This window comes from Leptospira weilii (assembly GCF_006874765.1).
GTDB classification, from domain to species: Bacteria; Spirochaetota; Leptospiria; order Leptospirales; family Leptospiraceae; genus Leptospira; species Leptospira weilii.
The window spans coordinates 2,837,501-2,895,171 of sequence record NZ_CP040840.1; the positions used below are offsets into that span (position 1 = coordinate 2,837,501).

At 35.7% G+C, this 57,671-nt stretch carries 50 protein-coding genes and 5 pseudogenes (2 of these 55 running past the window's edge); all 55 read right to left on the reverse strand.

Annotated elements, in window-relative coordinates:
- Nucleotides 1-1,239, reverse strand: the 5' portion of a protein-coding gene (locus tag FHG67_RS13750) for an O-antigen polymerase (RefSeq protein WP_004497938.1). It extends 63 nt beyond the left edge of the window; the window shows 1,239 of its 1,302 coding nt (coding positions 1-1,239); the start codon lies at nt 1,237-1,239; the stop codon falls past the left edge of the window.
- 41 nt (nt 1,240-1,280) lie between these two features.
- The gene (locus tag FHG67_RS13755) at nt 1,281-2,546 is read right to left on the reverse strand and encodes a sugar transferase (protein WP_004497931.1); all 1,266 of its coding nucleotides are present in this window, start codon (nt 2,544-2,546) and stop codon (nt 1,281-1,283) included.
- A 111-nt stretch (nt 2,547-2,657) separates the two neighbouring features.
- Nucleotides 2,658-3,857 carry a glycosyltransferase family 4 protein gene (locus FHG67_RS13760; protein WP_142499823.1) on the reverse strand — a complete coding sequence of 400 codons (1,200 nt, stop codon included), beginning with the start codon at nt 3,855-3,857 and terminating at the stop codon, nt 2,658-2,660.
- 9 nt (nt 3,858-3,866) lie between these two features.
- A complete protein-coding gene (gene wecB / locus FHG67_RS13765) occupies nt 3,867-4,997 on the reverse strand; it encodes a non-hydrolyzing UDP-N-acetylglucosamine 2-epimerase (RefSeq protein ID WP_004497936.1) in 1,131 nt (376 codons plus the stop codon).
- Nucleotides 4,994-6,100 carry a UDP-2-acetamido-2,6-beta-L-arabino-hexul-4-ose reductase gene (wbjC, locus tag FHG67_RS13770; RefSeq protein WP_004497939.1) on the reverse strand — a complete coding sequence of 369 codons (1,107 nt, stop codon included), beginning with the start codon at nt 6,098-6,100 and terminating at the stop codon, nt 4,994-4,996. Before wbjC ends, wecB begins: the two co-directional genes overlap by 4 nt.
- A gap of 3 nt (nt 6,101-6,103) precedes the next feature.
- Complete coding sequence (locus FHG67_RS13775; RefSeq protein ID WP_002614509.1) at nt 6,104-7,138, reverse strand: polysaccharide biosynthesis protein; 1,035 nt, start codon at nt 7,136-7,138, stop codon at nt 6,104-6,106.
- An 18-nt stretch (nt 7,139-7,156) separates the two neighbouring features.
- Nucleotides 7,157-7,342, reverse strand: a pseudogene (locus tag FHG67_RS22060) (glycosyltransferase family 1 protein); the annotation flags it as partial.
- A 22-nt stretch (nt 7,343-7,364) separates the two neighbouring features.
- Nucleotides 7,365-7,463, reverse strand: a pseudogene (locus FHG67_RS22710) (NAD(P)-dependent oxidoreductase); the annotation flags it as partial.
- 42 nt (nt 7,464-7,505) lie between these two features.
- On the reverse strand, nt 7,506-8,351 hold the full coding sequence (locus FHG67_RS13785) for an NAD-dependent epimerase/dehydratase family protein (RefSeq protein ID WP_002614506.1): 846 nt from the start codon (nt 8,349-8,351) through the stop codon (nt 7,506-7,508).
- On the reverse strand, nt 8,344-9,057 hold the full coding sequence (locus tag FHG67_RS13790) for a sugar phosphate nucleotidyltransferase (protein ID WP_004497932.1): 714 nt from the start codon (nt 9,055-9,057) through the stop codon (nt 8,344-8,346). The genes FHG67_RS13785 and FHG67_RS13790 overlap by 8 nt, the downstream gene beginning before the upstream one ends.
- Nucleotides 9,050-10,048, reverse strand: a complete 999-nt coding sequence (locus FHG67_RS13795; protein WP_004497949.1) for an NAD-dependent 4,6-dehydratase LegB — start codon at nt 10,046-10,048, stop codon at nt 9,050-9,052. The genes FHG67_RS13790 and FHG67_RS13795 overlap by 8 nt, the downstream gene beginning before the upstream one ends.
- Nucleotides 10,049-10,107: 59 nt before the next feature.
- On the reverse strand, nt 10,108-11,190 hold the full coding sequence (locus FHG67_RS13800) for a glycosyltransferase family 4 protein (RefSeq protein ID WP_004498723.1): 1,083 nt from the start codon (nt 11,188-11,190) through the stop codon (nt 10,108-10,110).
- 15 nt (nt 11,191-11,205) lie between these two features.
- Entirely contained in the window at nt 11,206-11,970 is a 765-nt protein-coding gene (locus FHG67_RS13805; RefSeq protein WP_004497946.1) for an AglZ/HisF2 family acetamidino modification protein, read from the reverse strand.
- 3 nt (nt 11,971-11,973) lie between these two features.
- Nucleotides 11,974-12,588: an imidazole glycerol phosphate synthase subunit HisH gene (hisH, locus tag FHG67_RS13810; RefSeq protein WP_004497945.1), complete on the reverse strand. Its 615-nt coding sequence runs from the start codon at nt 12,586-12,588 to the stop codon at nt 11,974-11,976.
- The gene (locus FHG67_RS13815) at nt 12,585-13,727 is read right to left on the reverse strand and encodes an N-acetyl sugar amidotransferase (protein WP_004497940.1); all 1,143 of its coding nucleotides are present in this window, start codon (nt 13,725-13,727) and stop codon (nt 12,585-12,587) included. Before FHG67_RS13815 ends, hisH begins: the two co-directional genes overlap by 4 nt.
- Before the next feature lie 46 nt (nt 13,728-13,773).
- Entirely contained in the window at nt 13,774-14,679 is a 906-nt protein-coding gene (locus FHG67_RS13820; protein WP_004497930.1) for a glycosyltransferase family 2 protein, read from the reverse strand.
- A gap of 37 nt (nt 14,680-14,716) precedes the next feature.
- Nucleotides 14,717-16,609 (reverse strand): TIGR04326 family surface carbohydrate biosynthesis protein, encoded by a 1,893-nt coding sequence (locus FHG67_RS13825; protein WP_004498742.1) that lies wholly within the window; start codon nt 16,607-16,609, stop codon nt 14,717-14,719.
- Nucleotides 16,602-17,600: a phosphoglycerate dehydrogenase gene (locus FHG67_RS13830; protein WP_004497956.1), complete on the reverse strand. Its 999-nt coding sequence runs from the start codon at nt 17,598-17,600 to the stop codon at nt 16,602-16,604. Before FHG67_RS13830 ends, FHG67_RS13825 begins: the two co-directional genes overlap by 8 nt.
- A 43-nt stretch (nt 17,601-17,643) precedes the next feature.
- Nucleotides 17,644-18,595, reverse strand: a pseudogene (locus FHG67_RS13835) (methyltransferase domain-containing protein).
- Nucleotides 18,596-18,681: 86 nt separating this feature from the next.
- Nucleotides 18,682-19,638 (reverse strand): FkbM family methyltransferase, encoded by a 957-nt coding sequence (locus tag FHG67_RS13840; RefSeq protein ID WP_002632188.1) that lies wholly within the window; start codon nt 19,636-19,638, stop codon nt 18,682-18,684.
- A 122-nt stretch (nt 19,639-19,760) separates the two neighbouring features.
- Entirely contained in the window at nt 19,761-20,873 is a 1,113-nt protein-coding gene (locus FHG67_RS13845; protein WP_004500988.1) for a hypothetical protein, read from the reverse strand.
- Between the two features lie 148 nt (nt 20,874-21,021).
- On the reverse strand, nt 21,022-21,690 hold the full coding sequence (locus tag FHG67_RS13850) for a hypothetical protein (protein WP_004498695.1): 669 nt from the start codon (nt 21,688-21,690) through the stop codon (nt 21,022-21,024).
- Between the two features lie 141 nt (nt 21,691-21,831).
- Nucleotides 21,832-22,915: pseudogene (locus FHG67_RS22715) on the reverse strand (putative sugar O-methyltransferase).
- 69 nt (nt 22,916-22,984) lie between these two features.
- Entirely contained in the window at nt 22,985-23,749 is a 765-nt protein-coding gene (locus FHG67_RS13870) for an inositol monophosphatase family protein (RefSeq protein ID WP_004498098.1), read from the reverse strand.
- Between the two features lie 14 nt (nt 23,750-23,763).
- Nucleotides 23,764-24,792, reverse strand: a complete 1,029-nt coding sequence (locus FHG67_RS13875) for a Gfo/Idh/MocA family protein (protein ID WP_004498100.1) — start codon at nt 24,790-24,792, stop codon at nt 23,764-23,766.
- On the reverse strand, nt 24,789-25,550 hold the full coding sequence (kdsB, locus tag FHG67_RS13880) for a 3-deoxy-manno-octulosonate cytidylyltransferase (protein ID WP_004498101.1): 762 nt from the start codon (nt 25,548-25,550) through the stop codon (nt 24,789-24,791). Before kdsB ends, FHG67_RS13875 begins: the two co-directional genes overlap by 4 nt.
- A 35-nt stretch (nt 25,551-25,585) precedes the next feature.
- Complete coding sequence (locus FHG67_RS13885; protein WP_002623102.1) at nt 25,586-26,341, reverse strand: HpcH/HpaI aldolase family protein; 756 nt, start codon at nt 26,339-26,341, stop codon at nt 25,586-25,588.
- A 5-nt stretch (nt 26,342-26,346) separates the two neighbouring features.
- Nucleotides 26,347-26,982 (reverse strand): SIS domain-containing protein, encoded by a 636-nt coding sequence (locus FHG67_RS13890; RefSeq protein WP_004498097.1) that lies wholly within the window; start codon nt 26,980-26,982, stop codon nt 26,347-26,349.
- A gap of 23 nt (nt 26,983-27,005) precedes the next feature.
- Complete coding sequence (locus FHG67_RS13895; protein ID WP_142499825.1) at nt 27,006-27,878, reverse strand: FkbM family methyltransferase; 873 nt, start codon at nt 27,876-27,878, stop codon at nt 27,006-27,008.
- Nucleotides 27,879-27,908: 30 nt separating this feature from the next.
- On the reverse strand, nt 27,909-28,568 hold the full coding sequence (gene pgl / locus FHG67_RS13900) for a 6-phosphogluconolactonase (protein WP_004498102.1): 660 nt from the start codon (nt 28,566-28,568) through the stop codon (nt 27,909-27,911).
- Nucleotides 28,569-28,585: 17 nt separating this feature from the next.
- The gene (locus FHG67_RS13905; RefSeq protein WP_142499826.1) at nt 28,586-30,364 is read right to left on the reverse strand and encodes an LIC12162 family transferase; all 1,779 of its coding nucleotides are present in this window, start codon (nt 30,362-30,364) and stop codon (nt 28,586-28,588) included.
- Nucleotides 30,365-30,388: 24 nt separating this feature from the next.
- A complete protein-coding gene (locus FHG67_RS13910) occupies nt 30,389-31,444 on the reverse strand; it encodes a putative sugar O-methyltransferase (RefSeq protein ID WP_142499922.1) in 1,056 nt (351 codons plus the stop codon).
- A 73-nt stretch (nt 31,445-31,517) separates the two neighbouring features.
- Nucleotides 31,518-33,224, reverse strand: coding sequence for an ATP-binding cassette domain-containing protein (locus tag FHG67_RS13915; protein ID WP_004494776.1), 1,707 nt, complete (start codon nt 33,222-33,224; stop codon nt 31,518-31,520).
- A 2-nt stretch (nt 33,225-33,226) separates the two neighbouring features.
- On the reverse strand, nt 33,227-34,432 hold the full coding sequence (locus FHG67_RS13920) for a DegT/DnrJ/EryC1/StrS family aminotransferase (RefSeq protein ID WP_004494858.1): 1,206 nt from the start codon (nt 34,430-34,432) through the stop codon (nt 33,227-33,229).
- Nucleotides 34,433-34,437: 5 nt separating this feature from the next.
- Entirely contained in the window at nt 34,438-35,121 is a 684-nt protein-coding gene (locus FHG67_RS13925) for a WbqC family protein (RefSeq protein ID WP_004494801.1), read from the reverse strand.
- Nucleotides 35,118-36,083, reverse strand: a complete 966-nt coding sequence (locus tag FHG67_RS13930) for a glycosyl transferase family 28 (protein ID WP_142499827.1) — start codon at nt 36,081-36,083, stop codon at nt 35,118-35,120. Before FHG67_RS13930 ends, FHG67_RS13925 begins: the two co-directional genes overlap by 4 nt.
- A gap of 4 nt (nt 36,084-36,087) precedes the next feature.
- Entirely contained in the window at nt 36,088-36,936 is an 849-nt protein-coding gene (locus tag FHG67_RS13935; protein WP_002556586.1) for an N-acetylneuraminate synthase family protein, read from the reverse strand.
- Nucleotides 36,937-36,948: 12 nt separating this feature from the next.
- Nucleotides 36,949-37,893, reverse strand: coding sequence for an aldo/keto reductase (locus FHG67_RS13940; protein ID WP_142499828.1), 945 nt, complete (start codon nt 37,891-37,893; stop codon nt 36,949-36,951).
- Complete coding sequence (locus FHG67_RS13945; protein ID WP_061230958.1) at nt 37,883-38,650, reverse strand: SDR family oxidoreductase; 768 nt, start codon at nt 38,648-38,650, stop codon at nt 37,883-37,885. The genes FHG67_RS13940 and FHG67_RS13945 overlap by 11 nt, the downstream gene beginning before the upstream one ends.
- A complete protein-coding gene (locus FHG67_RS13950; protein WP_172616535.1) occupies nt 38,647-40,002 on the reverse strand; it encodes a glycosyltransferase family protein in 1,356 nt (451 codons plus the stop codon). The genes FHG67_RS13945 and FHG67_RS13950 overlap by 4 nt, the downstream gene beginning before the upstream one ends.
- Nucleotides 40,002-40,730, reverse strand: a complete 729-nt coding sequence (locus FHG67_RS13955; protein ID WP_004498779.1) for a cytidylyltransferase domain-containing protein — start codon at nt 40,728-40,730, stop codon at nt 40,002-40,004. Before FHG67_RS13955 ends, FHG67_RS13950 begins: the two co-directional genes overlap by 1 nt.
- Nucleotides 40,727-42,154 carry a DUF4910 domain-containing protein gene (locus tag FHG67_RS13960; protein ID WP_004498749.1) on the reverse strand — a complete coding sequence of 476 codons (1,428 nt, stop codon included), beginning with the start codon at nt 42,152-42,154 and terminating at the stop codon, nt 40,727-40,729. The genes FHG67_RS13955 and FHG67_RS13960 overlap by 4 nt, the downstream gene beginning before the upstream one ends.
- Nucleotides 42,155-42,381: 227 nt before the next feature.
- Nucleotides 42,382-42,687: a transposase gene (locus tag FHG67_RS13965; protein ID WP_338034411.1), complete on the reverse strand. Its 306-nt coding sequence runs from the start codon at nt 42,685-42,687 to the stop codon at nt 42,382-42,384.
- Between the two features lie 198 nt (nt 42,688-42,885).
- A complete protein-coding gene (locus tag FHG67_RS13970; protein WP_004498739.1) occupies nt 42,886-43,581 on the reverse strand; it encodes an LbetaH domain-containing protein in 696 nt (231 codons plus the stop codon).
- Nucleotides 43,578-44,186 (reverse strand): class I SAM-dependent methyltransferase, encoded by a 609-nt coding sequence (locus tag FHG67_RS13975; RefSeq protein ID WP_004498694.1) that lies wholly within the window; start codon nt 44,184-44,186, stop codon nt 43,578-43,580. The genes FHG67_RS13970 and FHG67_RS13975 overlap by 4 nt, the downstream gene beginning before the upstream one ends.
- A 962-nt stretch (nt 44,187-45,148) precedes the next feature.
- The gene (locus FHG67_RS13980) at nt 45,149-46,660 is read right to left on the reverse strand and encodes a hypothetical protein (protein ID WP_004498715.1); all 1,512 of its coding nucleotides are present in this window, start codon (nt 46,658-46,660) and stop codon (nt 45,149-45,151) included.
- A gap of 67 nt (nt 46,661-46,727) precedes the next feature.
- A pseudogene (locus FHG67_RS13985) lies at nt 46,728-47,961 on the reverse strand (ISL3 family transposase).
- A 172-nt stretch (nt 47,962-48,133) separates the two neighbouring features.
- A complete protein-coding gene (locus tag FHG67_RS13990) occupies nt 48,134-49,900 on the reverse strand; it encodes a carbamoyltransferase C-terminal domain-containing protein (RefSeq protein WP_142499829.1) in 1,767 nt (588 codons plus the stop codon).
- A 37-nt stretch (nt 49,901-49,937) separates the two neighbouring features.
- Nucleotides 49,938-50,486, reverse strand: a complete 549-nt coding sequence (locus FHG67_RS13995; RefSeq protein WP_004500976.1) for a GNAT family N-acetyltransferase — start codon at nt 50,484-50,486, stop codon at nt 49,938-49,940.
- A gap of 19 nt (nt 50,487-50,505) precedes the next feature.
- A complete protein-coding gene (locus FHG67_RS14000; protein WP_004494868.1) occupies nt 50,506-51,543 on the reverse strand; it encodes a hypothetical protein in 1,038 nt (345 codons plus the stop codon).
- Nucleotides 51,540-52,793: a DegT/DnrJ/EryC1/StrS family aminotransferase gene (locus FHG67_RS14005; protein WP_004498728.1), complete on the reverse strand. Its 1,254-nt coding sequence runs from the start codon at nt 52,791-52,793 to the stop codon at nt 51,540-51,542. Before FHG67_RS14005 ends, FHG67_RS14000 begins: the two co-directional genes overlap by 4 nt.
- Nucleotides 52,781-54,499 (reverse strand): cytidylyltransferase domain-containing protein, encoded by a 1,719-nt coding sequence (locus FHG67_RS14010; protein WP_004498774.1) that lies wholly within the window; start codon nt 54,497-54,499, stop codon nt 52,781-52,783. Before FHG67_RS14010 ends, FHG67_RS14005 begins: the two co-directional genes overlap by 13 nt.
- A complete protein-coding gene (locus FHG67_RS14015) occupies nt 54,447-56,198 on the reverse strand; it encodes a carbamoyltransferase family protein (protein ID WP_004498702.1) in 1,752 nt (583 codons plus the stop codon). Before FHG67_RS14015 ends, FHG67_RS14010 begins: the two co-directional genes overlap by 53 nt.
- A gap of 2 nt (nt 56,199-56,200) precedes the next feature.
- Nucleotides 56,201-57,364: a DegT/DnrJ/EryC1/StrS family aminotransferase gene (locus FHG67_RS14020; protein WP_004494837.1), complete on the reverse strand. Its 1,164-nt coding sequence runs from the start codon at nt 57,362-57,364 to the stop codon at nt 56,201-56,203.
- A gap of 63 nt (nt 57,365-57,427) precedes the next feature.
- On the reverse strand, nt 57,428-57,671 hold the 3' portion of the coding sequence (locus FHG67_RS14025; protein WP_004498746.1) for a carbamoyltransferase C-terminal domain-containing protein. 1,556 nt of this gene lie beyond the right edge of the window; 244 of the gene's 1,800 nt are visible here — the last part of the coding sequence; its start codon lies beyond the right edge, outside the window; it ends in the stop codon at nt 57,428-57,430.

Below are 57,671 nucleotides of genomic sequence, written 5' to 3' on the forward strand. Positions count from 1 at the left end.
TTTAAAAATACCAAAAATTCCGATAAAAAATAAAGAAGCCAAAAGAGAAACATAATATGGATTAAGCGAAATAAATGACTTTGAAAATTTAGCCACGCAAAATCCAAAGAGAATTCCCATCCCAATAATAAAAGGAATCCCCCCATCCTTATAAAGAGTGAAAAGTACAGAGCCGAAGGCATTATATTCTTTAGGTCTTCCGTCTTTCGAGTATCCTATAATCCTATTTTTATTTAAATACCCTCCAATCAAATCGCTCTGTGCTTGTATACGTAGTGGTATGCGAAAAAATGCTAAGGCAACCGAAAAGCTACTTTCTAGAGTCCCTAACGAAGCTCTTCCATACGTCCTTTCATGTAGCAGTGATTTTTCGTCCCTCAACTCGCTATCGAATATGGAAAAAGACTCTGTGTGATAATCGATAATATAGATATTTAAAAATTCGCGGAAATCAAATTGCTGATTCGAATTTCTTAGAGCACTTATAAAAAAAACTCCAAACAAGATACATGTAGCAATGAAAATATAAATTAAACTGATAGAGTTCAACAAGCTTTTACAATTTCTAAAAACTTTAATCATCAAAACCAAAATCAGAACAATTAGAACGTAATAAAATCCAAAGCGACCCAAAAACATCAATGTTTCCATTATCGTAAGAATCGCGCCTAAAATCAAAATTCGCATTTTTTTTAATCGTAAATAAAACGCCGCACCTAAAAACAAAGATGCAAAAATAATTGGAGTTACTACTAAAGAATAATAATATAAATATTTATTCTTCCCGAACAAAATCGACTCGCCGTAGACTCCGTATGCATAATCTCTAAATATGGACGAATGCATTGTATCCGATTTCAAGTTGATATAAATTGATTTTGATAAAAAAAACAAAACGATCGGAAATATAAAAATCAGAATAAAGTAAAAATAATATTTCTCCTTACCTTTTGTGAGCAGACCAAACAAAGAACGAGGCATAAGGCGAGTTTTATTCTGCGTCTTTATATCCCAAAATTTCGCAACACCAGCTCCCGCTGTCACCGAAGATAAAAGTATGATGTAAAGAGAATATGTGTAATCGGAAGGGATAAAAAGTCCAGTTAAAGAAAACGAAGACAAAAACATCCAAAAAAACCAATAGGCTTGGATTAAAAGAAGAATCCAGCTTGTTTTTTTCAAGAACAGATAAGAAAATGCCAAATTTAAAACGCCAAGCACAAATATAATAAGCGACATCGATTCAATCGTACCCAATTCAATATTTTATCTTTAACTTTCTACCTAGCTCCAAAGCCCGTCAAAATCGTCTTAACTGTTTTAAACGTGACCAAGATGTCGAGCCAAAATGAAAAATTCTTTATATAATAAAAATCATACTCTAACTTTACGTTCATTCCGTCCACTTCTGCGGCGTATCCTTGCTCCACCTGCGCCCATCCCGAAATTCCTGGGCGAACCACGTGCCTATAAGCAAAAAAAGGAACGTCTTTTTCATACCATTCCGAAAGTTCCATAGACTCCGGCCGCGGACCGATAAAACTCATATCGCCTAATAAAACGTTAAAAATCTGAGGAAGTTCGTCGATTCTATATTTCCTCAGATACTTACCCAACTTAGTGATACGTGGATCGTTTTCCCCTTCCGTAAATCCTTTTCCCTTTATATCTTGGGACATCGTCCTGAATTTTATGACCGTAAACGGTCTACCGCGAAACCCCATACGTTTTTGAAGAAAAAATGCCGGGCCTCTACTTTCTATACGAATCAAAACGGAAGTGATCAAAAGTATGGGAGTTAAAAAAGGAATTAAAACGACCGCCATAAGAAAATCAATGAAACGTTTTATTCTTTCATAAAAAATGGACGGCAAAAGAGTTCCTAACTCATTTTCCGAAAGATGATTGATTTTCACTCTTCCGGTTAACGATTCTATAATCTGTTTCGTATGATAAACCGGAATTCTAGAAAGTGTACACTTGGCCAAAAACTTTTCCCAATCCGGAGTTAAACCTTCGGACAGTAAATCGGCAACCACTCCGTCAAATCGTTGTTTTTCGAGGTCCGGCTTTTGTAAAAAAACGAACTCCGTTCCGTGAAGACTAGGAAAATCAAGCGCCTCTCCGAATGGGATCAAGGCAAATCTCTGTTTTCTATATCGATGACCTAAGAAATATCCAATATAACACCAAACAAGAGTTACTACAGCTCCGAGAATCATCCCTTGGATGCTATAATCCAAACGCATCAGTAAATAGATCAACATCATGAGGCCATAAATTATCGCGACGGAAGGGAGGATATATGCGGAAGATTGCGCCCCTGGATATTTAAACAACTTCCGAAGAGAAGTCGCCATAATGGAAAAAGAAATCAATACTCCGATGAGAGTATTAGAACTATTCGTATCGATATGTTTCCAAAATTCCAATCCCCATCTTGGAATCACCGTGATCACTAAAATCAAAACGGCCCCGGTCAAAAGCTGGAAAGTATTACTAAGTAATACTTGTTCATGAATCCTAGAATGACGCCTAACGTACATAACTAATACAATTCTCAATTAATAATGGAGCTAACAAAACTCGATTTTGTATACGTATCCCATTTGATTGGGAAGATACTACCGCGTGACGTTTATAATCTTGCAGCAATTCTAATATGATTTTTCGTACGAACTTAGGATCATATCCGCTGCGGAATTTACGGAAAATTTTTGTTTCAATAAACTTTCAGAGTTTTTTCCGCATTCTTTACGAACTTTCGGATTCAAAAATTTGAATGCATTTTCATAGAACAGTTTCTCCTGTCCTGATATGGAGACAAAACCCGCTCCTGCAGAATGAATAACCTCTTGCAAATCATTCCCAGGATTTACGGATCCTAAAATCGGCTTTCTTTGACGCATATATTCGAGTATTTTACCCGGAAAGTTGTGGGTTTGATGTTTTGCACTAAGAGTAAACAGACCCACGTCGAATTCCGATAGCATTTTCTTATATTCTTCTTGAGAAACGGAATCGAGCAAAGTCATATTCGAAATACTTTCTGAATACAACGTTTTCTTCACCAAATCGAATTCATCCCCGGCACCGACCAACAGAAAATGCGCTTCCGAATGAAATTGCATTCGTTTTGCAAGACGCAGAATATTCCTCATATCCTGCGCTTGGCCGATATTTCCACCGTAAAAAAAAACGACCTTATCTTCTAAATTCAATCTTTTGCGATAAAAATTTCCTTGATTCAATACCAAGTTTGAGTCGGTGGCCCAATTGTAGAGAAGTTGAATATTTTTAAATTCCGGAAACTTTTTAGCGAACCATTCCATGTTTGCGGGAGATTGAATACCTATTCTATTTGCGGCTCTATAATTTAATTTTTCATAATATTCAAAAAAATACGCTATTAAAGATTTTTCACGAATCAAACCGTTGTCAATGATCCATTGTGGAAAAAAATCTCTTAGTATTAAATAAGAAGGAACTCTCCAAAGCCTTTTCAGCCGAAACGTCAAATTTCCCCAAAAAATGGAAGGAGAATAATAGATTATATAATCTTGTGGATTTGAGATAAGATAATTCTTTAATGATTTCCAAGATCTCTTAGAAAGTAAAACTTCGTTTATCAATCTTTTGAATTTCGAAATATTCTTAATCGGACCAGAACGAAAACGCAGAACTTTGACTCGATCCAATTCGTCCAGACGAAACGGAACAGATAGATCAGCCCCCGGAGTGACGACGGTAACTTCATGATTTCTCGAAACAAACTCCAGCGCCAGTTCATGCATCATCTTCGCAGCGACCTTGACACTACCCGGAAGATAATCATCTATGACGATGCAAATTCTCATAGAAAATACTTAACTTTTATGCCATACGGTTCGATTGATATAATCCGTATAACTTAAAATGATTCGAACCACTTTTTCAGAGACATTCGGCATACTGTAATCGCTAACGTTCCTTATAATTCGATCGTCTCCGCGCGATTGGAATTCCAGAACTTCGAGAGCTTGTAGGATCCTTTCTTTTTCCAAACCCACCATCATAACAACCGATTCCTCCATACCTTCCGGGCGTTCATGCGCCTCCCGAATATTCAGCGCAGGAAAATTGAGGATTGCGGATTCCTCCGTAATCGTACCGCTGTCGGAAAGGACCGCTTTTGAAAAAATCTGCAAGTGATTATAATCTTTAAATCCCATAGGTTTCAATAAACGAATATGGGAGTGAAATGCGATTTTTAACGCATCGATTCTCTTCTGCGTCCTAGGATGAGTGGATACTACGACCGGTAGTTGATACTCTTCTGCAATTGAATTCAAAACTTCGACTAACTTTAAAAAATTCTTATCCGAATCGATATTCTCTTCCCGATGCGCGCTGATTACAAAATAATTATACCGGAGTAAATTCAGTTTTTCTAAAATGTTAGAACTTAAAATCCCTTCCTTGTAATAATTTAAAACTTCAAACATAGGACTTCCCGTCTTAATCACGGCTTCGGGTGGTAGACCTTCTCTCAAAAGATATTCTCTGGCTATACTGCTATAAGTCAGATTGATATCGGCGGTATGATCGACTATACGTCTGTTGATTTCTTCCGGCACTCGTTGGTCGAAACAGCGATTTCCCGCCTCCATATGGAAAATAGGTATTTTTCTTCTTTTAGCGGGAATCACCGCCATACAGCTGTTCGTATCTCCTAAAACTAGTATAGCGTCCGGACGAACCTCAGAAAGTAACTCGTCGACTTTAATGATCACATTTCCAATCGTTGCGGCTCCCGTTACGCCCGCAGCATTTAGAAAATGATCCGGCTTTCTAATTTCCAAATCTTGGAAAAAGATCTCATTGAGTTCGTAGTCGTAATTTTGACCGGTATGAATGATCGTATGATCGCAGTATTGATCCAGTTTTGCAAGAACCCGCGATAGACGGATGATTTCCGGCCTTGTGCCTATGATTGTGGAAACTTTTAATTTTTTCATGAATCGATTTTACAAGAATACGTATCCGGCTTGGATCTGTCGAAAATCTCGCTTGCCCAAAGCATTACCACCATCTCATCCTTTCCTACATTCGTTATGTCGTGCGTCCACCCGGGAATGGATTCCACAACTTGTGGAAAATTCCCTTCCGTAAAAATCTCAAAATATTCGTTTGTTAGAATATGCCGAAAGCGGAATTTCGCTTTTCCGGTAATTACGAGAAATTTCTCAATTTTACTATGGTGATAGTGTTCCCCACGGGTGATTCCGGGGTGCGCCGTAAAAAAAGAAAACTGACCGGAATCTTGAGTTTTAAGCATTTCTACAAAAACTCCTCTTGGATCCTTATACTGAGGGATAGAATATGAAAAAGAATTCGTATCCAAGTAACTGGTATAAGTCGCATACAGAGCGCGCATCAAACCGGTTCCGACATTTGGAATCGTTAAATCTTGGCGACTCCGTTTAAAAGAACACACCATCTCATAGAGTTGGTTTAAGGTTATTTCATAAGAAATAATGTTAGAATCGTAATTTTGGGGAAGATTTCTTAAAATACTTAAAAATTCATCTATTACGTCATCAATATATACTAAAGTTAGTTCAGTATCCGGATTGTTGATTTTTACCGGCAGATCCCTAACAATGTTGTAGCAAAAAGTAGCGACTACGGAATTGTAATTGGGGCGGCTCCATTTTCCAAAAACATTAGGTAAACGTAATATAAAAACCGGATTTCCGTTTTCGGATTGCAGCCCCTCCAGTATATGTTCGGCCTCCAATTTGCTTTTTCCATATTCATTATCCATTATGGCCTGAATCGAAGACGAAAAAAGGATAGGAGTTTTTTTCTTTTTCTTTTTTAATAAATTACAGATATATCCGGTCAAATCCGTATTTACTGTTTTGAACTCTAACGGGTCCTTGGGACGATTCACTCCCGCTAAGTGAAAAATGAAGTCCGCCTCGAAAATAAATTGAGACAATTCCTCTTCCGTAGATTCTTTTGTGTAAGAAAGAATCTTAAACTCTTTTTTTTCAATCAGTTGAGAAGTTAAATTTTTCCCAATGAAACCGTTCGCTCCCGTTATTAAAACATTCATAATTCAATCGGTTATCTCAGCCGGTCTTCCTTCTATTATATTCCTAATAAACTGCAGTTTTAATAACATATCCTTCATCCCATCCAGATTCAGTCTCTCTGTGTTATGCGAATTGTAATCTTCCAAGGATGAGATTTTTTTCTCGCCCTGATCGATAAACTTTCCATAATTTAAATCTCTTAAATCGGGAGGAATTCTATAATAATCCGTCATATCCTCTACATTCGCCATTTCTTCGCGGCTTAAGAGAGTTTCATAGAGTTTTTCCCCATGACGAGTCCCTATGACCTCAACGGGATGATTCACTTTTTTGAATAATTCCAATAACGCTTTCGACAAAGTAGAAATGGTCGCAGCGGGCGCTTTTTGAACAAAAATGTCGCCGTTATTTCCATTTTGAAACGCGTACAATACGAGTTCCACCGCATCCTCTAAAGACATCATAAATCGAGTCATATTCGGATCCGTTATAGTAAGCGGTTTATTATTTTGGATTTGTTCTATAAAAAGTGGAATCACGGACCCGCGGGAAGCCATCACGTTTCCGTAACGAGTTCCGCAGACGATCATATCCGAGTTTTCGATGCTTCTAGACTTAGCGACCATGACTTTTTCCATCATGGCTTTTGATATGCCCATTGCATTGATGGGATAAACCGCCTTATCGGTGCTCAAACAAACTACTTTTTTGACACTGCATTGAATGGCGGCCTCTATTACATTTTCAGTTCCGAGTACATTTGTTTTGACGGCTTCTAAAGGATGAAATTCGCAGGACGGGACTTGCTTCAATGCGGCAGCGTGAAATACATAGTCAACTCCCCGGAAGGCGCTGCGAACCGAATCCAAATCCCTGACGTCTCCGATAAAAAATTTCAGTTTGGAATGATTATATCTCTTTCTTAAATCGTCCTGTTTCTTTTCGTCTCTACTGAAGATTCTAATTTCGTTAATATCGCTCTGTAAAAATCGATCAAGAACCGCTTTTCCGAAGGAACCGGTTCCACCCGTTATTAAAAGAGATTTGCTTTTAAACATTTACTCAAAACTCCAGCGTTAATTTAAAACGTCATGAAAAAATTCGAAAGTGGAATCTGCGGTCTTTTTCCAGTTATAAATTTTACTTCTTTTATATGCATTTAGAGCGGATTTCATTCTTAGATCAGGAGACTCTATCAACTTACGCAAAGATTCGGCTATACTAACCGGTTCTTCGAGATTAAAATACAGAGTGCTATTAATAGCAGGATCACTGCCTAAAGAACTGAACTTCAAATTCGGCACTCTCGGATAAAACGCGAAACACTGCGTTTCCCAACATTCCCGATACACCTAAAACCAGTATTTTTTTCTGAGACAACATGATACGATTCAAATTTCCTAATTCGGTCGTTTTGTTTAAAAATCAGAGAACTTTCAATATTTCGGCCAACCCGTTTCGAAATGACCAAATCGGTTCCCATCCTAACACTTCTTTTGCTTTGGAAATGTCGGCTACGACATTGGAAATTTCCTCCTTTCTTTCCTTGAATTCCGATAAAACCGGTAAATTAGTATGAGCTATCTCCTGAGCGATGGAAATGACTTCCTGCACCGAATAAGAAACTCCAGAACCGATATTGAATGTGTGAAAACCGGTAATAGGAAATAAAGCGGAGGAAATCGAACTCAAGACGTCCTCCAAATAAATAAAATCCCTTTTAGGTGTTAGATCCAAAACACGAACTTCCTTCTTGGTTTTAACCTGTTTAAGAATTGTCGGGATCAAAAAATCCTCCCTTTGTCCCGAACCATAAACATTAAATAATCTTAAAACCTTAATATTCATATTTTTAAATTTAGAATAAAACTCGCAGACTTGCTCCGCCAGATATTTGGACAAAGCATACGGATTGTTCGGCGCGATTCTATGAGTTTCGGAAATCGGAATTTTTTCGGGTTTTCCATACAAATAGGCGCTGATAAATACGAATTGTGCATCGTATTTAAGGGCATAATCCAACGCATTTTGTGTACCCATTACGTTAGAATTGATAAACGAACGACTGTCTTTCCAACTGTCGGGCACATAGGTTTGGCCCGCCAAATGAACGACGGATTTTGTTTCAGGCAATTTTGACCAAGTCAAAGGATCGCTCACGTCCCCCATCTTTCGATCAAGCGCGCAAACGGATAAACTCTGATTTCGAAATTTTTCGACCAAAGGTTTACCGATAAATCCGGAAGCACCGGAAACCAATACATCAATCATGAAATAAGGTATCTTTCATTGTTTCAAATTCATCGATGGCTTTTTCATAATCGTCCGGACGTCCGATATCCAACCAATATCCTTCATGCGGCAGAACCGAAATCGGTCTATTGATTTCGATCAGTTTGAGCATTAGATGATCAAAACCGAATATGCTGTTCTTCGGAATAAAATCCAAGGCCGCTTGATTCACCATATAAACGCCCATACTCACTTCGTAGTCTTGAGCCGGTTTTTCTCGAAATCCGATAAGAAGTCCCCGACCATCCGTTTCCAAAACTCCGTAGTCGATCAATTGTTTTCTTTTCTTCGAGGAAATTGTAAAAATCGATTTTGATTCCACATGTATTTTATAAAAAGCGGAAAAATCGATATCCGTAAGAACGTCTCCGTTCATCACTAAAAAGTCACTGGGCAAATCGGATACCAGTTTCAAAGGCCCCATCGTGCCGAGTGGTTTATCTTCCAAGGAATAATCAATCTTTGTATTCCATTTACTTCCGTCCTGAAAAAAGGCTTGAATGAGTTGTGCTTGGTGATTTACGGCCATTGTGATGTGAGTAAATCCGGAGCTTACAAGTTGTTTTACAATCACTTCCAAAATGGGATATTCTCCAATGGGCATCAAAGGTTTAGGAAGTACGGTAGTATAAGGGCGCAATCGAGTCCCCTTACCTCCCGCTAATATGATCGCTCTCTTAGACATTGTATACCTCTACCTTATAACCTTTCAAATTTTCCGGTTTTTTAAACCATTCGATGGTTTCCTCAAGACCTTTCCTAAATCCTTGCAAACCGTTATACGCAGGTTGCCAGTTCAATAAATCCTTCGCTTTTTGGTTAGAAGCCCAGAGACGTTCCACTTCGCTTTTCTCGGGACGAATCCGATTGCTATCGGAAACGATCTCAACTTCCTTCCCAATAATGTTTGCGATGAGTTTTACCGTATCACCGACGGAAATTTCAAATCCGTTCCCGATATTGATCACCTCCCCAAAACCTTGTTTAGATTTTAAGGCGTTGATAAAACCGTTCACGGTATCCGTTACAAAATTAAAATCACGGGTCGGGCTCGTAGAACCCAGTTGAACCTTCGTCTTTCCACTGAGTAACTGAGTAATAACCGTTGGAATGATCGCTCTCGCCGACTGCCTGGGACCGTACGTATTGAACGGACGAACTGTAATCACGGGTGTTGAAAAAGAAGAATAAAACGAATAGGCCAATTGATCGGCACCGATTTTACTAGCGGAATACGGAGACTGTCCCTTCAAAGGATGCTCTTCTGTAATGGGAACAAACTGAGCCGTGCCGTAAACTTCGCTCGTGGAAGTATGAATGACTTTGCTTAAATTCAGATCCCTTGCGGCTTGCAGAACATTCAATGTTCCTTTAATATTCGTATCGATATACGTGTCCGGAGAATGATAGGAATAAGGGATACCGATGAGAGCCGCCAAATGTAAAACGGCGTCGGTTCCTTTCATCGCAGTTCTGACTCCGTTTGGATCCCGAACGTCGCCCGTAAAAACTTCAAATTTACCCCTAACGTCGTCGGAACAATAATCCAACCAACCCCAAGTGTTAAAAGAATTATAATAAACGAATGCTTTTACTTCGAACCCCGATCTAACCAAAGCTTCGGTTAGATGCGAGCCTATAAAACCGTCTGCACCGGTAACTAAAATTTTTTTCAAAGGAAGAACCTCTTCATTTTATTCGTAAATGAATGTAAGTTTGGATTTAGAAAAACGGATCACAAACCGATCACATTCTTAAGGTTGGAAGTATAAGTAGCGACTCTGTATTTTTCAACGGCCAATCGATTGTTATACAAAGCGATTTTTAAAAGACTATTTTGCTTTACGAGCAAATCCGAAAGAATTTTCATAATCGACTCGGATGAATTTTCCCGAATTTGAAATCCGTTTACTTGATCCGTAAAAATATCCAAAATTCCACTCTGGCCGGTTGTAATCACCACACAACCCGCAGCATACGCTTCTAAAATGGAAATCGGCTGACCTTCAAAGAACATGGTGGGAAGACAAAAAATATGGGCTTTTTCGAATAATTCCTTTTTCTTAGTATCATCAATCAAACCGTGATACCGAATGTTTTTTTTTCCTTTAATTTTTTCTTCAAAAATCGATCTTTCTTCTTCGGTATTAAATCTCCCAGCAAACTCAAGCACGTATTTTTTTTGAAGATCGGCTTTCAACGCCAGAAAACCTTCGAGCAATATCAAATATCCTTTTAACGGAATCATATTACTGATAAATAATAATCGAATGAAACTCAGTTGATCGAATTTCCGTCGAATCGTTTTTTCTGAAAGAAATAAATAATCCTGAGCGAAATTAGGGATGATTGAAATTTTTTTCTGATCCACATAGTCTCGGAAAATTTCCAAATGGGAATCCCCGGAAAGAATCACTCCCCCCACTCTTTTGATAAAAAATCGATTGAGTATAAATACCCAAGGATATTTATCAAACAAAAGTCTTTTTAAACTCCCACCGTGAAGATGAATATACATCTTCGGAAGCAGATTAAAACAGATCATATAAATCAAAACATCCTTTAAGTTTCCCGCAAGAGATTCAGAAATTGTAAAGTATACGGCGTCCGTTTTTGACTTTTTAAAAAAGGTTCGAACTAAAACCTTTAAAATTTCAACAACCCTTTGTATGGAATCCATTCCTTCCTTCAGACTTTGTTTCCTAAGATTGATCACTTCGACGTTATGTTCGGAAATAATACTGTCGTAAAATTCCTTACTGACCAAGGAATGACCGTTGATCGGAGGCGGTAAAGGAGCAATATATAAAACTTTCATAGTAAATTCGCTTTTTTAAGAGAACAATGTTTCTTTATCCGTGCCGTTCGGATAGTTGATTAAAACCGCTTTATGCACTCCTTTATAAATAAAAAGACTGCCCGCGGCAACGCCGATAATTCCAAGTTCCTGAATTAGATTTTTGATATGATCCAGCGATCCCGCTCCGCCTAAGACAGTAATCGGAATCTTACAGATACTTTGAATCTTTTTGACGATCTCGATCTCATAACCGGTCATAGTTCCGTCGCGATCGATGGAATTGAGTATGATTTCACCCGCACCCAATTCGATAACTTCTTTCACCAAATCCTCGAGATGTTTTCCGGTTTTTTTAGTTCCGTTATGAATCATCACTTCGTATTTTCTCGATAACGTCACTTTTTTAAAGTCGATTGCTACGACCACACTCTGACTTCCCAAGTAAGAGGCCATAGTGGAGATCATTTTCGGATTTTCGATTGCGAGTGAACTTACGATGATTTTTTCCACACCAAAACCTAAAATTCGATTCGCCTGGTCCAAATCCTTAATTCCACCGCCGTAACACAAAGGCATTCTACATTCATTCGCCAAACGTTCTACCAGGCGATAATTCGGTTCCTTTCCTTCTTTGCTGGCGGAAATATCCAAAACCGCAAGTTCATCGGCTTCTTTTTCATTAAAAATTCTTACTGCGTTTAATGGATCACCGATATATCTTTCGTCTCCGAATTGGATCGTTTTGACCAATCCGTTCTCTTGTAGCAACAATACGGGTATGATTCTGGGTCTTAACATAGATTATAAATTTGCAAAATTACGGATCAAAGCGACTCCGTTATGATGACTTTTCTCGGGATGAAACTGAGTTCCGTAGATATTTTCGCGATTCACCGCACACGCAAAATCCCCTCCATAGTCCGCCATCGCGATCACATCTTTCTTGTCCTCGCATTCCATATAATACGAATGTAAGAAATAGAAACGAGAATTCTTCTCCAAATTTTTCAGTAACGTATTTTCTCTCGTAGGGCTAACTTCGTTCCAACCTATTTGAGGAATGGTAAGAAAAGAATCGGATCGATCAAAGTTGAATTTTTTCACTCTTCCTCGAATCCACCCTAACCCCGATTTACTACCTTCTTCGCTGGATGAGGCTAAAATTTGCATTCCCACACAAACGCCCAGAACGGGAACTTTTTTGTTGATTATTAAATCGGAAAGTACATCCTGAATACCCGATTCGATCAACTTATCCATCACGCTATCAAACGAACCTACACCCGGCATAATGATTTTTGTGCAACTCTTGAGCTCCTGTTCGGTTTTAACGATTTGATGATGAAAATTCAGGCCTTTGAGAACGTTCGCAAAGGCCTTTAAATTCCCGACTCCATAATCTAAAATTCCAATCACTGAATGACCCTTTTTTCAATCCCAAGCATTCTAAAAATTTTAGTTCCAAGACTAATCAAACCGCTTGTGGATTTATAGTCTCTATAGGATTTATTTTCCAACTTTTCCAATCTCTCTAATTCCTCTCTTGTGATATCCAATTTGGAAGCGATATAGTCGAAGTCCTTCGAGATAGAAAGTTGATCATACGGCTTTTGACCGATTTCTTTCAAAGCGTCTTCCCGCGTTTTTTGATTGGTCAAAATCAGACTTGAATAATGGGCTTTTCTTTTATCGTATCCGAACTTATTCGGCAGCCAGTATCCTTCATAAAATTTCGTGAATCTGGATTCGTAGTGTTTATGGCTGTATCTCTGCCAACCAAATTTGGTTTCAAGTTCTCGAATGGCTTCTTCTTTGGTATAGGGAATGTAATTCAACGGCTGAACAACTTTCAATCTTTTGAATATTCCATAATATACTTTATATTTGAATATTCCCGTTAGAGGAAAAGTTTTTAATTTTCTTTTTCCGAATTTCCGATGAATATCCTTCAACTGTTTTAAATCCGACGCATGATAGTGCCATTCCAAGGGTTCTCGTATACATTCGGTCGAATAATTTCCGCCGTTTAAAATATAATGAAATCCGTGTTTTGCACAATAGTTATAAAGTGAGGCGAAAAAAACGTGGTCTTGAGGAGTGTCCAAATGAGGAACTCCCGCTTTAAAAAAGGACAACTGTAGATCCTTCATCTCTTCCCAATTTATCACTTCCGTTATCAAATCTAACTTCAATCCGTCGACTATCTTCTCGATATTATTGACCGCCTCCTGGGAGTTCCAACCTGCGTCCACATGAAATAAAAGAGGCCTTAAACCGAATTTCTCCTTTGCTAAGTAGGCCAGATAAGAACTGTCCACACCTCCGCTGATTCCAAGAATACAATCGTAATCCTTTCCTTTTCCCGCATGTTTCATCTTCCGTATCATTTCCTGAAGTAAGGAAGGAGTGTTCAGTTTTTTTTCCCATTCCGGTTTAATATTTTGAAAATAGTTCAAACAATGATTACAAACACCCTTTTCGTTGAATGTTATATTTGGATCGGTAGTGTCCATTACGCAGCTAGTACACACTCGAATCTCTTTTGAATTTTGCATTTTACCTCTTAATGATTGATGATTTAAAATTCGAACAAGAAAGCGTTTATTGAAATCGAAAAAAACCTAATAAATTCTTGAGTCGAAATAAGATTATGTATTTCCATTTGATTCGAAACGGCGCCTCTTGCAGAAACGCAATTTCATTCTTTGCGTCCTGCAAATTACCTAAAGATAGATGAACCAAGAATCTAGTTTTATAAAACCACCACGGGGTTTTACCACGATTCGAAACGTATCTATCAAAATCCGATTGATATTTTTTCTGCAAAGTGCGTAGTATATTCAAAGACCGTGTTGGATTTGTCAAATTACCACCTCCAGTCCAATAGTATCCAAGGGTTTTCGGGATCTGATAAAACTTATCTGTGATTTTCGAAACTCTGATCCAATAATCATAGTCTTCACCTGCGATTAATTCCGGATTCTCATCCAAACTTCCGACTTGGTCTACAACGGATTTACGTACAACCACACTGGAATTATTAATTCCATTTCCATTTACAATTAGGTCCTGTAAAATAGGCGTTTTCAGCATTCTTGTTTTTTCTTTTTTCCAATATAGAAATTGTGAAGTTGAATTTATTTTATATAAATCGTGATAGACTAAATCGATATTTTTAGATTCCAAAATGGAAACGGACACTTCCAACTTTTTCGGAGTCCACCAGTCATCTGAATCCAATAAAGCAATGTATTTGCCTTTTGCTTTCTGGATTCCAAAATTTCTTGGCCTGGACGGCCCCCCAAAATTCTCCAAATGATAATAATTGATTTTAAGAGAAAACTGAAATTCCTTTATAACGACCTCGGAATCATCCGTCGATCCATCATCGCAAACGATCACTTCAAAATTCCGATATGTTTGAGAAACCAAGCTAAAAAGACATCGCCTTAAATCATTTGCCCTATTGTAAGTTGGAATCACGATGCTTACTATGATATCTTTCATAATCTGATTTTGGTCATATAATTAAAAATTTTCCAACTCAATCAATTGCCAAAAGTTTTTTCCATTTGGGCAAATTCGGATCTATACAAAATAAAGAGTTTTCTTTTCCTACTAATACTTCGAAGTCACTCTCTAACGCGTTTGATAACTCATTTGCGGTCGAGACAAAAACAACGTCATTCACGCCAAGAAGAGGACTCATATTCAGGGAAGTTCCATCTAACACGGAAATTACGGGAACTCCAGAACAATAAACGTCAATCGCTGCAGAAGTGATATTGCTTGTATAAGCAATATCCACTTCCTCCAATAAATCCGTAATTGGTTCATGACGAACTTTCAGTCGCAAAGAAGGGAATTCACGTTCTTGGACCGGGCAAGCAGGATGAGATTTTAGAATAAATGTATAATCACGACCCAAAAATGGAATTGCATCGACTAACATCTGCATTTGTAATCTTGTAACCGACTCTACATAATCCGTCAAAATGAGAACTTTTACTTTAGAAGAATGAATTCTGAGTAATTTTTTTTTTGTAATTATTTCAGAATTGATTTTTAAATAACGCAACGCTTCTACCTCGACCATTTGGCCTTCCGGATATTTTCCCTCTCTATAGGCGTTCCAGGAAGCGTTTCCGTTGATTGCGACCACATCTGGCATCGGTAAAGAATTTTCACTTTTTTGAATGTAATTTCTATAATCGGAAAAATATCGTAGATCCCAAAATCGGACGGTTGAGTGAGGTACCCCGGTTAAAGGACCTATATTCTTAGATTTCCAAGTATAAATGAGCGCTCTTTCCCAAGCTTGATTTTCCTGGAGATATATTCCTTTTTTGGGACCGGAAATTTTTTCGAAATTTTTCTGGATGAGATTGAACAAAAATAAATTTTGAATCGACATTGATCCACCCAAGGAATCTAAAAAGTCTCTTTTTAGTATCGGCCAAAGATCGAAAAATAAAATTTCAGTTTTACAAAATAACCTAAAATCCCGGATGAACAATCGAATCCATTGGATTTTTAAGTAATCCTTAACGGTTTTTAACAATACAACAAGATCAATTCGTCCTTCCAAAAATCCATGGATTTCAGTTTCGTTTTGATTTAAATCACTTAATATATCAACACCTTCTTTGGAATTCGGAACTATACTATGAGGAATGAATATGTGCGACCAAAACGTTTTAACCTTCGCTTTTCGCAAAGTGTCGACTAAATCCGTCCAATAATTCGATCCGAACGACTTAACATTTTTCGAATTCGATCGCAAATGGAAGAAATAATCGAAAACGATCAGATCCGAATCTTGTACTTTTTTCTCGGGAATATTTTGTTTTCGTAATCCCCAAACCAAACTCAAATAACGCAGAAAAGCGACACTTGCTTTCAAAAAATAAGGCAGATGATTGTAGATCCTTCTGAGATTGAAAATTTCTCTGATCCCAAGACTCTTTTTCGGCAAAAAAAAGAATGGAACCTTCATTTCCTTACAAAACTTGCGAATCACATTTTGCAAATTACGATCCGAAGAATGAAGAAAGATCTCTGAAATATCCTTTTGATCTAGAATCTCCTCAAGAGCCAATAATTTAATCACACTGATCATAAAAGTGGACTTGCCATAATTGCTTTCCACAATCAACGTCATCCACCAATAACTAAAACCAGGTCGAATTTGTAACCAATCTACAATTCTTTTGTTCCTGAGACGTATTTCTCCTAATTGAAAAAGAATAGAATTGTATCGCTCTCTCAAGCGAATTCGATTTTGATCGATATATTTTGGAATCGAAAATCGAGCTTTAGAAGGATCTTCTGAATAATCCCTCCAAAGATAGATTCGACCAGAAAAATCGGGCAAATTTCGATCCACTGAATGATCCCAAATTAAGATAGAATTTTGATGAGGACTCTGGTTAAACAATCTGATTTTGATATTCTTCTTCGGGCACCGGATTGAGCAAACTCAGACCTTGAAAAAAACGAACTATCTCTTGCGCTGAGCCTTTTTCCATTAAAAGCCGACAGTCATAGGAACAAGATCCCATATGTTCTGTAAGTATAATATTATCCAAGTCGATTAGATTTCCTTTATATGGTTCCTGTTCAAAAACGTCAATTGCAGCCCCTGCAATCCGATTAAACTTTAACGCGTTGTATAGATCACTTTCGTTGACAATCCCTCCCCTAGCAGTGTTGATCAAAAAAGTATCTTTAGAAAAAGTGTTGAATTCTTTTTCTCCGATTAGATTTCTAGTTTTATTCGTCAAAGGAACATGCAAAGAAACAATATCAGAAGTCGCATAGATCTCTTCTTTACTGACAAGTTTAAAATTAACGTTTTTACCTTTCAATACCTCTAAGATTTCTTTTGCTTTTGCTTTCAGATCATTGATCAAAATCATTTTAGGCTTGAATTCGGACAAGATACGAATTACGTTCAGTCCGACTCTACCAGCGCCAATAATTCCAATTGTAGATTCGCCCAATCGTTTTCCAGTGAATCTAGACCAACCCCCAACTTTCAATTCCTGATGTGCCGAAAGAACTTTTCTTGTGAGGGAAACCATTAAGCCAATCGTTAATTCCACTACTGCCATAGTGACCGCATCTGGAGTGTAGGCGACTGCAATTCCTCGCTCCTTACATAGCTTTAATGGAACAGAATCCAAACCTATCCCAACTCGAGAAATAATCTTTAAATTTTCGTTCTTATAAATCAGAGGAGTCAAGTCTTCTGTTCCTGCGATGATACCGTCCACGTCTTTTGCAAACTCAGAGACTTCAATAGAAGTCAACTTTCGTTTTAAAGGATTGGTAAAAATTTCCCAACCAGTTTCATGGAGAATTTCCAAAGGTTCAGAATTATAAAAACCGAATGGGTATGTGGAAATAAATATTTTTTTTGATTTCATAAGCGATCTAGGAAAATTAAAATTTAATAATGCTTAGGGTAAATTATTTTTTAGCAAAAACCCAAATGTGTGAACTCAATTGGTATTTTTTAAGAAAAGATTGAAATTCGGAAATTGCATCAGTTCCCCTTTCTTTTAATACGCGAATGAATTCGTTTTCATAACCGCTATTCAACACGATGTCCAAGTCCAACTCGCCAGGAGTAAGAATTTCTACTTCAGAAAATCCTGCATTCTTAAAAGCGATTTCAAACCCATGAACACTCATAAAATTAAGATGATGGGGAGGGAAAACGCTATTCGACTTTTCCTGAAGAGTCAAAATATCAAAACCTTCATACCCTAATCCAGTTAGAAGACAATATCCATAAATTAAAAACTGAACTTATGAATCTTGAAGTGGAAAAAACGTGTTCAATCACTTCAGAGGAGATTACTAAATCAAACTTGTTAGACCATTCTGCAGAGTTCTCCGCAGTCGTGTTTAAAGTATCAATCTTTTTATTTCGAGAAATTTCCGCCATCTCTAAGGATGGTTCGATACCGAAAACCTCAGACCCGGTAAAAAACCGAAGTATTTCCTCTAAAAATATACCATACCCGGAACCGACGTCACAAATCTTTGCGGGATGAAATTTCTTTTCTTTAAAGTATTTGAATATTCGTTCGGCTTTTGGTCGGAATAATTTTTCTCGCCTAGACTCGGCAACGGTAGGAAAAAATACGTCCGACCAAAACTGAGACGATTCCGCAGCTCTATAAAACTCTTCTAAAATTTCCTCAGACGGCCTTGGATTACAAAATAAGCTCCCGCACTCATTACACAAAACATAATTATATTCATTTTTATAAATATGTTTTGTATAATTTTCTGAGTTGCATGCAGGACAGGGAATTTCCAAGAATTTAGCTTTATCTAATTTTTTGGAGTCTGATTCCACTAAATTCAAATACTTGAGTAATAAATCTTTGGGACGGATTTCATTTTCTTTCATTTTAGAATATAGTTTTCAATTTAAATGTTTTTTCACAAAAACAGAATAGATCATTCTTACAATTAATTAAAAATTAACTTTTATATTTACAGATTTCCTAAATTTTTATCTGAACCTGAATACCATTCATGTTCTTCAAAAATATTTGTAATTTTTTGTAAAATATTACGTAAACGTCCTTTTCCACGAAACCTAGGAATAATTTGCCACTTTTTCTGCTTTGCAATTAATTTATTAATCAAATTATAAGTAGCATTATCAAATCTCTTTTTAAAGTCACCTTCATTGAATAAAACCTGAGCTAAATCAGTATAACCATAAACAAGATAGATACAAATTGTCCGAACCAATTTCTCATTACTTAAATTTGCAGCTGATAAAATAGATTCAGGAGTTTTAAAATAAAGGGTGTCGCAAAAAATTAATTGCCCTTTGTCAATTCCTGTGGCAAAGCTATTCTTACGTTTCCAATAATAACGTTGCAAATCAAAAAGAGTAAATCCTTGTGTTCGAATATACTCGTCAACCTCAGGAAACAATGGTTGATTCAAATACATTGGAACAAATTCTATTTCAATCTGTAAACCAATTGTATCATTTAAATAATGAGAAGCACCTTTCAAAATAGATAATTCTAATCCTTGAGTATCAACTTTTAAAAAATCTATATACTTAACTTCTTTATCCTTTAAAAGAGAATCAATACAATCTGTTTTAATCTTAATCGCCCTTTCTACATCGTATCTTTCTGCATCAGGAAATGCTTTTAAAAACTTTAGATTTGGCAAGTAAGCAGAAGAAACTTGTTGTCTTTTACATAAATTAAATGAAATTTCCTGTTTTGAATCCGAGAGCGCAGTACCAATCACTAATATCCTAGTATCTTTTTGCTTTACTAATTGCTCATATTCTCTAGGATCTGGTTCAAAAAGTATCCCTTTGTAAAAAGAAGTAAACTTTTCCCATCTGGGATGTATCCCCCCACTTGCTCCAACATCCGCTATTATTAGAGGGTTGGTTTTTAATAATTTATCAGTTATCATCAAACTTTTCCTAAATTTTATAAATTCTTAACATCTTATAATAAAACATCTTACGCCTAAATCCCTTCTCTCCATATTTTAGAAGTTATATAGACACTTACTATAAATTTTTTATAGGAACATTATGAAAACGTTTCCTCATGATTCACTTTGCAAGAACGTTTATAGCTAAAAAAATATCCCAAAAGAATGTAGTGAATCGGAAAAAGATAACGAGAATGAACAATTGGAGAAAGAGCGATGATAAAAACAAAAGTCGTAATAAACAGTAGAACGTCTCCATTTTTACGATTCAGAAGAACATTATAATTTAATAAGACTTTGAGTACCACAGGAATGAACCCAAGAAATAAAATTGCAAAAGGAAGTTCTTTCAAGTAATATAGATTTAGTTTTGCAGTTTTATAAAATTCGAAACCTACTTTCACATTATCAAAAAAATATTGAAAGACTTTTGGAATCGCAAAAATAAGACTTCCGATACCTGACTCTTTATTGAGAGAATAGACTACAGAGGTAAAACCTAAATTTATCTGAGAATCCACAAAAAGATAATCTTGGTCGCGAAAAATAAAGTTTTGAACGATCAAAAATAAGATTACATAAATAAGAGTAATCGCGTATGTTTTCTTAACATGAAAACCTCCAAGAAAACAAAGCATCAATAAACAACCATAGTGAACTCTTACCACACTTAGGATGAGAATACACATTCCCATCCAAACCCACCTTTTTTTACAAAAATAATAAAAACTTCCAAAGACTAGAAATAGAGAGATTGGCTCTTTATTCATCATCTGCGAATAATAAATCACGGCCGGATTAAGGAAAAAAAAAGCGGGATGGATTTTGAAACCAAAGATCTCAATAAATATTTTATCTAAGAATCGAAAAGCACCTAAATAAACGCATGAATTAAACAAATAACTAATATAAACTATGGAAACTTCATTAATCTCTAAACTAAATACTTTTATGAGAAGAAAATAAATAAAAGGCAAGCCATTGTCATTAATACCAGTTCCCCAGCGAAACGAATAATTTGTGCCAAACAACATGGCAATCAAGTTGGGATAATATGCTTTGGCATGATCTAAAGCCAAAGGATAAAAGCAATGACTCACAGGCAGAAATCTACTATACCACCCTAACCAATCCAGACCGAATGCATTCAAGTAAAGATAGGAAAGTATAAAATACAAACCGATAGAAATTATAAGACTTAGAGAGTTCATACGTAGTTTCATAATATTTTATAATTTCATTGAAAAAATAATAGACCTAACTATTACAAATAATAATTTTATAGCATACAAATAATCCGTCTCGAAAACCCATTTGCATTTTTGCTAAGAAAGAATGATTCTACCCCTTGAATTAGAATCAATTTGACTCCTGTAGTTTTTTTCGAACGCTCAAAAAAAACTCGAAACAAATCACGAAAAAACATCCGGCGATAAATCCAAAAACAATCCCTGCTCCGACAATTAGGACAGGATTCTTTACTACAGGAACCGGTAGAGGACTTTTGATCGCTATCGCATCAATCTGGGAAGAAGGAATATTTCCTAAAGATCGAATCCCATTGAGAAGATAGACATGATTTACTTGTGCTCTATGCAATTGATATAAATTTTCTAAAATCTCTTTATGAACCTTTTGAATTTCAGATTCATCTTCTGAGCCACTATTGCTAGTTAAAATAATTAGATTCGTATTGCTCGGTTGAGAAACGGACACCGAAACCGATTTCTGTCCCGCTTTGGAACGAGTCTCGTACATTTGGGGGATATAAATTGAATTTAATTTCTCCACAACAGTTTGAGGAGTTTCCACATATTGTACCATCCCAAATTCATTTTTACCAATTACACCTAAGCTAAAAATGGATTTAAATTCAAAAGTGATCTTTGTAGAATTACTACTCTTCTGTCTCAACGCATATAAACATGCTATTGTTAAAACAAATACGAAAACGCATAAGAATAGAACTTTTCTGCGAATTATCAGTATAACAAAATCTAAAACTGTAATTTCCGTTTCTTGTTTCAAAATTTAACTCCTACGGTTTTTTAATCAATATAAACTTTACATTCATTTTCGACCCACTCAAAAGACGATTTTAGCAAATCACAATCTGATTTATTACAAATTCTCACAAAATATAAACAGAATATTTTTCATCCGATTGAGTTATTTACGAATTCTTTCCAGACGCACCAATCGCATCTAACTGAACTAGACGACTGAATCGTGAAATTTCATTGATTAGAATTTGATTTGATTTTTTCCAAGGAAATTCAAAAAAACGATTGGGAACCTCATTTTGAATTCTTGTGTATGGGTCACGTCCCATTGGAATTTTCTCGATTCTGTTTGAAGTGAAAAAATATCCATTCTTTTTCGTTACATTTTGTATCAAGTCAAAGTATATGGAAATTTGTTTTGGTTTCATTTCCTGAAAGGAATGGCAATTGATCGAAAGGTCTATATAATTCTTTGGTAATAAATTAATGTTTGTCGTTGTCAAAAATAAGAAATCATAATCTTTAGAAAGAGTTTTATTAACTTCATTTGGTAATACGATTTTCGCTTCTGGAAATATTTTAGAAAGATACGCCGCGCAAATAGGAATCATTTCAGGTAAATCGACGATAACGCATTGAATCGGGGATAAACTATTGTATAAAATAGAAGAAAAATTTCCATTTCCACTTCCGATTTCAAGAACTCTCCTTATCTCTCCTTTTTTATATAACCTTTTAATAAATTTAGATAATAATAATTAAGATATATATTAGGGGAAGCTAAATGGCCAGACCAAGAACTATAATGTTTGGATACAGACTTTGCATCTGGAAAAATTTCCGAATTTTTCTTAAGTTCTAAGTGATTGATACGGTATGGAGATAGATCAGGATCGGAAATAACAGCATGACTGCATCAAATGCAGATTTGTAGGATAGCAGTTTTGTCTGATTAAAATATTTAGCTACAATTAATTCTGGTAAATCACTTATATTCAATAACACTTTATTGATTTTACTAAACAAGCGAATTATCATGGAATTCGATGAAGGCACATAATAACCCGAGTCCCTCCTATAATAACCGAATCTTCAGTTAAAACGGACGTCAACTCCTTAACTTGATCCTGCCAATAATCGGATTTCGAAATGACACTATCAGTAAGATAAACTTTTGAATTTTTAAATTCTTTCAGTCTACTGATCAGATTTTTATTTAGAAAAATCTTATTCCTTGTTTTATATCCCATTACAAATCCTTTTACATTTACACTTTCAAGATATCCCTACGCCAATGAACTCATTTTTTCCAAAAAATCTCATAGACTTCCATTTGTCGCCCGAACATCGTATGTATATTGCGAAACCAAAGTTTTATAAAAAGTGACATTTCCGCCAGCTCCTAAGACAACTGGAATCCCTCCACCCACATCCCAAATCTGAATATTGGTTTCCTTATAAATTTCCGCAGCTCCGGATGCAACCATACAAAGAGATAAAGAAGCAGAACCAAGCAATCGTACTTTTTTGTATTTCTGAAACTCGGAAACAAAAGAGTTTAAAGTTTTTGTTGAAAAGTTATTTTTAACGGGTATACCAGTACACAAAACCGAATCGAATTCTGCACGAACCTGGCTAACTCTAATTTTTCTCCGATTTTTCCAAGAAGCGTCACCGACAATTCCGGAATACAAATCACCTCTAAAAATATCGTAAACAACACCTAAAATAGGAATTTCTGCATCCCAAAGCCCAATCGAAACCCCACACATTGGAATTCCTTTTGTATAATTCAAACTTCCATCTAGAGGATCTACAATCCATCGCAGCTCGGAATCCGTTTGAGAGGAAGATGCATTTTTAATTTCTCCTGACTCTTCGCTTAGAATTGGAAGCTGAGAATTTTTAGAAAGATATTGAATGATTTTACGTTCCGCTTTTAAATCCGCTTCAATCTTTACGTCATGAATTTCAGAAGCATGAATACGCAACGAAGAGGGATTTTTTTTTTGCAATGTTTGCCCCACTTCGGAAGCAATTTCTTGTGCGAACCGTAAAAACTGTATCTTCGATTTTATATTCATGAATGAAAAAGAGATTAAAATTCGATTTGATACCTTTCTCTCCAAACAGGATCTGCATGGTAAATTTGATATACTAGTTTCATAGTTTGATACGCATCCAAACTGGAACCGGTTCGTATCGACTCGTCTTTTAAGATATGATCTGTGAATTCGTTGATTTCATCTCTCCAAGAATTATCTTCCAAATAATTAATCGTTTCCATTCTTGGATTTCCACCTGACTCCAAATCCTTAGGATAAATGGTTAACGTCTCTTGCCCATACGATTTCGAACCGGAAAGAATTCCCGAAAGCACAAGACTACCTTCTCCCATATTAATCTGTAGATTAAATCTATGTCGCCATTCGGTTGCCGTAGATTGAAACTGAACAATCACTCCAGATTCAGACTTCATCAAAGCAAACGCATTATCTTCTACATCTAAATTCCAATAACTATTGGAAACATAACTTTTGATTTCGCTCATTTCCCCTGCAAAAAGACGAATCAAATCCACCATATGAATTCCTTGGTCCAAAAGAATTCCACCACCCGCAATTTCACGGTTGGCCCTCCATCCATCTGCAACATTTACAATAGCAGACTTTCCGTAAATTCCTCGAATGTTAATAACTTTTCCCATCTTACCGGAAGCTACAATTTTTAAAGCCTCTCGAATGGAATCATGATACCTGTGATTGAATCCGTATTTTAATTTTAGAGACGGGAATTGTCTTTCAACTTCACGAACTTCACTTATTTCTTGAACATTTCTACCGGGTGGTTTTTCACAAAAAACATGTAGTCCTTTTTTTAAGCCAAGAATCGTAGCCTCGGCCGCCACATCGTTGGTCAAACAGACAAACAGTATATCCAATTCTTCTTTTTGAATTAAATCTTGAAATTTTTGATAAACATTTAAATTCTCAAATGCGTTTCTTCCGTCCTGTAAACTCTTATCACAAATTGCAGTAACCATTAAATTAGGATTTTGTTTTATATATTGGTGCCTGCGTTTTCCTACGACCCCATATCCTGTAATACCAACTTTAAGCTTCTTCATACTGATGATAAATACTTCGATAGCAACAAGTCCGTTTTAAAGACAGACTCTACTCTGGAAACGTCTCCTGGAACATCCACTCCAATCATAATTCCTTCAGTAAGAACCATTCTCACCTTATAGCCATGTTCTACCGCACGATTCATATCTACAGATTCAATAATTTCCAGAGGTGTTGGCGCAAGGGCGGCAAACGTTTGCAAAAAATCATTTCGAAACGCAATCACTCCTAGTTGCTTGAGCTTTAAATAATCCTCATTCGGATATTTTTTTCTAGACGGAATCGGTTCTCTCGAAGCGTAAAGTAGATCCCAATTTTTATCCACTACGACTTTAGGAGCATTCGGACTTTGAAACTCTTCTTCATCTACAATTTTTGTAACTAAATTTGTACAATAAATTGAAGAGTCGTTTAACATCGGTTTGACTAAATCATCCAGCATCGCTGGTAAAATCAAGGGCTCGTCTCCTTGGACGACGATAACGATATCTCCTTTTACGTAGAGAGCTGCCTCTGCAACCCGGTCAATACAACCCCTATGAACATCCGAAGTCATCACAGCTTTTCCGCCAAAAGATTCTACTCTTTGTTTGATAATTTCGTCGCAGGTAGCTACAACTACCTCATCAACGGAAGAAGACATTTCTACCCTACGTCTGACGTGTTCTATCATTTCTAATCCAGAGATCTTGACCAACGGTTTATCTGGAAACCTGGAAGATGCCATTCTCGCCGGCAAAACAGCAATCGTTTTCATATTTTATTCCAAAATTAGTAATTAATAATTTTAAACTATTTTAATTCTTCAAAATTCAAACTAGCTTGCGTATTTAACATAATCGCGTCGGTCGAATACACTATAAACTTTTTGCCACTTCGAATTTCATCTTTTACTTTTTGAAAGTCCGCCTGGATCACATGCGTGCCAAGAGGAATTCCATTCCGTTCTGCTGCCTTATGAAGTTCTCCAATTGCGTGTAAAAAATCAGGATGTTCAAATTGGCCTGTCAATCCCATTGAACCGGACAAATCGTAGGGACCGATCATCATGACATCGATTCCTTTTACGGAAAGTATCGAATCAATTTGTTGGATCGCTTTGATATTTTCGATTTGAATGACGCGTATTAAGTTCGAATTGATCTCTTTCGAATAAGAGTCAAAGTATTTTCCGAACAAATTCGCATTCGAATAACCCACTCCCCTTGTTCCATTCGGAGGATAACTACTCCATTTTAGAAAATCCTGCACCTGTTCAGCAGTTTCGATCATAGGAACGATAATCCCTCTAGCCCCTGCGTCTAAAGCTTGTTTGATATCTTTCGGATGGTTTTGAGCTACCCTTGCAAAAGGTAAAGCTCCGTTCTTACTGATGGCTCTAAAAAGATCCGGGAGAAGATTTAAACTAAAAGCACCGTGTTCTAAATCCAAAGTAATCCAATCAAAACCGGCGCTTCCTAAAATTTCCGCGATCGAAGTATTTGGAATTTGCATCCAGGATCCAACTGTAAACTTTCCGGACTTTAGTTTCTCTTTTACGGAATTCATATATATTATTTTTCTAATAGAACGGCGAATTCATAGAGCAAATGATGAATGACTTCATGAACTCCTTCCACGATTCCATACTTCCCTTTTTCAGAAGGGATAAATAAGACCATATCGGCGATTTTTAAAGCCTGCCCCCCGTCAAATCCGACCATTGCGATGGTTTTTGCTCCTTTTTCTTTAGCGAATAACAATGCATTAATCACATTGGGACTATTCCCAGAGCTGGAAATGCCGAATGCGATGTCCCCGGAATTGATAAAGTTTTCCATTTGTCCAACAAAAACTCCGTCATATCCGTGCGTATAAGTTCCTGGATAATTTCCAAGAATAAATGGTTCCTTGCCGTCATTTGCTTGTGCGGTCAACCACGCAGCGTTATCCAATCCAAAAACTTTATAGTATTTCTGATCTTTACGTACGGAGTTTTTAGTTCCTTTGCCAAAATCACAGGCTAAATGAGACGCAATCCCATGACTTCCTCCATTGCCGAAGAAAAATATGTTCTTAGCGTTTTCTTTTGCCTCATACAAAGTAACCGCAACCTGTGCAATCGCATCTAAATCCAAATTTTGAATCGCTTCGATGGATTCTTGTTGAAACGATTTGGAGAAAGCTTTAGCCTTTTCTAATAGATTCATAACTTTATTTACCTTTTTTAGAATTAACTGCTAAAACAAAATACGCGGTGACACTCAATGTCTTCGAACCAAATTTGATTGTACGTATTTTGAAATGAACCTGTATTCGAAACTGCGGAACCTTTTTTATTTTTTAAAACGAAACCTGCTGTTTCTAAGATGGTTCGACTCATTTCATATTGTTCATTAAAATCCTCGTTGACCTCGACGAGGATTTCTTTGACTTTCTTGAGAATTTTCTTTCCGCCTTTCAAGATAATATGCTCGATTCCGTCCACATCTATTTTGATATAATCAGGCGCGGGAATACTCAATTCGTGAATTGCATTCTCCATCGATAGGCCAATCAAAGCGTATTCGAAAACTCGGTCCAAAGGCTTACCGTCATGACCAAACAATTCTCCGAAAGAAGAAAGAGCGCCTCCCCATTCCATACTTGTCATCTGTAGCTTATTGATTGAAAGTCGATCTGACAAAGGCAAAGGAACGATAACGACTTGATCCGAGACACGATTTAAAAAGGTGTTCCTTGCAAGCAGTTCTAAGTTAAAAACGGAAGGTTCGAAGGAGAAAACCTTTGCATTTTTTTGTTTTGCTGCATAGATGGAATATAAACCGACATTTGCTCCTATATCCCAAAACACAGCGCTTTCCGCAATTTGATCAATCCACTCCAACGTATCTGGCTCCTTAATGGAAAACGTCGTTGCCCTAAATCGATTCAGGTCATTCGGTGCAGTAAAGAACATCTTTCCTTTGTGATCTACTTCGATCACATGATTCATCAAATTATGGATGACAACTTCCAAAATAAATCTTCCAATTGATGCTTTTCTCAAGAGGAAAATAATAAAAGAAGCTACTTTAATAATATAATTTTTGACAATCCTTTTCATTTAAAAATCCTTTCTATTTAACGAAAACGGTCAGTCGTAAAAATAACAGAGTTCAATTGACTTTTTAGGAAAAAGAGAAGTGACTGGTAAAGTTTCGCCCATCTTTATTCTTTCAATAATTTCCTTTTTCTTTCTTCCTTTTGCGATAATTAAAATACAATCTGATGAATTAATTTTTCTTAAAGATAAACTGATTCTTTCTTTTGGAGATTTAGGAGAATCGTAAATTTCAATTGTATCTTTTTCTTCAGACAAATCCATACCTGGAAATAAACTCGCAATGTGACCATCCTCACCTAAACCCAAAAGGACCAAATCAAAAGAAGGAATTAATTGAATAGATTTTGAATATTCCAAAGCACCTTTTTTTGCTCCAAGATAACCCGGAATCATAAAGATTTGTTTCTCATTCACAGGCAGAAATTCGAACAGATTTTTTTGAACCATTAGACTATTCAAATCGACGTGGTTTTCCGGCACACATCGCTCATCTCCGAAATAAAAAAACCACTTTGACCAATCTGTTTTCAAATGTTTTAATTCTCCGTAAAGTAACTGAGCAGTTTCCCCTCCTGTGAGCACAACATGGAAAGCATTTTTGATCCGAATCCGTTCCTCTGAAATTTCTTTTATCCTATTCAAACAATGAGTAAGAAATTCCTTTTCATTAGAAAATTCAACTATTTGCATTAGAATGTGCAAAAGATCTAAAAAGCGGGGTGAAGCAACTGATCACTAAATGATTTCCAAGCAACAAACCAATTTTCATTAACTCTACCGTATTCAGATAGGAAATCTTGTATTCTATTTTGAACTTCTTCAGAAGCCCACCAATCCTCAATTTTATGATAATTTTCATTTAAAAATCGGACAGCAGAAAAAGAATCCTCGTGATAAATGCCGACTTCTTTTAAACTCATTAAATAAGGTTTAAATTTAGCGGAATACCCAAACATTTCTTCTTTAAAATATAAAATAGTTGGTATATTTAAGGCAAAAGACTCCATATAGGAAGTCGCAAGATGGTCAACCACAACCAACCTTGCTTTAAGAATTCGAGAAAAAATATCTTCATTTATAGAAGAAATAGTTTTAGGTAAACTATCCTCTCTCTTTAAATATTCTAAATTGTTCCATCCAAATTGGATTGATGCACGAAATACAAAATCTTTACTTACTTCTTCGGATAAATTCGCAATAAAGTTAGCTTGCTCTTTTAGATAAGAGAACTGTAATTCTGGTCTAAGTGTACTATGCAAACGAAGAAAATATGCAAAATGTTCTGTAGAAATATATAAAATCTGTTTTTTTTGTCTATAATCGACATTCATTTTTCTAAGATTTACTAAATGAGGTGATGGCAAAAATGTAAGTTTGCTTGAATTCTTAGAAGCCCAGCCCCACGAAATAAACCCATCACTGGATTCATACTCAATCTTCTCATGAGGAAAAACTAAATATTGCTCATACCCTCCGCCATGTTGAACCGAATACCATTTTCCATTTTTACCAGAGGTATATCTAGAAATTAAATCTGCTTTTTTAGAATTGTATATATCAAATCCAATCCATATACCTTCTTCCGCAAAGGAAGGTTCTTTCGTAAATACTAATTCTGGTATATGTTTGATTATGTTCTCAGAAACGCAATTTTCGAATTCGTTATTAGAAACAAAATAATCAGAGAAATTAATTCTTTTATGAGTATTAATAGAGTTAAATTCTTTTTTCCGTATTTTTATTTTCCTCAATATAACAGACCAGAATCTCTGAATCGAAAAGCTTTTAAGTGAAAGTCTAATTTTATAAAAAAAAGATACTCCTTTACATTCCCCAAAAAAAAGACCAAAAAAAACCAAAAAAAATTGATAATTCAAAAAAAAATGTATTTTAGATTTTAGAGTTTGCTTTTGCTTTCGAAAAACTCGGAAAAGTTCGACACTTTCTTTTTTAAGAACGATCGAAGGAGGTTTTAAAAAGTTCAGTAATTCTGAATAAATAATTAAATTATATTCATGCTCTTTTAGTTGTTCTAAAGAATCTTCACAGCTTTTCGGACGAAAATCAACCTTGCTGTGATCAGTCATCACAATAGAAACAGTTAAAGGGCCCTCTTTCTTTATACTTTTTATATTCAAATAACGATCATAATAAGAGCATAACCAATGAACAAGCCAATAGGAAACTCGAATTCTCCAAAACTTTTCAGACTCTTGCAAGCCACAAAAATCGTTCAGATACTTGCTTAGAGCTTTAATGATTCTATCATGTAACTTAGATATATAAATCCAATGTAGCTCAACATCCTTCCAATCTTTATAAGGCGAAGAAGCCATTTTAAAATCATCTTGTTCAAAAAATTTACGAAATTGATTACGACTAAAACACCAAGGACCCAAATATAAGGCATTTTTTTCCTCATTCTCGGCTTTCGGCCAAAGATCAGGATGTCCGGTAAGAACTAGTAAACGGGAACTTTCTTTCATTCAACAATATTATTAAAATCTTATTTATTTGCGTTTCCAAAAGGAATCACTGTACCCAGTTAACGTTCCAAATGGGGTAAGTGATTTTTCGATTTTTACAAGTTTGAATTTTTTCAAATTATTTTGATAATCTTTTAAAGTGGTTGCTTTCAAGACCCCGTGTTCACCCTTTTTTACGGCCTCCTCCTTGCCTTCCATTGTCTGCTGTAAAAAAATAGCCTTAGCAGATTCGTTTACAATGCTAAGATAGTTGGAAACAACATCAGGTTCCATTTCTTGAAAACTCGCGGCGTTCCAAAACAAATCGATTTTCATATTTTTTAAAATTGGGAATTTCCAATTCCCAAAAAAATAAATCTTTCCTTTTTTCGAAAAATCAATTGTTTCCATATCCAACGTTTCTTTAAAAGTCACCACATCCTTAGGAAAAACAGAAGACAGATAACTTTCTGAAACATAAAGCTGCGGTGGAATATCAAATAATAAAAAAATAATATCCGGATATAACTTTTTCAAAACCTCAACTTGTTTACCCGACCCACACCCTAATTCTGTAATAACTTTAACTTTTGAGAAGTCCAGATTTTTCTGACAAAATAAATAACGAAGATAATAATATAAAATAGTTAAAGTATAATTTTTGCCATCTACGATAAATGCATCTTCCGGATTTCCAATTAAAGAAGCTGAGAAAGAACTGAGAGGTTTCGCTTTTGAAGCTTTTGCGAGTAAATTCACTCTCTCATATAAAATCTCCTTTAATTCCATAAAGTTAATATTATAGGGCGGTATGATCGGAAAATACTGATTGAGTTTCTTATTTAAAAAAGAAATAACTGAATCCCAAAAAGGAAGAGCTCTCACATACCGATTATTAAAATATTTATTACTTTTTAGATCAATTTGGCCATATTTAAAATCTAAATCCGTTGCTCCAAATGTTTCTAAAATTGAGTATTTTCTTTTACGAAAATCTTTCAGGCCAATTTTGTTCAGTTCTTTGATAAAAACTTGCTGATGTAAATACCAATAATTAGTCGGTTTATAAATATCAGGAGCTTTTTCTAACTCTCCTAACATTAGCTTTAAGATTTCAGGTCTATCAGTAATTTGCATTTTTACCTACATATAACGATTATAATTTATTCTTTATTCAAAATTCTATGATCGAATCCGCATACTTTAATGTTTCTTTTCTATGAGTCACATAAATTAATCCAATCTGGCCCTTAAGCTTGGCCAAATTTTCCATAAATTGCTGCTCCGTAGACGCATCCAACGCAGAAGTAGGTTCGTCCATTAAGATAAAATCAAATTTACCGAGCAGAACTCTTGCAATTGAAATCCTTTGTTTTTGACCACCAGATAAATTTGCACCGCTTTGAAATAACTCTTCATGGATGTTACGTGTAGAAATGAATTCTTTTGCTTGAGACAACACTAACGCATCTTCCAACTCTTCCTCGGAAACACCTACATCAAGTCCCCATATTAAATTTTCATAAATAGATCCGTTTAAGATTAAATTCTCCTGGGTGAGATATCCAAGTCTTTTATGAATTTCTTTAATATCATAAGATCCTAATGAAACTTGATTTATTTTAACTTTGCCAGAAAGCGGCTTTAAAATTCCGCTAATTAAATCTAATAGAGTCGATTTTCCTGCACCTGTCTGGCCAGTAATCGCATAAAACTTCCCTTTCTCAAATTCATAATTGAAATTTTTAAGAAGTGAACTCTCCGAACTATATCCAAATTCGACATTATCTAGCGAAATATTTTTAATTTCGTTATTATCCAAAGAAACAGATGGAGCTTGCTTTTCTCCGTATTCAGAAGCAGAAACAGTATCCAACATCGACTCAATCGCAATCCTAGAAACTGAGGAATGAACAGCCCTATTTATATTATCGGTAAGAAGTTTTACCTCTGGTAAAGTACGTATTAAGATTGCAAAAATTACGGTCAAATTCTCTAAAGGTGTTTGAAATGCTACAACACTTAAATAAATAATAAGTGCAAAAGTGATTACTATCAGAACCTCTGAAAATCTAGCCGTAAAATCCGAAAGAATCATTGATTTAAAATAAAACTTAGGAAGAGAAACAATATATCGATCTAAATAAGAAAGAACCTTATTTTCATTGGAACTTGTTTTGATGTACTTAAAGGCTTTCGCTATTTCTATTAAATTAGAATTATATAATGAAAACTCTTTTACATTTTTTTGTCCTAGTGCCATTATAATTTTATAAAAAGGAAAAAATACAAGGGAATTTAAAGCTACTAGCCCAACGGTTACAGAAATTACTTTCCAATCCACCAAAAGCGAAAACAATAGAAAAAAGATAATATTAATCAAGTTAGCCAAAATCATAAAATCATACTTTATTAAAACTTTATAATTTTCTATCTCTCGAGCCCCTATGCTGACAAATTCTCCGTGATTTAATTTCGAAAGAGCACCCCAAGATGAATTTAAAACTTTTTGAAAAAAATCTCTTCGTAGCTTTATATCTAATTTTCTTAAGAAATTATGTTGATAGTACTGAGCAAAAAGTAAAAATATTGAGGAAAGGATTACAGAAATTATAATTCCTAAGATTACATTAGTTAGATTCAACTGAATGTCAAAAAAAGTAAAGACTGACTCAATCTTATTGAGTATCGGATTTTGTTCTTTATTTTGAGAATGGTTTAAAGCCATCATTGTAGCCGGATAGATAAGACCAAACCCGATTAATTGAACACTACCAGAAAGTAATATTCCCAATAAAAAGATAAACGAGCTGATCGGATGCTTTTGAACAAGATAGAAAAATTCTAATAAAATCTGTTTATAATTCGCTTTTTGAATCATTTCTATTTTTTAAAATATCCGAATACTTTTTTAATTCCACTTACGACATCTTCAATATCCTGTGTCGACATACTTGTAGACAATGGAATCGAAAAGATCCTCTTGGAAATCATTTCACAATTAGGAAAATTACTTGGGACGAGGCCATACTTCTCTTTATAGAACTGTTGTTCATAGATAGCTCGATAATGGGTCGCTACACCAATATTTTCTTGGATCAAGGCGGTCATGATTTCTTCTCTATTTCCCTTTAAAACTTCCGGGTTAATCAAGATTGGAAAAATATGCCAAGTGCATAAGTCTCCTTCATTTTGTTCAATCAATGCATGAGGCAATTTAAGACCATTTTCGTCAGCCAAACGCTCAAAATAAGTCTCTGCGATCGCTTTTCTTTTTTTAGTAAATATTTCTAATTTTTTTAACTGTTCAATCGCCATTGCAGCATTCATATCAGGCATATTATATTTATATCCAGGAACTACTATATCATAATGAATTTGCGAATTTTTTGAATAACGCTGCCAAGCACCTCTACTCATTCCATGGAGTCCGTAAATACGGATTTTCTCTGCAAGCTCATCACTATTCGTAGTCAGGACTCCTCCTTCCCCTGCAGCAATATTTTTCGTTACGTACAAACTAAATGAAGTAAGATTCTGGCCATCTCCGATCAAAGTCCCCTTATACTTTGCACCAATTGCATGTGCTGCATCTTCAATAACAACTAAGTTATATTCCTTTGCAATCGCGTTAATTTCATCCATTTGACAGGGGGAACCTGCATAATGAACCGGCATGATAGCTTTAGTCTTAGGTGTAATTTTGGATTTGATAGATTGAGGATCTATATGAAAACTTTTAGGTAATAAGTCTGCCAAAATTGGTTTAGCACCTACATGCTCTATCACATTTACTGTCGCACCAAAGGTCATAGGGGTAGTGATTACTTCATCACCTGGACCTATATTATGAGCAATTAAACTAAGATGAAGCAAAGCAGTACAACTATTTGCAGCTACAGCATGTTTTGCACCGGTGTAGTTCTTAATATCGGCCTCAAATTTTTGTACATTCGGCCCTGTACTGAGCCAGCCAGTTTTTATGCAATTGACGACCGCCTGAATCTCTTCATCTCCGATATCAGGAGCACCGTAGACTAAAAAGGATTTACGAACCGGCTCCCCGCCGTGAATGGCAAGTTTAGACATTTGTTTTATTCCTTAAATATATATTTACGGCTTTCAAAACCGCAGTTAAATAAAAGATCTAATATACTGACATTACCTACAAAATCACCATATAACTGAGGATAACTCGGATAATCATATTCTTGGTAGAGTAAAGTAATATGGTCTTTTTCAAAATTTTCAGGAACAATATAGCTTTTAGCACTTGGCCCGGAAATGTAGGTTGTAATTCCTACTTCTTTGCAAATACTGATTAATTTTTCCTGTCGCTGCCCTTCATTAAAGATTTCTGATGAACGAATGAATTTCGTATTTAATCCCAAATATTTTGAAATCCACTCAACAGATACGATATCCAAATTAGAAAGATTATCAATTTTTCCGGAATATAAGATTTCTAATAATTCATTAAATTCTTTAAAAAAAGGTGCCTTTGAATAATTGCGGGTAATTGCATTTAGATGTTTTTCATACCATTTCGAAGAGTTATCGATTTCTACCTCGTGGATCAATTGGCCAAATTTACTAGTTTGAAATACTGGAATTGTCAACCATTGGAGACCTGTTTGTGTTTTTATTTGATTTCGATTTCTCCAATCTCTGGTTGTATATTGAACGTCATCTAAAAATACGAAAACGTCTGCTTTACCAATTAACTCGAAATAACCTCTCCAAGGGATGTAGTTTGGTTGGAGTATGACACCGATCATTTGTTTACCACGGATTCTATTATATTAATTACTCTGTTCAAACCCAATCCATCGACTAATCTAACTCCCGCTAGACTATATTGTTCTCTTTTTCTCGAATCTTTGATCAATTCTTCTAATGAAGATTGAATATCTCTATCTTCTATTTCATCAAAAACCCCAAGTAACTTAAACATCTCTGAATTTCCAATTGCTTGAGCAGTCTCTTTCTGATGTTTATATTGACAAATCACAATGCACGGAATTCCTTCTGACAAACTTTGAAAAAAAGTCAGCCCACCTGCAACCACTGCGATATCTGATCCGGCCAAGATTTCGTTAAAATTTTTGGGGTTTTCAAAAAGTCGAACGCGAGAATCTTTTTTTATAAACTCTAGAATATCATCTTTTGGAAAAGAGGAACCTATCACTAAATTAATTTTAAAGTCACCCACAACTTTGGATAAAATTTGAAGAACTCGTTTGGAAATTCTTCCAAAATCGTATCCTCCAAAGGATAAAAATATTTCCTGGACAGTTTTTTTTTTGGTAAATCTCAATGGATTTGGAATAACCGTATATTTCAAACCATCGTATTTCCCTCTTCGATCAATGAGCACGGGATTGATTGGAAAATGAGACAACAGTTTTGAGTCGTCAAAATGATCAAAAGTTAAAATCGGAACCTTCTTAAAAACAAACGGCTCCAAAATGGATTTAGAATATTCGTATAAATCTATTACCGCAAAAGCAGGATTAATCTCATTTAATAAAAAATCGACTCGATTATCCTGAATTAAATAGAGATCATATCCACGCTTTCGAATTTCCTGATGGCCTGGACGAAAATCTTCCTGATCCTCAGATATAAATATAATTTTATATTTAGCTTTCAGTTGATCTGCGATCAAACACGACCTATAAATATGCCCCATTGCTATATCCGGTCTAGTCCCTCCATCCACCCGAAATGCAATTACCATTTTTTTACTTTCTTCTAAGACTATCTCTATATTCTATTTCTTCTTGTTCGGAAGCTTGCGGTTCTAACTTTCCATGCCCAAGAATTTTACGAATGCGTTCTGCCTCTGTAACTAATTTAGCAAGTTCCTTAGGTTCCGCAGAGATTTCCCAATCGATTCCTTGTAGAGTTCGATCGACAGTATAATGTTTTTCGATAATCTCTGCCCCGCTTGCAACTGCAAACAAAGGGACTTCAATTCCCTTACTATGATCCGAATATCCAATCGGAAATTCGTATTTAGATTTTAAAGTCTGAATAGCGGATAAATTTGCATCTACTTCATTCATTGGGTAAGAGGATACGCAATGCAATAGAATAAAAGGGGATTTCTTTTTCTTAAAAATAGATACCGCAGCTTCTATTTCAGAAACGGACGCCGTTCCGCGCGAAAGAATTACAAGCAAACCTGAATTGGCAGCAGCCTCTAATAATGTTATATTACAAATATCACAAGAAGCTATCTTTAAAATTTCAACTCCGATTTCTTTGAGCATATTTAAATTTGGAACATCAAATGGTGTAGCAAAAAAAAGAATATCTTTCTTTTGTGCCCTTTCTTTTAATAATAAAAATTCTTTTTTTCCAAATTCTGCTGGTTTGACTAAGCTTATAGCTTCTTTATTTTCACCAAATCGTTCTTCACTGTTGTAAGCTTGAAATTTTATCGCACTTACTTTTGCGTCTGCCGCTTCATCAATCATTCGTAAGGCAAGATTTAAATCTCCACCATGATTCAAACCAGCTTCTGCTATAATAAAAACAGGATTATTACCACCTATTTTAATATTTCCTAAAGTAATTTCTTGACTCATATAAAATTTTCCTTAACTAAAAATCTGACCCACTTGCTGATACGTCCCTAACTCAAAAACGATCTCAAGACTCTTCATCTGCTCTTCTAATTGATCTTGCGTTCTAGCGCCTAAGACAACAGACGTTACTGAATCTAAACCTAAAACCCAAGCGATAGAAACGGCTGATGTAGAATGTCCTAGTTTTTTTGCAAGTCGAGAAAGCCTATCTACTTTCTCAACATTTTCCTTCAACCTTTCACCTGAAAAGTCTTCATTCCCCGAACGGTTGTCGTCAGAAGAAAATTGACTATCAAATTTAAATTTTCCCGTAAGGAGTCCTTTTGACAAAGGACTATAAGCCAAAAATCCTAAATTATTTTCTTTTGCAAATTTTAGATTCGCAGATTCGGCATCTCTGTGAATTAAGCTGAGCTCGTCCTGTAAACAGGAAACATTTATCATCGAATTAAACTGTGCAACGGTTTCTTTTGGAAAATTAGAAAGGCCGATATAGCGAATTTTACCTTGAGCTTTTAATAGTTGCAACGCTTCTATCGTCTCTTCTATATTTGTAATTAGGTCTGGCTCATGTAAGTAATATAAATCAATCTTGTCTAATTTAAGCCTTTGTAAACTTCTTTCTGCCGCCTCGATAAGATGCCTTTTAGATAGATCGATCCTTCTTGTACCATCAGGATTCCAAACAACCCCTACCTTTGTCCCAATCACTAAATGCTCTTTCCTATTTTTCGTCAATCGAGAGACAAATTCCTCTGACCGCCCCTTTCCATAGGCGTCAGCCGTATCGATAAAATTAATTCCAAGATCGAGGGCGGATAAAAAAGTTTTTTCACTTTCCAGATTGTCTACATAACCCCAACGAAGACCTCCAAATAGCCAGGTCCCTATACTCAATCGAGAAACTTTGAGATCGGTTTTGGGAAGAATAATATAATCCTTCTCCTCAATCCCCAATTGTAAACCCCCCGTCGATGAGAAGGTTCTGCCCTGTTACATATTCCGATAAAGAAGAGGTTAAAAAGAAAACACCGCCGACTAGATCAGTTGGATTGCCCATTCTACCAAGAGGAGTTTTATAGATATAATTTTGAATAAAATCAGAACTCTGATTTGCAAAAATTCCCCCAGGGCTAATGCAATTGACTCTGATCCCATAAGGAGCGGCATACCTTGCCAGGTATTTCGTAAAATGTATAATCCCAGCTTTTGTCATTGCATACACTTCAGGACTATTTCTTCCGGAGTCTCCGTAGATTCTCATATCTGCAATCGAAACACCATAGATTGATCCGAAATTCAAAATGATTCCTTTCTTCCCTTTTTCTTTCCAAAGACGGAAAGCATATTGAGAGAGTAAAAAAGTCCCGTTCAAATTTACATGCACCACTTCGTTAAATTCTTCGTCTGTTCTATCCTCAAAAGGAGTAAATACAGAAATCCCGGCACAATTAATTAAGATGTCCGGAATTTTATTTTGATTCACTAGGGATAAAAAAATCTCCTTTATTTCTTTACGATTCGTTATATCTGCCTTGATCCATTCGAACCGATTTGATTTATAATTTATTGAAGGCTGTTCTGGATCCAAGCAGATCACATGAGCAGATACGTTCAAGTATGACTCGACCAGTTCCGACCCTATCTGTCCATTTCCACCCGTAATTAAAACAAGTTTATCTTGAAATTCATCAGAGAAATTTTTCAAAATCATGATTTCGTAATTCCTTCTAATGTATTGAAATGTTCCTCTGCATACATTCTATCTTTTTTGTCCCAGGGCATTAAATGGTAATCATTTAAAGTTTTAAACATTTTCGGTTTCAGGTGTTGCAACACATTGTAGCAAGATCTAGCATAATCTTTAAATCTAGAGAGATTAAAAGATTGATTATTTTTTTTCTTATCTCGAATCAAAGCATCGATTCGTTTTGCCAATATCCAGGAGGAAGGTTCTTCTTTCGGATAGCCATAATAGTCAGAAAGTAGTTTTTTTAATTTAGCCGAACTATTAGGAGAAGCTTTTAAGGGGAGTTTACCCTGATATGCCTTTTTTGCAAGTTCAACGAGCTCTTCAATCGACTTAGGTTTATACGTATAATTGTATAACTCACCGCGAACATCCGCCAGCTCTTTTCTAGGCTGGTGAAATTCTAATCGATCTTCAATGATACCTTGGACACAAATATAAGGAACCCCGCTGATTATCGACTCTATCACGGAACTAGAATAACAAAACACATTTCCATTCTTACCTTGAAGCCATTTTGCAAATGGAGTATCTTTATCTAATTCTAAATAAGGCTTATACTTATTTTTAAAATACTTAATATCATTAAAATTCTCTAAAGTATAAGATCTCAAATATACAGGTAATTTTAAATCAAAACACCATATATCCAAAAATTCCAGATACAATCTCGCAAAAGCCGCCGAAGTCCAAAGAATGTCTTCATAGCCTCCCTTTTTTCCGTAAATAATTCCCCCTAAACCTCGACCTTGGTCCAATAATTGAAATACATTTCTATTGTCAAAAGTCGTAATTCCAGTAAAAGAACTCATCATTCCCAATCCTTGAGATTCCTTCTGATCTTTATTAAGATAAAAGTCATAACGAGGACAACCAATTGATTCCACATCTTCTGATTTATAAAGTTTTGCCTCTGTAATCCAATCCTTTAATAACGTCCCCCAAGTGAAAACTTTACTGATATTTTTACTATAAAAATCACCAATGGAAGCCCCACCCCCTCGCATATGATCAATCATTGCATGCTTAAGCATGCCGGAACTTTCCGGGTGAAGGAGTACAAACGTAGTGTATTTTATAGCTTCCTCCATTTCCTTTGGATTTAAAAGACTGTTCGGATGGGTCAAAAGTACCAATTCAGGTCTAAATATATAATACAGCGACCTTGAGGTCAATCGACTACCTAAAATCACATTATATCCTAATTTTCTAAGATAAAACGCAATTAAAAAGCTCGAACTGGAATCTCTTCTTTTATGATCGCAATGGATCAAAATCGTCTTAGACGAGAATGAATTGAAAACTAAATTATGCATCATTCTGTATATGCCCTATGGTGAACGGTTTGGTTTTTAATGATAGATGGATTTTGTTCAATCATTCGAATCAAATCATTGTAACTAAATTCTTTAGATGAAAAATATGATATACAGAATTTTAAGGTTTCATAGTCTTCTACCGTATCGATAGTCAAACGATACTTCGAATCGTCCCTTTCATTTGGATATTCAAAAAACTTAAATTCTCCGGCATTCTCCTCGATATAGGGAACGATGTGCTCTCTTTCATAAGGAAGATGACAAATCAAATCTAATTTTTCTAATAAAGATAATGTAAAAATTTCAACATCCATCCCTCGAGCAAAAGTCCGTTGAAAACAATTTGTTAAAAACTCAACCCGCCCTTCATTATATAAAAATAAACTGACCATTGAATCCACGATTTTTGAGTCGATTAGAGGGCAGTCTCCTGTCAATCGAACAATAATATCCAGATTGTGTCGTTTGGCTGCCTTCAAATACCTTTGAATCAAATCATTCGAAGATCCACGAAAAACGCTCACTCCATTTTTCTTGGCTATCTCTTCGGTTTTATCATCTATGTTTTCTTCTGTAGTAAGAACGACAACATTCTCCTGAAATTTAGAAAACTTAAGACGTTCTAACATAAAACCCAGGATCGTTGTATCGCCAAATGGAAGTGCGATTTTGCCTGGAAGCCTCGTAGACCCCATTCTTGCTTGAATTAAAATACCTACTTTCAATGCAGTTTTTTTAAATATTTGTAATTTTTCAGAAGATCTAAGAAAAAAGTTAACCCATCTAATAAAGCGTTATTACTTTTATAGTGGTAATCCACTAACCATGAAATTTCATCTATTTCATAACCTAAAGTCAGATAATTTATAGATAACTCACATTTAGCAAAGTATAACGGGTCGATGAATTGAAAATTTAAAAGCCGATTTTTTTCCTCGTCAGAAATAATGGTAAATAATTGATTTCGGTAAAGTGGTCCTAAATACGTTTTTTCAAATTTAGGTGTACCGCCAATTGATTTTTCTTGAAGCGAAATCCCAAAGCTTCTCAAATACAATTGATCCATCAATTGAAAGAGTTGAGTTCTTTCTTTCGAATTTTGAATTTCAGCCTTTCTTTCAAAAAGATTCAAAAAATGGCAAATCATAAAACTATCTTTTTTTAGATGTGGCTTTTCAGAAGATTGAATTTTTTCATTCAAATAGCGAACCAAATCCTTTTGAATGGAAGCAAAATTCAAAAGTACGGATCGTTCTTTGTCTTGATTTAGAGACTTCGCAAAATCGGGAATAGCATGAATCACAGTGGAAAAAAATAAATTTAAAGTATCTTTCGAAATTTTGTCCGGAGTATCTTCCGGTCTATGATAAAAACGATCCGGGTAAGTATTCAAACACGTCGATGGGATTGCGACCGTCGAGTCGTTTAAAATATAATGATCACTTCCACCTGTATAAAAGACTTTTTGAGTTCTCGCCCATAGTATTGGCTCCCCAACCATTCTATAACTTCCAGTGTGCGCAAGCCTTTGCATATGATCATATAAAAATAAATCCAAGTTACTTGTTAGGTGATGCGGAATTTCATCCACAATCATAGTGGATCCTGCCAAATTTTGGTCTCCTCCAACCATATCCAAAGAAATACCGGCAATACAATTCTTTCTTGACTCTAAAAACTTTGAAAAATAAGCAACGGTTCCCCAATATTCAACGGTAAAAAGAAATCGAAGGGAAAGTTCTGGTTTATTTTCAGCAAAGTATCGAATCAATTCGATCAACATCCCAGGTCCAGAAGCATTATCATTGGCGGAAGGTTTAGGATGGCATAAATGGGTAATAAAGAAAATTTCCTTTTCGCTTTCTCCCGAAACAACAACTTCCAGCAATTTTAAATTTCTATTCCTATTAAATTTAACCTGGGTATTTTTTCGACCATCCTTCCAATGAGACGTACCGAGTGGAAGACTCCAATTCCAGTAAGTCGCCTCTCCAGGAAAATCAAGAATTTTATACTGGCAATCTAAAGATCTTATTTGTGTAAGAACATAATCTAATGATAAATCGTATTCTTCAGATCCAGGTAGTCTATCAAATTCACAAAGTGCTACTATGTGTTCATATATTTTATCTATAGATTGAAAATTCATTTTAATTAGATATCTTTTTAGGATTAGACAAATTATTTTGAAAAAATCATTATTTTGTCATACATTTTTACTTACTTTAGAGAATGAATCAAAAGTAATTCATGCAGTTTAATTCTGTTATGCTATGAATTAGCAAATCTTTGAGGTAGGCCAGAAATATTTCATAATTTCAATTTTCTCATAGATCAAAGAACTAAAACTATTCAAAATTGGCTCCTTGAGGAAAATCATGGGTAAAATGCCAGATCGCCCAAATAAAAGAGAATAGAGATGCGAAAGAATTGGAAGTTTTTAAAACCTCTTGTGTTAGATTTGATTTTTTGAATTCCAGAATTAGTATTTTCTGAACCAACGTTGGTAATTCGATAAGAAAAGTAGATAAGAATAAACTTTAAATTTTCCTTAATCATTTTTGCAACTCTGATGATTGGTTTTAACTTAGAATGAGTAGCTAAAGAAATACTAATGTTTGAAAAACTTTTCAGCGTTGCCCTGTAATGGAAAGACCAGAATTTCTTAAAGGCTTCTTTGATCTACCTTCTTTTTTCGCCGTGATTTGTAGAATAGTTCTTCCTCATGAACTTCCCTTAAGAGCCTCAAAATTTTAGTAAAAAAATATCCACTTTATTTTAGAAAATAATAAAGTTCATAAAAAATTTAAAATTTCTAATGCATTAAAAATAAAAAATTAAAGAAACAACAACCAGAGCCAATGAAAACTTTTATTAAGTTTAAAATTCTCCAGAAATTGAAGCTTTAACATGCGATTTAAACGGACTTTGCTGATAAAAATAGTCAATTGGCTTATTTTTAAATATAAGATTAGGTGAAATCCCAAATACAATAGAATTATCAGGAACTTCTTGATCCTTAACTATTGAACCAGAGGAAATAATCACGTTGTTACCAATTTTGGATGAACCAATTACACTTGAATTCGCACACAACCAAACAAAATCTCCAATGACAGGATTTTTTCCTCCATTCTCTCCAACATTGCAGTTTTGTTGAAAAATAAAGTAATTACCAAATAAAGCTCGTCCAATTACACTACCAACAGGGTGAATACAAGCAAAAACTTGAGGAAGTTCAACTTTATAAAAAAGATCAAATGAATTTAACATTTTATTTAAACAATAAACTTTGTCAGCAAGAACAGTATTATTATATTCCTTCCATAATGTTTGCCCAAGAAAATAAAGAAATGTCGCATACTGATCTGAATGAAAAGGACTAAATATTAAGTCTCCTGACTCAGTCCAATAATACTTTTTTACATTTTCCTTAAAACATAACTCAGATCTCGTTAAGGCAGGGACCAAAGCTTGTTTTAAAATATCTTCTTCTAAAATATCACAAAGAAAATTGTTAGAAATCTGACTGATTAAAAGTTTCAGTAATGTATTTTCACCAATAGATATAATCATTTTTCAAAAATTGCAACAGTACGCTTTCTTCCTGCTAAAATTTCTATTGAAATATTAGTTCGAGAAAATAAAGACTTTGATCCAAGTTTTTCAAATTCTTCCGGAGTAAACGGAAAATATTCATAGCTAACTGCGTCAGTGGAAATCTCTTGTACACTTCCTGCTTCTTCATGGAGAGCACATTCAATCAAGGCCTTTCCATTAGGTTTAAGTATTCTATGCATTTCATTCAAAGAACTTATCTGATCTTCAAAAGTAACCATAAAATTAAAGCTGGACCAAACACAGAAACTAAAATGAAAACTTTCTTTTGAAAATGGTAAATTCTTCATGCTACCAACTACAAATGGATCAGACTTGATGCCGCTTTTAGCACATAGAATACGACCATAATCAATAACAATTTCTGAAATATCGATTCCTAAAACTGTATAACCAGCTTGAATTAACGGTATCGTTAAGCGCCCATGACCACAACAAATATCAAGAAGTTCATCTCCTTCGTGAATATAGTTCGCAATTAGAGATAATAAATCTCTTGTATGATCCGGATTTGGTTTGAGCCATTGTCCACCAAAATGTTCAAAGCATTTTTTAACAGCCATTTCATTATCCATCATTGTTACCCTATAATTTATGATTATATATTATTTTATACTAAAAATCACCAAGGTATTATAATAGAGTTGTAGCTGAATTAAATTTTGATGGTTCAGAACGAAAGATGAAAATTCCACAGTCTACATGAGACACGAAAAACAGAATCTGCGAAATTACCCTTAATCCCTCAAAATACAACATCCTATGTGATTCTTATATCGTTACACTTCAGCGAAAACATTTTCAATTTTGACTCGTTTTCTGCTGATTCTATAGTTCCTAAATTTTCAAATAATATTCGGTAGGATTCGTTAACCTTCTGCTCCAAAAAAGAGTGTTACCGTGTGTCTTGCCTGCTACCGTTTCCATTACATATAGAATTTTCTTTTTCCGATCAGTTATTACCAGGTTCTTAACCCTGTGCATCTTTTCTTGCCGAATAAAATTCTTTTTGCTTTTCGCGGCTTTGAGACCTTCTGCGACGGTGTTCGGTTCCGTCTCCGATCACCATTAGACCAAGAAAGGCTTTCATAAATTTACTCTTGCTTTTCTCTTAAAGGATTATTTTGAAAGGGTCCCTACACGTCTCAATGTTTCCATAAGAATCTCGATCAGAGCCTGGACCTGACAAGCACGCAAGGGAGCGATCCATTCAAAAGTTGGATCCTAGAACACCGAATGTCGGGGGCTTTTCAGATAAGAAAGTATGAAAAATAACTTCTCGCGAGCGGTGGGAATCGATGATTTTCCATCTGCTGCCTCCCCACGGGTTTCTTGCTTTATTCACTTGTTTATTACTCCACAGTAAAAGCTCAGAAGCTTTTGAAATTCTCTTGCCCTCATTCCCATATTCGCGCTACAGTTTCGCGGATCACGCAATATCTTCTCTATATTTATGATATCAATCAATATTTCTACAAAAGGAGTACAAGGATTTTTAATTCTGCTACAATTCTAATATTAAAGACTAGAAACCGTGTTCACCAGAACAATTCCCTGTTTTCTGATTTAACGTAACCGAATAAGCATAGTATACAGGTTTCGGGGTCGTTATAACCCACCAAATATAAGATGGTACTTCATCAGATAAACTACCAATTTCATTTGCAAGTTCCTCTTTAATCGATATTCGGACCGCCACGCCATAAGAAATTCTCCATGTTCGACGCGCGATTTCTCCAGTTATATCATAAAAAGTAACTTCTATTAAATCATTGTCTTTAGGGCTTTCAGGCATACCACGATGTATAATACCTAACCATGAATCATAATGAGAACCAATAACCGATTGACCCCATGTAAGTCCATTTCTTCCTGTCGGAACAAATTCTTCAGAATTAACAAGAATTACATTAATAGAAGAAGGAAGGTTACTTTTGCCATAAATTAATTGCTGGCTAATACGAGTTGGAATACGACCTGTATCAGAATAGGCTTTTACTGCAAAAGATCCTATTTCTCTAACAGAAAAACCTAACACTTCTGCAAGTGATGTCACCGAAACATCAATCAACTCTGTTCCTGGAGATGTCAAAGTTCCCACTTCTATTTCGCGTTGTTTTAAGCCATCGACTGACACTACTAATATAGAGATTCTTAAAGTAGATGGAGATGCAATTGGATAAAGACAAACTCGATTTTCTAATTCTTGAAAAAAAGGAAAAAATCGTAAAGAAAGATTGTTATCCCAATATTCATGTGTTTCAGAAGAATCATAGTAACTATGATTAGCACTAAAAGTATCGCTATCACTCATGCATTTTCCAACCATTAATCGTCCATAAAAAAACACTTGAGAAGGTTGTTGAATTTTAAGAACTCCCTTTATATCAGCTGGAAGATTTGGAAAAATCTCACGAATAACTATTTTTTGATTACCAAAGCGTTTTATTTTCAATGGATAAGTAGTTGAATAAACATCAGTAGCAGTAAGTATTTGAAAAACAAGCTCACCTTCACACTCAAATTGACCTGCCGTAAATATAACAAATGTTGAGCTATTTTTATTTAAATCCAAGTCGATTGAAGCCTCGCGAACAGGAACCTTATTAACCACATCTTCTTCAAAGATATCATTTAAAATACGATTATACGCATGGACCTGATTTAGAAAACCGGGTCCCCTATGCATAATCATAACGGCGGGAAAAGGGATAAATAGATTTGCACTAGAGAAAAATTCTACTAGATAAGTAGATACAGAAATATTTACCATTCCAGATAGGGTAAACGTATAAACGCGAGGCTCATCGATTTGATACTGTCTTGATTCAATTCGACGCCCTTCAAGATCAATTGCCGTAATTCGGCATGCTACATACCTGTTGTTACGTTTTATTAAAAAATGATTTAAAAAAGAAATTTCTGCTATAGACCCTGGAATTTCAGGAACCAATAATGAGGAGCGATGGACGCTATTTAGAGTCGGTTCCAAATGATAGCTTCTTCTTGTTTCTTCAACTTCCTTTCTTAGTTTCATTTCAATTTTGCTCCTTATTAGATAGAATTTATTTTACTACTTGCACAATGTGGCTCTTCCGGAAAAATCATGGATAAACGTCCAAACCACCTAAATGAAAGAGAATAGCGACACGGAAGAAATCGAAATTTCTGAATCCTCTTGCGTTAGATTTAATTTTCTGAATACTTGAATTAATACTTTCCGAACCGGCGTTTGTGATCCGATGAGCAAAGTAGGTGAGGATAAATTTTAGATTTTTATTAAGCATCTTAGCGACTTTAATAATAGGTTTAAGTTTAGAATGAGTAGCCCAAAAATACCAACGTTTGAAAAACTTTTTCGCGTTACCCTTATAGCGGAAAGACCAAAATAAACGAAAGACCTCTTTTCTCTGCCATCCTTTCCCGACTTTATACAGATTTACTTTAAGAGAATTGAAAGCTTCCTTTTGCTTATCAGAATGATTTTCCTGATTGGTAAGCCAGAGAAATTTAGTTCCGGAAAGAGTTTCATTGTTTACTCTACGCAGTCTGCGATTCTCATCTTTCCAAATATTAGCCACCGCCTCATTCAGATATTGTGAAATATGAAACTTATCGTGGACTATATCGGCATCCGGCAGATTCTTTTCGATGGCTGTTTTAAAAACAGGATCCATGTCGACAGCGACAGCCTCGCAGGAACGTTTCACCTTTTTGCTTAAAGACGAAAGTAGTTGAGTGACAGCTTCTTTAGATTTTCCTTCTTTAACTTCAATGACCGTTTGGCGCTGTAAATCGTTGAGAACCGTGATGTATTTGCGGCCTCTTCGAAAACTCTTCTCATCAATTCCGAGATACTTTATTTTGTGATCCTTTCTACGGCGAAGACCGCGCTCCACCGCTTTTTTCCGAATCAAGTGGATTTCATCCCAACTCAAGTTCAAAAGCGCTGCGGCATCCGATACGTTCCCGCAAGCTTTGATTACATCGATTGCGAATTTTACAAACAACAACGTAAACCGGGAATACGGTTCTCTCCAAGGTAACTTTACGTTTCTTATACCGTGCTCTTTGCACTCCGCACGTGGAATTCGGGCATGAATCAATGTCTGGAATTGCATCGTATCCAAATGGCGCCAGGTTCTTTTTTCAGTATGATCTTTGCGTGGACATTTTTTTCCACAATCCGGACACTCTACCGCTTCCTTCTCATCGTAATGAGACTTCGATACCTACCTTCTTTGCTGATACATTTAATTCAACGGTTTCAACAGACCAAGGAGATGAGATGCCTAATAGTAGAGAGTAATGTATTTCTAAATTTTCGTTTGGGTTCATTAGAAATAGTATTCATTGGTTATGTTATGATTTTTCAATGACGAAATTTGGCGGAGACTCATTTGACACCTCTTCTCACCGTCATTTATGGAGTAGTTTTTACCCACGAAATTCTCGGAGGGCTACAAAAAATGTATACATGCATTGAAAGCTTTAACTTTAAAACGAAATTTTACAGTCTTATAACTAAGAGATCATCAAATATTACTCCATCAAGTTCTGACCTCTCCAACGTATGAAGAGCATCCTCCGGAGAACATACGATCGGCTCCCCATGTAGATTAAAAGAAGTATTCAAAAGTGCTCCGACCCCAGTATATTTTTCAAAAGCTTTGATTAAAGCGTAATATTCAGGGTTTCTTTCTTCTTTTAAAATTTGAGGGCGAACTGTAAAGTCTGCAGGATGAATTGCAGCCGCCAAATGCTTACGAGCCAATTCTGTAGAATCAAAAGCAACAGTCATGAACGGAGAATCGAAGGGAGAAATTAAATAATCCCCTGCCCTATAATCCAATAAAGATGGAGTAAATGGCATCCAAAAATCCCGACCTTTAATTTTTTGATTGATCTTTCGTAAATTATCATAATTCGAAGGATTAGCAAGAATCGAGCGATTTCCAAGCGCCCTTTGTCCGAACTCCATCCTCCCTGCGCATCGAGCTAAAATTTTATCTTCAGCCAAAAGTTTCGCTACCTCATCGACATGATAAGATTCTATAATTTTAAATTTTTCCTTTGTCTTCCGCTTTGCAATTGAATACTCAACTGCTGTTTTATCATATGACGGCCCTAAATATATGTTCGTAAGAGAATCTGGATTTTTTAATTTATTAAGGTCTTTATAATATTTGTAACAAGCTCCAATACATAAGGACCCATCGCCTGAAATAGGATTTACAAATACGCTCTCTACCTCAGGTAAATCCTTCAAAGCTTTCATTGCTTTAATATTTTGAGCGACTCCTCCACTAAAAACAATATCTCTAATTCCGGTTTCTTTAATATGGTATAAAACCCAAGCACTCAGCCTATCTTCCAGATATCGCTGCAATGCACCTGCAATACCATCAAATCGAAGGCCCTGAAAAGCTTCTATAAAATGAAAATAGCTATCAGGAATTTTACGTCCCTTTACTAAATTTCCATTTTTTACATCCAACAAACCTTCAAACACAGGTAAAACTTTTTGAATTTCATACTCGGATGCGTAAGGGGCTAAACCCATTACTTTATATTCGTGCTGATTAGGTTTCATACCTAAAATTAAAGTAATATATCGATAATAATGTGCCAGATGATTTTCTTTCGTATGCGCAATTTCTACCAATCCATCTGAATCGGCAATACTTACGGTTGAATTCGAATAATCACCTTCCCCTTCACAGGTAAAAACAAGAGCCTTTTTTCGAATATTTGCTCCATAATAACCGTAATAAGAATGACAATGCTCGTGCGTGATAAAATGGATTATCTTTTCCGAAACTCCTAAATCGTTCTTTGCCTTATTAAATCGAACCTTACGAAACTTTTCTTGATCCACTCCATTCGATTCGCTAAAAATACCTTCGTAATTGTAAGAAGTGTCGTGTATATACTTCGGGTTTTCAGCAAATAGCTTAAAATAAGATGGGCTTTCACCTGCAAATTTTTTCTTCCAATATAAATTTTGCTCATCAATCCAATCTTTAATCGAAAATGTAGCTTCTCTCTTAATCCTTATATGAGCCGCAGGACTATCATTTGTTGCAAGAGCCACAGCGTCAAGATCCTGTGGTTGAATTCCCGCAAAATCCAAACAAAAACGAATCGCTTTAGAAGGGTAACCCATATCAGATTTCAATCTAGAAAAACGTTCTTCAGCAGAGGAGGCTATAATCTTTCCGTCAATCATCAAAGCAGCAGCAGCCTCATGTGTATCAGAAATTCCTAATATTTTCATTATATCTATCACCCATTTACTATAATAATTTATTACTCTACAACTTAATCTTTTTAAAAAAATCTTCTGCAAGTACCGCCATCTTGATATCATCATGATAGGCGCCATCGATATAAATTTTTTGGCGACTTACACCTTCGTGTTGAAATTGATTTTTTTCAAACATCTTTACGGCACTAGGATTGAAAGTGCCTATCTCAATTCGATTTAAATTCAAACGGAGAAATCCATACTTAACGATAAGCCCAACCGCCGACGTGCCAAACCCTCTACCCCAGGCGGATTTATCTCCGATTAAAATCCCAAGCTCAGCGCATCGCGCCTGCCAATGAATCGATTTAAGACAAATATTACCAATATGAACTAGATCTTTTTTTCTTCTGATAGAAAATTGCACTTCATCTGAATGATTTGAGATTTCTCTTAAAAATTTTTCTAAAGATTCTTTTGTAATCGGAAAATATCGACGATACGAATATCGATTGACTTCTTCGTCATTTAGCCAATTTAAATAGCTCTCTGAATAATCTTCCACAGTCAGAGGACTAAGAGATACAAGATCCGATTCTAAGAAAACACTTTCCATATTTATTTGGTCTTCATTATCATGAAAACTGAAGCATTGAAGAAATTATTAATACGGAATCCCTATGGCGTAGATAATCTTTATTTAAATAGCTTATATTAGTAGTTAAAATTAAATCCCTTTCTCTTTGAGAAAAGCTCTTCACCCAACCTAAACGTTCACCAATAGATAATTTTCCACCTGCACCGACTGAAAGACTGTATGTAGGCACCTCTAACAAAGAGGATTCAAGTAATAACATGGAATCAATTCCTAAAACGAAAGAAGCAGATTGAACGACTTCGAATCTATCCATCTCTTTCGGAATCGTAGGAATCGATAGAAAATGGTATTTATCTGCATCTTCTCTCGGATGTAACTTAACAAACAATTTGATCTTATTCTCTTCAAGCCAATTCAGATTCGATGTAATAAAGTCAGAAAGGACTTTCCTTTCATCTAACAACGAATCACTATTTTCATCCTGAGAAATCGGCTCTGAAATGAAAACTGCGAACTTCCAACTTGGAGAAATCTCTAACTTATTTAGGATCTTCTTTTTTATTGAATCAGAAATCGGATTTGCACGTATACCGATTTGACCTAAACCAGGATGACCGGAAGTAACTAATCGACTTGGATCAAATCCCAGATCCGTCATTTCATGCCTTGCTAAATCGTCAGGAGTAAAAATTACATCAGGCATTGAATCCAAAGTATTCTCTACTTCTTCATAGCGAGTACGATAATTACACCAATGGTCCACAATTGAATAAGATCGAATTTTATTCTTTCGCGCTTCCCGAACGACCACCTTTTCAAGATTTCCGGATATGCTTGTTCCAGCCAAAATAAATCGATATTGATTCCAATTAAGAATCTGTAGCTCTTCAGAGTTTACAACCTCTGGAAACAGAAATACCTTAGCTCGAGCTTGAAGGTCTTTTTCCAATTCTTCTAAACCACTCGTTATCACAAAGTCTAATTCTAGATCAGAATTTTCGCGTAACAGATGCCTCGCTATTGGAAGAACGACATTCTTTCCTCCGGGATGATTGAATGTAATCAGAGCCTTCAAAAGAATTCTTTTTCTATTTTCTCAAACATAATTGGAAAACATTCCAATACAGAATCATTTAGATCATAAGAACATATTTCGAAAGTAAGACATTCTTGCAGATATAATTTTTCCGCGTTAACGCAACTTCCTTTTTGATAATTATTCTCGTTCTTTTTAGACAATAAGTTAAATGGAAAGTGATCCTTTCCATAACATATCTTGGTTTGATACAAAGATTGCCAATACAACGGCCTATACGAATCAGTAATCGGAAGATTTTCTAAAGCGGTCACTTCTCTCAAAAGATTTAGATCCATTCCATTATTTGACAATTGAAATTGCATCGGATAATCATAATATACGTGGGAACAATTTTTTTCCACAATCGGAGTTCTAATCCATTTAAATCCGGATAAAAGATTGCTTAATTTCGTAGCCTGTTTTTGTTTAATGCCGATCAAAAAATCCATCTTTTTTGTCTGTTCAACGGCAATTGCCGCTTGAAGCTCGGTAAGACGAAAATTCCATCCGATAGTATGGGACAAATCACCAGAAAACCCTTTGACTTCCCCATGATTTCGAATCAGACAAAGCCTTTCTCGTAACTCCTCATCATTAGTAAGGGCAATACCGCCTTCCCCACAATTAATATGTTTATGAAAGTTAAGACTGAAAATACCGATGTCACCGAAGGTTCCAACATTCTTATTATGATATTGCGCTAATGGTGCTTGAGAACAATCTTCAATAATTTTTAAGTTAAATTCATTAGCAATTGCTAAAATTTCGTTCATTCTAGCAGAATGTCCATATAGATGAACGACTACGATTGCTTTTGTTTTTTCGGAAATTCTCTGGCGAACTGAATTTGGATCTAATCCATACGTTTCTTTTTCAACGTCTGCAAATACTGGAATTGCAGAATATGCAAGAGCGCAGGCAGCCGAAGCTGACATAGTTTGTGCGGGTACAATAACCTCATCTCCTACATTTAATCTCAAAGCTCCAATTGCAGCAACCAAACCAGAGGTCGCTGAGTTAAAGGAAATTCCATACTTTGTACCGATTTTCTTTGAGAAAATGGATTCGAACTCTTGAACTTTCTCACCGCCATAAAATCGATGATCACCAGTTGCCACAAAACCCGATAACTTACCAGACTCGAGTACGGCCATAGCCGCATCTTTCTCTTCTTTACCGATTGGATTATAATCGATAAGCTTTCCAGAAAACGCGGGTGATCCACCTTTATAAACTAGTTTTGACATGGAGTCCTCATAATATCGAATAAAATATTCATTGTAGATAAAGTGGCCTTTAAATCCGATTTAAAATAAGATTCATCTCCAGTTCTAATCCCAAGAATCACATCATCAATGACGTTTTTCATACTTTGAAATTGTAGACATTTGATTTCCTCCGCGTTGGAACCAATATATCGGTATCCTTCGATATTCGGATGTTTTACAATCGAAAAGTATTTCATTTTCGAAGTTAACTCATCTATAACAAACTTACCTAAATCTGTATAAATAGAATATTCAAAAATACTAAATTTCTCTTCATCCAAAGCAAAAAAAGAAATTTCAAAACTATCATATACCAAATCAAAATCAAAATTTAAATAACCAAATCCATCAATATGTTCTTTTCTTTTTATTATTTTTTTCGGGTTTCCAAAGAAATATAAGGATAAATCTACAACATGAATCCCGTTATGGAGAAAACCCTTAGCATAAAAAACTACTACTTTCTGAATTTTCTCATGCCTTAATTTTTCTTTAATCGAATTAACTCCTGGCTCCCAACGAAGGATATGATTCACAATGATTTTAGAGTTGGATCTTTTAGAAAGTTCGACAATTTCATTGAGTTCGTTTTCTTTATCGGTGATTGGCTTTTCACACAAAATATAAGGAATATTTTTCTCCATCGCTTTTTTCAGTATTTCAAAATGCGATGCTGTATTTGAACAAATCGACAATAGATCTAGATTTATCTCTGATGTCCAAAATGAATCCAAATCAACAAAAGATATCGGCTCGAAACCCCATTTCATTTTAAAATTTTGAATTTTCGATATATCTGGGTCGGCAATCGCCACAATTTCAACAAACTCATTTTTAAGAAACGCTTTCGTATGACTATTGATCTCAATACCGTCGATACCAGAATCATAGTCACTTGCTATTTTTCCAAGACCGACAAGACCAACACTTAGCTTACGGATATCTTTCTTTTTTCTTTTGATCTCTGAATTGATTGCAGAAACTTCTTTGTACTGATCTAAAAATTGAATTATATCTCTTAGATTAAAATCGTTTTTTTTCGTGTATAAAGAATCAACGATAGAACTCAATGTAGAGTAGTCTTCTTTCGTATCCAAAGTCAGTTGAAGGTCCGGACGATCCCGTTCTCTATCTGCTCGGACATTCAACAATTTATAACGAATCGGCCTTTCTACTATATAAGTAGTTACATGCTCTTTGTCCATCTGCGTAAGATCCTTTTCCAAATATGTTTCTTTTAATAAGGATAAGGAAAAAACAGCAACATCCATTCCAATCGGATAAGTCCGCACTAATTCGTTTGCAACGTAATCGTAACCACCATCTAAATATTTATTCACGCATTCATCAACCAACTCAGGGTCCATCAAGGGACAATCTCCCGTCAATTGAACGATAATATCAGCTTTCCTAGAATCCGCCGCGCCGATCACACGACTCAAAACATCATCTTCACTTCCACGAAAACAATAAATCCCGATCTCCTTAGTCAGACTTTCAATTGCATCATTTTCAATATTAGAAGAGGTCGCAATTACGATTTCATCTATAAACTTCGAACGCTTGAGTCTTTCGACCAAAAATTGAAGAACAGGTTTCCCGCCTAAAGGCAGTAAAACTTTTCCGGGTAATCTAGTGCTTGCTAGCCTGGCCTCTATTGTGGCGATAATCTTCTTGGTTACCATATTTACTCATATCAATATCAGTCTTTTTTACAATATAATCTTCCAATACTAACGCATCAATATTGGTTCCCAAAAAACAACGTACCGCATCTTCAGGATTACACACGATCGGCTCGTCTTTGATATTGAACGATGTATTCATAATTACCGGAACGTTAGTAATCTTATAAAACTCTTCAATAATATTATAATATCTTGGATTAATTTCCTTTTCTACCGTCTGTACCCTTCCCGTTCCGTCCTGATGCACGACTGCAGGAATTTTATCTTTGGCAAACGGTTTTGCTTTGTAAACAAGCAGCATATAGGGAGAGGTATAATCATTTTCAAAATAGTCCTTGCAATGATCTGCTAAAATGGCCGGTGCAAATGGTCGGTAGGCTTCTCTAAACTTTACTTTTTCATTTACAATGTCTTTCATTTCTTCAAACCGGGGATCCGCAATGATACTTCGATTTCCTAAAGCCCTAGGACCAAATTCCATTCGCCCTTGATACAACCCGATCACATTTTTATTTGTCAACATCACTGCGGCTTCTTTAGCGACAGAATCTGATTTATAAATAGGTAAATTATATTTCTTTAAAGCATTAATAATATCTTGCTCTGGATATTTTGGACCTAGATAGGTATCCCTTTCCACAAACACTCTTTTTTGTTTCTTTAGAGTGTTATATACATAAAAAGCCGCGCCGACGGGAAGGCCATTATCCCCACTTGCAGGTTGGATAAAAATATCCTTAAACAAACCTTGTTCAACGATTTTTCCATTTGCAACACTATTCAGCGCCACCCCACCGGCCAAACAAATCGCCTTCATTTTGGTTTTATTATATAGCGATTCAGAAATATGCAATACCGTGTCTTCCAAAACCTTTTGGGCAGCAGCAGCTACATTGATATAACGCGAAGTCATTTCTTCATTTTTGGCACGCCTCGGACCAAAAACTTTATAAAATTTATCGCTTACCCAGGTATCTCTTTTTTTATGATATTCGAAATAAGATAAATCTAATTGAAAGGTTCCATCTTTTTTTAGTTTAACGAGCTTCTTAAAATCATTATAGTATTCCGAAGCATCTCCATATGCTGCAAGCCCCATAACTTTTCCCTCGTCCAATTCTGCCGTATATCCGACAAAATGCGAAATACAAGCATACATTGACCCAAGTGAATTTGGAAAAAGAATATGATCCAATCTTTTGATCGACGTTCCTTTACCGACAGCTTGTACACTAGTCTCATATTCACCCAATCCATCCAATGTCAAGATGGCCGCTTCTTCAAACGGAGAAACAAGAAATGTACTTCCCATATGCGCATCATGATGTTTCAATAATATAATCGGCTTATTCGTTTTTAGTTCTTTTTGAATATTGGATTTCAAAAACATAAACTTTGAAATCATACGCTTCACATACTTAAGTTCCCCCAAAGCCTGAGGAAAAAAGCGCAATTGATGATACAAAAATCTGTGGGTCAACCAAAGATATGGTTGATACGCATAAGTAATATAGTCGACATCTTCAAATTTAATATTCGCTTCTTTTAAACAATACTCTATCGATAGATTAGGGAAAGCGCGAGTGCTTTTTTCTCGATTCAACCGTTCCTCTTCTACCGCCGCAATCAATTTCCCATCGATAACGAGAGCAGCTGACGTATCATGTCCGAATGCATTAATACCTAATATCTTCATTCTTAATTACCTTTAAACACCTTAATCATGGCAGAATTCACTTTATCCAAGACTTGATCTTGCATCTTTACTTGAATTGGGATGGCTACGCTTCTATCCAATAATTCTAAAGAGCGTGGAAAAGCTTCGAACAAATTAGGATATTGACGAACAAGTTCGGGAATATGATTCCAAGTTCCAGCAAAATGCCAAGAAATAGCTTCGGGAAGTATTTTAGTACCAAGACCTTCCTCGAGCATCGCTGACCGAAAAGCACGGGCCAATTTTGGAGTCTTTGTAAAAAAGACCAAAGCGTCAGCAGTTTCTTCACCAGACTCGGGAACATCTCTAAAACGGATGCCTTCATATTGAGATACAACTGATTGAATTTTCTCTAAATTAGCTCTTTGTAACTTCACGATTTCACCCAACTTTTTAAGTTGAGCAAGACCAACGGCGCCCTGCATTTCTGTCATTCGATAGTTAAAACCAGAACTACTCCTAGAGTCTTCCCAGCGTGGTAGCTTTGGATTATTTTCATGCCCATGATCATGATATGCTTTAGCTCTCTCCAATAAACTCTGATCCTTTGCAAGTATCATTCCCCCTTCGCCAGTAGTTATAATCTTTGCAAAATCAAAACTAAAACTACCAATATCTCCTAAAGTTCCGAGGTAGGAACCCTGGAATTTTCCGCCACATCCCCAGGCGGTATCCTCCATAACTAAAAGATTATGCTTTCGGGCAATCGCGAGAATTTGATCCATCCTTGCAGGGACACCTAACATATGCACTGGAACAATCATCTTAGTCTTTTGAGTGATCAATTTTTCAAGAGCAATTGGATCCATATTGAGAGATTCATCTATCTCACAAATGATTGGAGTAGCACCTGCTTCTACAATCGCTTCCACAGTTGCTAAGAATGTAAAAGACTGCGTGATCACTTCATCCCCAGGTTTAATATTAGCGGCTTTCATCGCTACTTTCAAAGCTGCGGTTCCGGAAGTAACCGCTAAGGCATCCCGAAACCCGAAATATTTCGCAAAAGCAAGTTCAAATTCTCTTACCTTAAAAACCCCATTCCGAATCCCGTCAAATCCATGCCGAAAGAGTATTTTACTCCTTTGAAATAAATCCTCCAATTCTCCAAACTCTTCATTTCCTATTAGTTCAAATCCGGGCATATTTATTTTCCTATCTGCTCAATCGAGATTTTTGACCGCGACGAAATCAATTAGAACTGATCTTTAAAATTCCTTTTTAGAGATAATCCAATTTGGAAGAATGATCGCATCCAAACCACTTTTTAAAAAAACACGGTAAGCATCTTTAGAACCATTTACAATTGGCTCTCCATGTAAATTAAAGGAGGTATTCAGTAATCCACCGACTCCAGTTATTTTCTTAAACTCTTTGATTAAAGTATAGTATTCTCGATTTGATTTTTGAGTCACCGTATTCGGCCGCACAGTAGCATCAGAAGGATGAGTG

What these genes read in the sequence shown, in the direction of transcription:
- FHG67_RS13960 (WP_004498749.1), bottom strand. Translation starts at nt 42,154, where the DNA reads ATGAATTTTCAATCTATAGATAAAATATATGAACACATAGTAGCACTT.
- wbjC (WP_004497939.1), bottom strand. Translation starts at nt 6,100, where the DNA reads ATGAATGTTTTAATAACGGGAGCGAACGGTTTCATTGGGAAAAATTTA.
- FHG67_RS13760 (WP_142499823.1), bottom strand. Translation starts at nt 3,857, where the DNA reads ATGAGAATTTGCATCGTCATAGATGATTATCTTCCGGGTAGTGTCAAG.
- FHG67_RS13975 (WP_004498694.1), bottom strand. Translation starts at nt 44,186, where the DNA reads ATGGCTGTTAAAAAATGCTTTGAACATTTTGGTGGACAATGGCTCAAA.
- FHG67_RS14015 (WP_004498702.1), bottom strand. Translation starts at nt 56,198, where the DNA reads ATGAAGATATTAGGTATTAATGCATTCGGACATGATACGTCAGCTGCT.
- FHG67_RS13775 (WP_002614509.1), bottom strand. Translation starts at nt 7,138, where the DNA reads ATGTTTAAAAGCAAATCTCTTTTAATAACGGGTGGAACCGGTTCCTTC.
- kdsB (WP_004498101.1), bottom strand. Translation starts at nt 25,550, where the DNA reads ATGAAAACGATTGCTGTTTTGCCGGCGAGAATGGCATCTTCCAGGTTT.
- FHG67_RS13830 (WP_004497956.1), bottom strand. Translation starts at nt 17,600, where the DNA reads ATGAAATCAAAAAAAATATTTATTTCCACATACCCATTCGGTTTTTAT.
- FHG67_RS13930 (WP_142499827.1), bottom strand. Translation starts at nt 36,083, where the DNA reads ATGGTAATTGCATTTCGGGTGGATGGAGGGACTAGACCGGATATAGCA.
- pgl (WP_004498102.1), bottom strand. Translation starts at nt 28,568, where the DNA reads ATGCAAATAGTTGAATTTTCTAATGAAAAGGAATTTCTTACTCATTGT.
- FHG67_RS13785 (WP_002614506.1), bottom strand. Translation starts at nt 8,351, where the DNA reads ATGATTGATGTATTGGTTTCCGGTGCTTCCGGATTTATCGGTAAACCT.
- FHG67_RS14005 (WP_004498728.1), bottom strand. Translation starts at nt 52,793, where the DNA reads ATGTCAAAACTAGTTTATAAAGGTGGATCACCCGCGTTTTCTGGAAAG.
- FHG67_RS13925 (WP_004494801.1), bottom strand. Translation starts at nt 35,121, where the DNA reads ATGATCGGTGTCATACTCCAACCAAACTACATCCCTTGGAGAGGTTAT.
- FHG67_RS13755 (WP_004497931.1), bottom strand. Translation starts at nt 2,546, where the DNA reads ATGTACGTTAGGCGTCATTCTAGGATTCATGAACAAGTATTACTTAGT.
- FHG67_RS13845 (WP_004500988.1), bottom strand. Translation starts at nt 20,873, where the DNA reads ATGAACTCTCTAAGTCTTATAATTTCTATCGGTTTGTATTTTATACTT.
- FHG67_RS13920 (WP_004494858.1), bottom strand. Translation starts at nt 34,432, where the DNA reads ATGTCTAAACTTGCCATTCACGGCGGGGAGCCGGTTCGTAAATCCTTT.
- FHG67_RS13805 (WP_004497946.1), bottom strand. Translation starts at nt 11,970, where the DNA reads ATGTTAAGACCCAGAATCATACCCGTATTGTTGCTACAAGAGAACGGA.
- FHG67_RS13790 (WP_004497932.1), bottom strand. Translation starts at nt 9,057, where the DNA reads ATGTCTAAGAGAGCGATCATATTAGCGGGAGGTAAGGGGACTCGATTG.
- FHG67_RS13905 (WP_142499826.1), bottom strand. Translation starts at nt 30,364, where the DNA reads ATGAAAGAAAGTTCCCGTTTACTAGTTCTTACCGGACATCCTGATCTT.
- FHG67_RS13990 (WP_142499829.1), bottom strand. Translation starts at nt 49,900, where the DNA reads ATGAAAATATTAGGAATTTCTGATACACATGAGGCTGCTGCTGCTTTG.
- FHG67_RS13945 (WP_061230958.1), bottom strand. Translation starts at nt 38,650, where the DNA reads ATGATTTTGAAAAATTTCTCTGATGAATTTCAAGATAAACTTGTTTTA.
- FHG67_RS14020 (WP_004494837.1), bottom strand. Translation starts at nt 57,364, where the DNA reads ATGCCCGGATTTGAACTAATAGGAAATGAAGAGTTTGGAGAATTGGAG.
- FHG67_RS13935 (WP_002556586.1), bottom strand. Translation starts at nt 36,936, where the DNA reads ATGAGTCAAGAAATTACTTTAGGAAATATTAAAATAGGTGGTAATAAT.
- FHG67_RS13890 (WP_004498097.1), bottom strand. Translation starts at nt 26,982, where the DNA reads ATGAATCTATTAGAAAAGGCTAAAGCTTTCTCCAAATCGTTTCAACAA.
- FHG67_RS13885 (WP_002623102.1), bottom strand. Translation starts at nt 26,341, where the DNA reads ATGAATTCCGTAAAAGAGAAACTAAAGTCCGGAAAGTTTACAGTTGGA.
- FHG67_RS13840 (WP_002632188.1), bottom strand. Translation starts at nt 19,638, where the DNA reads ATGATAACTGATAAATTATTAAAAACCAACCCTCTAATAATAGCGGAT.
- FHG67_RS14010 (WP_004498774.1), bottom strand. Translation starts at nt 54,499, where the DNA reads ATGGTAACCAAGAAGATTATCGCCACAATAGAGGCCAGGCTAGCAAGC.
- FHG67_RS13910 (WP_142499922.1), bottom strand. Translation starts at nt 31,444, where the DNA reads ATGTTAGGAGAGTTAGAAAAAGCTCCTGATATTTATAAACCGACTAAT.
- FHG67_RS13950 (WP_172616535.1), bottom strand. Translation starts at nt 40,002, where the DNA reads ATGCATAATTTAGTTTTCAATTCATTCTCGTCTAAGACGATTTTGATC.
- wecB (WP_004497936.1), bottom strand. Translation starts at nt 4,997, where the DNA reads ATGAAAAAATTAAAAGTTTCCACAATCATAGGCACAAGGCCGGAAATC.
- FHG67_RS13970 (WP_004498739.1), bottom strand. Translation starts at nt 43,581, where the DNA reads ATGATTATATCTATTGGTGAAAATACATTACTGAAACTTTTAATCAGT.
- FHG67_RS13870 (WP_004498098.1), bottom strand. Translation starts at nt 23,749, where the DNA reads ATGAATATAAAATCGAAGATACAGTTTTTACGGTTCGCACAAGAAATT.
- FHG67_RS13815 (WP_004497940.1), bottom strand. Translation starts at nt 13,727, where the DNA reads ATGCAAAATTCAAAAGAGATTCGAGTGTGTACTAGCTGCGTAATGGAC.
- FHG67_RS13980 (WP_004498715.1), bottom strand. Translation starts at nt 46,660, where the DNA reads ATGAAACTAAGAAAGGAAGTTGAAGAAACAAGAAGAAGCTATCATTTG.
- FHG67_RS13875 (WP_004498100.1), bottom strand. Translation starts at nt 24,792, where the DNA reads ATGAAGAAGCTTAAAGTTGGTATTACAGGATATGGGGTCGTAGGAAAA.
- FHG67_RS13895 (WP_142499825.1), bottom strand. Translation starts at nt 27,878, where the DNA reads ATGAAAAGGATTGTCAAAAATTATATTATTAAAGTAGCTTCTTTTATT.
- FHG67_RS13800 (WP_004498723.1), bottom strand. Translation starts at nt 11,190, where the DNA reads ATGAAAGTTTTATATATTGCTCCTTTACCGCCTCCGATCAACGGTCAT.
- FHG67_RS13995 (WP_004500976.1), bottom strand. Translation starts at nt 50,486, where the DNA reads ATGGAAAGTGTTTTCTTAGAATCGGATCTTGTATCTCTTAGTCCTCTG.
- FHG67_RS13915 (WP_004494776.1), bottom strand. Translation starts at nt 33,224, where the DNA reads ATGATTCAAAAAGCGAATTATAAACAGATTTTATTAGAATTTTTCTAT.
- FHG67_RS13820 (WP_004497930.1), bottom strand. Translation starts at nt 14,679, where the DNA reads ATGAAAGATATCATAGTAAGCATCGTGATTCCAACTTACAATAGGGCA.